At 34.4% G+C, this 56160-nt stretch carries 46 protein-coding genes and 2 tRNA genes (2 of these 48 cut by a window edge); 32 read left to right on the top strand and 16 right to left on the bottom strand.

Features of this window, described 5'->3' with window-relative positions:
• The 3 genes from P178_RS0121150 to P178_RS0121140 all read right to left on the bottom strand — a co-directional run.
• Nucleotides 1-1217, bottom strand: partial view of a glutamate synthase subunit beta gene (locus tag P178_RS0121150; protein ID WP_027068120.1) — the 5' portion only. 250 nt of this gene lie to the left of the window's left edge; 1217 of the gene's 1467 nt are visible here — the first part of the coding sequence; it begins with the start codon at nucleotides 1215-1217; its stop codon lies off the left edge, out of view.
• A gap of 9 nt (nucleotides 1218-1226) precedes the next feature.
• Nucleotides 1227-5735: a glutamate synthase large subunit gene (gene gltB / locus P178_RS0121145; protein WP_027068119.1), complete on the bottom strand. Its 4509-nt coding sequence runs from the start codon at nucleotides 5733-5735 to the stop codon at nucleotides 1227-1229.
• A gap of 320 nt (nucleotides 5736-6055) precedes the next feature.
• Nucleotides 6056-7195 carry an acyl-CoA dehydrogenase gene (locus P178_RS0121140; RefSeq protein WP_027068118.1) on the bottom strand — a complete coding sequence of 380 codons (1140 nt, stop codon included), beginning with the start codon at nucleotides 7193-7195 and terminating at the stop codon, nucleotides 6056-6058.
• Nucleotides 7196-7532: 337 nt separating this feature from the next.
• Between P178_RS0121140 and nhaD the strand changes: the two genes are divergently transcribed.
• The 15 genes from nhaD to P178_RS0121065 all read left to right on the top strand — a co-directional run bounded on the left by nhaD (nucleotide 7533) and on the right by P178_RS0121065 (nucleotide 24609).
• The gene (gene nhaD, locus P178_RS0121135) at nucleotides 7533-8903 is read left to right on the top strand and encodes a sodium:proton antiporter NhaD (protein ID WP_027068117.1); all 1371 of its coding nucleotides are present in this window, start codon (nucleotides 7533-7535) and stop codon (nucleotides 8901-8903) included.
• Nucleotides 8904-8955: 52 nt separating this feature from the next.
• Entirely contained in the window at nucleotides 8956-9645 is a 690-nt protein-coding gene (locus P178_RS0121130) for a MotA/TolQ/ExbB proton channel family protein (protein WP_027068116.1), read from the top strand.
• 9 nt (nucleotides 9646-9654) lie between these two features.
• Nucleotides 9655-10041: an ExbD/TolR family protein gene (locus P178_RS0121125; protein ID WP_027068115.1), complete on the top strand. Its 387-nt coding sequence runs from the start codon at nucleotides 9655-9657 to the stop codon at nucleotides 10039-10041.
• Nucleotides 10042-10980, top strand: a complete 939-nt coding sequence (locus P178_RS0121120; RefSeq protein WP_027068114.1) for a hypothetical protein — start codon at nucleotides 10042-10044, stop codon at nucleotides 10978-10980.
• Nucleotides 10977-12188: a bifunctional folylpolyglutamate synthase/dihydrofolate synthase gene (locus P178_RS0121115; RefSeq protein ID WP_027068113.1), complete on the top strand. Its 1212-nt coding sequence runs from the start codon at nucleotides 10977-10979 to the stop codon at nucleotides 12186-12188. The genes P178_RS0121120 and P178_RS0121115 overlap by 4 nt, the downstream gene beginning before the upstream one ends.
• Before the next feature lie 59 nt (nucleotides 12189-12247).
• Nucleotides 12248-12322: transfer RNA gene (locus P178_RS0121110), tRNA-Val, on the top strand.
• A 905-nt stretch (nucleotides 12323-13227) separates the two neighbouring features.
• Nucleotides 13228-16332, top strand: a complete 3105-nt coding sequence (locus P178_RS0121105) for a SusC/RagA family TonB-linked outer membrane protein (protein ID WP_027068112.1) — start codon at nucleotides 13228-13230, stop codon at nucleotides 16330-16332.
• 16 nt (nucleotides 16333-16348) lie between these two features.
• On the top strand, nucleotides 16349-17791 hold the full coding sequence (locus tag P178_RS0121100; protein ID WP_027068111.1) for a RagB/SusD family nutrient uptake outer membrane protein: 1443 nt from the start codon (nucleotides 16349-16351) through the stop codon (nucleotides 17789-17791).
• A gap of 21 nt (nucleotides 17792-17812) precedes the next feature.
• Nucleotides 17813-18634, top strand: coding sequence for a PKD domain-containing protein (locus P178_RS22830; RefSeq protein ID WP_027068110.1), 822 nt, complete (start codon nucleotides 17813-17815; stop codon nucleotides 18632-18634).
• A 163-nt stretch (nucleotides 18635-18797) separates the two neighbouring features.
• Nucleotides 18798-20240, top strand: a complete 1443-nt coding sequence (locus P178_RS0121090; RefSeq protein ID WP_027068109.1) for a hypothetical protein — start codon at nucleotides 18798-18800, stop codon at nucleotides 20238-20240.
• 9 nt (nucleotides 20241-20249) lie between these two features.
• Nucleotides 20250-21158, top strand: coding sequence for a polysaccharide lyase family 7 protein (locus tag P178_RS0121085; protein ID WP_027068108.1), 909 nt, complete (start codon nucleotides 20250-20252; stop codon nucleotides 21156-21158).
• Between the two features lie 12 nt (nucleotides 21159-21170).
• Entirely contained in the window at nucleotides 21171-22163 is a 993-nt protein-coding gene (locus tag P178_RS0121080) for a polysaccharide lyase family 7 protein (protein WP_051638388.1), read from the top strand.
• Between the two features lie 224 nt (nucleotides 22164-22387).
• The gene (locus P178_RS0121075; RefSeq protein WP_027068106.1) at nucleotides 22388-23095 is read left to right on the top strand and encodes a FadR/GntR family transcriptional regulator; all 708 of its coding nucleotides are present in this window, start codon (nucleotides 22388-22390) and stop codon (nucleotides 23093-23095) included.
• A gap of 104 nt (nucleotides 23096-23199) precedes the next feature.
• Entirely contained in the window at nucleotides 23200-24471 is a 1272-nt protein-coding gene (locus tag P178_RS0121070) for an Nramp family divalent metal transporter (protein WP_051638418.1), read from the top strand.
• Nucleotides 24472-24534: 63 nt separating this feature from the next.
• Nucleotides 24535-24609, top strand: a tRNA-Val gene (locus tag P178_RS0121065).
• Nucleotides 24610-24628: 19 nt separating this feature from the next.
• On the opposite strand, the gene P178_RS0121060 is transcribed toward P178_RS0121065, so the two are convergent.
• Together P178_RS0121060 and gldJ are read right to left on the bottom strand one after the other, a co-directional pair.
• Nucleotides 24629-25906 (bottom strand): UDP-N-acetylmuramoyl-tripeptide--D-alanyl-D-alanine ligase, encoded by a 1278-nt coding sequence (locus P178_RS0121060; protein WP_027068104.1) that lies wholly within the window; start codon nucleotides 25904-25906, stop codon nucleotides 24629-24631.
• Nucleotides 25907-25969: 63 nt separating this feature from the next.
• Entirely contained in the window at nucleotides 25970-27637 is a 1668-nt protein-coding gene (gene gldJ, locus P178_RS0121055) for a gliding motility lipoprotein GldJ (protein ID WP_027068103.1), read from the bottom strand.
• Between the two features lie 440 nt (nucleotides 27638-28077).
• On the opposite strand from gldJ, the gene porV reads away from it, so the two are divergent.
• The 9 genes from porV to P178_RS0121010 all read left to right on the top strand — a co-directional run bounded on the left by porV (nucleotide 28078) and on the right by P178_RS0121010 (nucleotide 37642).
• Nucleotides 28078-29226 (top strand): type IX secretion system outer membrane channel protein PorV, encoded by a 1149-nt coding sequence (porV, locus tag P178_RS0121050; protein ID WP_027068102.1) that lies wholly within the window; start codon nucleotides 28078-28080, stop codon nucleotides 29224-29226.
• 125 nt (nucleotides 29227-29351) lie between these two features.
• Nucleotides 29352-29837 (top strand): cytidine deaminase, encoded by a 486-nt coding sequence (cdd, locus tag P178_RS0121045; protein WP_027068101.1) that lies wholly within the window; start codon nucleotides 29352-29354, stop codon nucleotides 29835-29837.
• A 188-nt stretch (nucleotides 29838-30025) separates the two neighbouring features.
• Nucleotides 30026-31024, top strand: a complete 999-nt coding sequence (pdhA, locus tag P178_RS0121040) for a pyruvate dehydrogenase (acetyl-transferring) E1 component subunit alpha (protein WP_027068100.1) — start codon at nucleotides 30026-30028, stop codon at nucleotides 31022-31024.
• Between the two features lie 4 nt (nucleotides 31025-31028).
• Entirely contained in the window at nucleotides 31029-32669 is a 1641-nt protein-coding gene (locus P178_RS0121035; RefSeq protein ID WP_027068099.1) for a pyruvate dehydrogenase complex dihydrolipoamide acetyltransferase, read from the top strand.
• A gap of 86 nt (nucleotides 32670-32755) precedes the next feature.
• On the top strand, nucleotides 32756-33805 hold the full coding sequence (locus tag P178_RS0121030) for a M28 family metallopeptidase (protein WP_027068098.1): 1050 nt from the start codon (nucleotides 32756-32758) through the stop codon (nucleotides 33803-33805).
• Nucleotides 33805-34485, top strand: a complete 681-nt coding sequence (locus P178_RS0121025; RefSeq protein WP_027068097.1) for an SDR family NAD(P)-dependent oxidoreductase — start codon at nucleotides 33805-33807, stop codon at nucleotides 34483-34485. Before P178_RS0121030 ends, P178_RS0121025 begins: the two co-directional genes overlap by 1 nt.
• A 1-nt stretch (nucleotide 34486) precedes the next feature.
• Entirely contained in the window at nucleotides 34487-35089 is a 603-nt protein-coding gene (locus tag P178_RS0121020) for a SprT-like domain-containing protein (RefSeq protein WP_027068096.1), read from the top strand.
• A 1-nt stretch (nucleotide 35090) separates the two neighbouring features.
• Nucleotides 35091-36170, top strand: coding sequence for a mannose-1-phosphate guanylyltransferase (locus P178_RS0121015; protein WP_027068095.1), 1080 nt, complete (start codon nucleotides 35091-35093; stop codon nucleotides 36168-36170).
• Between the two features lie 2 nt (nucleotides 36171-36172).
• Nucleotides 36173-37642 carry a DUF389 domain-containing protein gene (locus tag P178_RS0121010; protein ID WP_027068094.1) on the top strand — a complete coding sequence of 490 codons (1470 nt, stop codon included), beginning with the start codon at nucleotides 36173-36175 and terminating at the stop codon, nucleotides 37640-37642.
• Here the strand turns inward: P178_RS0121010 and P178_RS0121005 are convergent.
• Entirely contained in the window at nucleotides 37639-38406 is a 768-nt protein-coding gene (locus P178_RS0121005; RefSeq protein WP_027068093.1) for an ABC transporter ATP-binding protein, read from the bottom strand. The two genes, P178_RS0121010 and P178_RS0121005, sit on opposite strands and share 4 nt — an antisense overlap.
• The gene (locus P178_RS0121000; protein WP_027068092.1) at nucleotides 38406-39143 is read right to left on the bottom strand and encodes an MlaE family ABC transporter permease; all 738 of its coding nucleotides are present in this window, start codon (nucleotides 39141-39143) and stop codon (nucleotides 38406-38408) included. The genes P178_RS0121005 and P178_RS0121000 overlap by 1 nt, the downstream gene beginning before the upstream one ends.
• A 117-nt stretch (nucleotides 39144-39260) precedes the next feature.
• Here P178_RS0121000 and pafA point away from each other — a divergent pair, with 117 nt between their 5' ends.
• A complete protein-coding gene (gene pafA / locus P178_RS0120995) occupies nucleotides 39261-40928 on the top strand; it encodes an alkaline phosphatase PafA (protein ID WP_027068091.1) in 1668 nt (555 codons plus the stop codon).
• A 1-nt stretch (nucleotide 40929) separates the two neighbouring features.
• Entirely contained in the window at nucleotides 40930-41718 is a 789-nt protein-coding gene (gene murI / locus P178_RS0120990; protein WP_027068090.1) for a glutamate racemase, read from the top strand.
• Here the strand turns inward: murI and P178_RS0120985 are convergent.
• Both P178_RS0120985 and P178_RS0120980 read right to left on the bottom strand, forming a co-directional pair.
• Nucleotides 41705-42205 carry a dihydrofolate reductase gene (locus P178_RS0120985; protein ID WP_036147275.1) on the bottom strand — a complete coding sequence of 167 codons (501 nt, stop codon included), beginning with the start codon at nucleotides 42203-42205 and terminating at the stop codon, nucleotides 41705-41707. The two genes, murI and P178_RS0120985, sit on opposite strands and share 14 nt — an antisense overlap.
• An 11-nt stretch (nucleotides 42206-42216) precedes the next feature.
• Nucleotides 42217-42618, bottom strand: a complete 402-nt coding sequence (locus tag P178_RS0120980) for a 2TM domain-containing protein (RefSeq protein WP_027068088.1) — start codon at nucleotides 42616-42618, stop codon at nucleotides 42217-42219.
• 54 nt (nucleotides 42619-42672) lie between these two features.
• Here P178_RS0120980 and P178_RS0120975 point away from each other — a divergent pair, with 54 nt between their 5' ends.
• Both P178_RS0120975 and P178_RS0120970 read left to right on the top strand, forming a co-directional pair.
• A complete protein-coding gene (locus P178_RS0120975; RefSeq protein WP_027068087.1) occupies nucleotides 42673-43758 on the top strand; it encodes an aminotransferase class V-fold PLP-dependent enzyme in 1086 nt (361 codons plus the stop codon).
• Between the two features lie 148 nt (nucleotides 43759-43906).
• Nucleotides 43907-44203, top strand: coding sequence for an isoamylase early set domain-containing protein (locus P178_RS0120970; protein ID WP_027068086.1), 297 nt, complete (start codon nucleotides 43907-43909; stop codon nucleotides 44201-44203).
• 72 nt (nucleotides 44204-44275) lie between these two features.
• Here the strand turns inward: P178_RS0120970 and egtD are convergent, their stop codons facing one another.
• The 7 genes from egtD to P178_RS0120935 all read right to left on the bottom strand — a co-directional run bounded on the left by egtD (nucleotide 44276) and on the right by P178_RS0120935 (nucleotide 51614).
• Entirely contained in the window at nucleotides 44276-45244 is a 969-nt protein-coding gene (gene egtD, locus P178_RS0120965; RefSeq protein WP_027068085.1) for an L-histidine N(alpha)-methyltransferase, read from the bottom strand.
• A 16-nt stretch (nucleotides 45245-45260) separates the two neighbouring features.
• A complete protein-coding gene (gene egtB, locus P178_RS0120960; protein WP_027068084.1) occupies nucleotides 45261-46421 on the bottom strand; it encodes an ergothioneine biosynthesis protein EgtB in 1161 nt (386 codons plus the stop codon).
• Nucleotides 46422-46721: 300 nt separating this feature from the next.
• Nucleotides 46722-47546 carry a thymidylate synthase gene (locus P178_RS0120955; protein ID WP_027068083.1) on the bottom strand — a complete coding sequence of 275 codons (825 nt, stop codon included), beginning with the start codon at nucleotides 47544-47546 and terminating at the stop codon, nucleotides 46722-46724.
• Nucleotides 47547-47674: 128 nt separating this feature from the next.
• Nucleotides 47675-49135: a nucleoside transporter C-terminal domain-containing protein gene (locus tag P178_RS0120950; protein WP_027068082.1), complete on the bottom strand. Its 1461-nt coding sequence runs from the start codon at nucleotides 49133-49135 to the stop codon at nucleotides 47675-47677.
• 17 nt (nucleotides 49136-49152) lie between these two features.
• Entirely contained in the window at nucleotides 49153-49782 is a 630-nt protein-coding gene (locus P178_RS0120945; protein ID WP_027068081.1) for a bifunctional nuclease family protein, read from the bottom strand.
• An 85-nt stretch (nucleotides 49783-49867) separates the two neighbouring features.
• The gene (locus P178_RS0120940) at nucleotides 49868-50836 is read right to left on the bottom strand and encodes an electron transfer flavoprotein subunit alpha/FixB family protein (protein WP_027068080.1); all 969 of its coding nucleotides are present in this window, start codon (nucleotides 50834-50836) and stop codon (nucleotides 49868-49870) included.
• A gap of 37 nt (nucleotides 50837-50873) precedes the next feature.
• The gene (locus P178_RS0120935; protein WP_027068079.1) at nucleotides 50874-51614 is read right to left on the bottom strand and encodes an electron transfer flavoprotein subunit beta/FixA family protein; all 741 of its coding nucleotides are present in this window, start codon (nucleotides 51612-51614) and stop codon (nucleotides 50874-50876) included.
• Between the two features lie 174 nt (nucleotides 51615-51788).
• Here P178_RS0120935 and P178_RS0120925 point away from each other — a divergent pair, with 174 nt between their 5' ends.
• The 4 genes from P178_RS0120925 to P178_RS0120910 all read left to right on the top strand — a co-directional run.
• Nucleotides 51789-52766 (top strand): pyruvate dehydrogenase complex E1 component subunit beta, encoded by a 978-nt coding sequence (locus P178_RS0120925; RefSeq protein ID WP_027068078.1) that lies wholly within the window; start codon nucleotides 51789-51791, stop codon nucleotides 52764-52766.
• Between the two features lie 104 nt (nucleotides 52767-52870).
• On the top strand, nucleotides 52871-55372 hold the full coding sequence (locus P178_RS0120920; protein ID WP_027068077.1) for a DUF5686 and carboxypeptidase-like regulatory domain-containing protein: 2502 nt from the start codon (nucleotides 52871-52873) through the stop codon (nucleotides 55370-55372).
• Nucleotides 55373-55444: 72 nt separating this feature from the next.
• Nucleotides 55445-55972 carry an inorganic diphosphatase gene (locus tag P178_RS0120915; protein ID WP_027068076.1) on the top strand — a complete coding sequence of 176 codons (528 nt, stop codon included), beginning with the start codon at nucleotides 55445-55447 and terminating at the stop codon, nucleotides 55970-55972.
• A 105-nt stretch (nucleotides 55973-56077) separates the two neighbouring features.
• Nucleotides 56078-56160 carry the beginning of a sodium-translocating pyrophosphatase gene (locus P178_RS0120910; protein ID WP_027068075.1) on the top strand. Its footprint extends 2341 nt past the window's final position, so 83 of the gene's 2424 nt are visible here — the first part of the coding sequence; the start codon lies at nucleotides 56078-56080; its stop codon lies beyond the right edge, outside the window.

The raw sequence follows: 56160 nt of genomic DNA, 5'->3' as shown, positions 1-56160 counted from the left end.
GTGAAACCTAATGCTAATAATGCCAATTCACATTTCCATTCTTTTTCCGTACCAGTAACTTCTTTTAGCTGTGGGCGTTGTCCTGGAGTTTTAATCCATTCTACTTCCGACGTTATTAATCCTGTTAAATTACCATCTGAATCACCAATAAATTTCTTAGTAGATATACTAAAGAAACGTTTAGCACCTTCTTTATGAGAAGAACTTGTTCTAAGTCTCATAGGCCAAAATGGCCAAGGTTGACCTTCTGGTCTTTCAGCAGTACCCATTGGCATAATTTCAAAATTTGAAACAGATGTTGCTCCATGGCGAAAAGAAGTTCCAATACAATCGGAACCAGTATCTCCACCACCAATAACAACTACATCCTTGTCAGTGGCTTTAATTTCTTCGCCTAAATCTTTAATACCGTCTACACGTCTGTTGTTTTGACCTAAAAAATCCATCGCTTGAACGACACCTTTTAAATCTGAACCTTCTATTGGTAGATTACGTCTAATGGTAGCCCCACCTGTTAATACGATAGCATCATAATCTTCTTTAAGTTTATCTGCTTGAATATCAACACCAATATGAACTCCACATGAAAATGTTATACCTTCTTCTTTAAGGATTTCTAAACGTCTATCGATAACATTTTTTTCCATTTTAAAATCTGGAATACCATAACGTAATAAACCGCCAGGTTTTTCATCACGTTCAAAAACAGTAACATCGTGTCCAGCTCTGTTTAATTGTTGAGCAGTTGCTAATCCAGCAGGACCAGATCCAACTACAGCAACCTTTTTACCAGTTCTATTTAATGGGGGTTGGGCAACGATCCATCCCTTTTTAAAGGCAGTTTCTACAATATTTTTTTCAATATTTTCAATACTTACTGGATCTTCATTAATTCCTAAAACACAAGCTTCTTCACATGGAGCTGGACATAATCTTCCTGTAAATTCGGGAAAATTATTAGTTGAATGTAAAATTTCACTAGCTTTTTCCCATTTACTTCTGTAAACTGCATCGTTAAAGTCAGGAATTAAATTTCCTAAAGGACAGCCACTATGACAAAAAGGTATACCACAATCCATACAACGAGCACCTTGCTCTTTTAGTTCCTTTTCAGGAAGCGGCACCGTAAATTCCTTATAATTTTTTAAACGTTCTTCAACCGGTTCGTATGATTCAATCTTTCTATCGAATTCCAAAAATCCTGTTATCTTTCCCATATTCCGATTTTAAATAGTTTGTAAATTTTCTTCTTCTAATCTAATTAAAGCTTGTCTGTATTCTTCAGGTAAGACCTTAACGAATTTAGGTAAGTAAGATTCCCAATTTTCTAAAATACGTTGAGCTAATGGACTTGATGTTGAGTTGTAATGACTTTCTATTAAATCTTTCAATTGTTTAATATCGTTAGCTTCTGTTACTTCTAAAAGGTTTAAACCTTCAGCACTACAGCGTTTTTTGAATGTTTTATTATTATCTAAAACGTAGGCTATTCCTCCACTCATACCAGCTCCAAAGTTTCTTCCAACTTCACCAAGAATAACAGCGACACCACCAGTCATATATTCACAACCGTGATCTCCTATACCTTCTACTACAGCTTTTGCACCTGAGTTACGAACACAAAAACGTTCTCCTGCTTTACCATTAATATACGCTCTACCTGCGGTAGCTCCATATAATGTAACATTACCGGTAATTACGTTGTCTTCTGGAACAATAGTTGATTTTTCAGGAACTTTGATGACTAATTTTGCACCAGAAAGCCCTTTGCCTAAATAATCATTAGTGTTTCCATTAACGATCATGGTTAATCCTCTTGTGGCAAATGCACCAAAACTTTGACCTGCTGATCCAGTGAAATTAAGTCTTAAAGTGTTTATAGGTAATCCTTCTGCACCGTAGGTCTTTGAGATTTCATTACTAATTATGGCTCCTACTGCACGATCTGTGTTGCAGATTGGATAATCTAAACTAAGTTTCTCCTTTCTAAATAGGGAAGGATTGGCTTTTGCAATAATATCAAACTCGATAGATTTATCTATATCGTGCTTTTGCTTTTCTGTATTATAAAATTTAGTTCCTTTAGGTACATCAACCTGATGTAATATTGGTGTTAAGTCTATACCAGCAGCTTTATAATGGTCTATTGCCTTTTTTCTATCTAGCTTTTGAACTTGACCAACCATTTCATTAATAGTCTTAAATCCTAATTGAGCCATTATTTCACGTAACTCTTGTGCTACAAAATACATGTAGTTAACTACGTGTTCGGGCTTTCCTTTAAATTTCTTTCTTAATTCAGGATTTTGAGTAGCTATACCAACTGGGCAAGTGTTTAAATGACAAACCCGCATCATTATACATCCTGATGCTACTAAAGGAGCTGTTGCGAAACCAAATTCTTCTGCACCTAATAAACATGCAATTGCAACATCTCTACCAGTTTTTAATTGACCGTCACATTCAAGAACAATTCTATTTCTTAAGTCATTTAATACAAGAGTTTGTTGTGCTTCGGCAATACCAAGTTCCCAAGGTAATCCACAATGTTTTAGAGAAGTTAAAGGAGATGCTCCTGTTCCCCCATCAAATCCAGAAACTAGAACTACATCTGCTTTAGCTTTTGCAACACCGGCAGCAACTGTACCTACACCTACTTCTGAAACTAATTTAACATTAATTCTTGCTTTTCTATTCGCAGATTTTAAATCGTAAATAAGTTGAGATAAATCTTCTATAGAATATATATCATGATGTGGTGGTGGTGAAATTAAACCTACATAAGGAGTTGAATTTCTAGTTTTCGCTATTTCAGGATTTACTTTTGGTCCAGGTAATTGACCGCCTTCACCAGGTTTGGCCCCTTGTGCCATTTTTATTTGAATTTCCTTAGCGTTTGTTAAGTAATTAGATGTAACGCCAAACCTACCTGAGGCCACTTGTTTAATGGCACTATTTCTCCAGTCACCAGTAGAGTTTTTGTAGAATCTGTTTTCATCCTCTCCACCTTCGCCTGAATTACTTTTACCACCAATACGGTTCATGGCAATAGCTAAATTCTCATGAGCTTCTTTACTGATTGAGCCATATGACATTGCTCCCGTTTTAAACCTTTTTACAATTTCTGTCCAAGGTTCAACATCTTCTAAAGGAATTGGATCATAGTTAGAAAATTCAAAAAGACCTCTTATTGTCATAAGGTTTTTTGATTGCTCATTAACCATCTTTGAATACTCCTTATAAGTGTCAGGTTCATTATTACGAACCGATTTTTGAAGTTTCGCTATTGATAACGGATTAAACATGTGTTTTTCACCGTCTCTTCTCCATCTATATTCACCACCTATTTCTAAATCTAGATTAGCGGCTACTTGTTTTTTACTAAATGTTTTATGATGACGTAATGCTATTTCTTTTTCTATTTGGTAAAGACCTATACCTTGAATACGTGTTGGTGTATTAGGAAAGTATTTGTCAACGACCTTTGTGTTGATACCAATACATTCAAAAAGTTGAGAACCACGGTAAGAGTTAAGAGTAGAAATACCAATTTTGTTCATCACCTTTAAAATTCCTTTTCCTATAGCCTTATTGTAATTTTTAATGGCTTCATCGAAAGAAATATCGGTAATATCATTTTCCTCTATTTGCTCTGCTATAATCTCATTAACTAAGTATGGGTTAATTGCACTAGCTCCAAAACCAAATAATAAAGCGAAATGATGTACTTCACGAGGTTCTGCAGATTCGATTATCACACTTAATTTAGAACGCTTTCCTAATTTTTGTAATCCGCTATTTACAAATGAACAAGCTAACAAGGCTGGAATAGGGGCCATTTCCTCATTTATATTTCTATCGGATAGAATTATAATGTTAGCTCCTTCATCAACAGATTTAGATGCTTGGTCCAATAAAGATTGTAAAGCGTCTTCAAGCCCATTATGTCCTTGCTTTATAGAATATAGCATAGGTAATGAAACTACCTTGTAATCTGGACTTACATCATAATTTTTAATCTTATCTAAATCCTCTTTTGAAATAACAGGGTTTTGAATTTTAAGTTTTCTACAGTGTAATTCAGAAAATTCAAATATGTTATGGTCACTACCTAAAGTTAAACTTATATCTGTAATTAATTCTTCACGAATACCATCCAGTGGTGGGTTGGTAACCTGAGCAAATAGTTGTTTAAAATAATTATATATTAATTGAGGTCTTTGAGATAGTACAGCGATAGGGGTATCTGATCCCATTGATCCGATTGGCTCTTTACCTGCTTTGGCCATTGGGAGAACAATAGTATTTATGTCCTCTAAAGTATAACCAAATACTGATTTTCTTTTTTCAAGCGTTTCTTCACCTAAAAATAAAGGACAATCATTATATGGAATGTCTTTTAGATGAACTAAGTTATCTTCTAGCCATTTTTTATAAGGGAATTTTTGAGCGATGTTTTCTTTAATTTCTTCATCGTTAACAATTCTACCTTCCTCCATATTTACCAAGAACATTTTACCTGGCTGTAATCTTCCATGAAAATCTACATTTTCTGGAGCTATGTCAACAACACCAGTTTCAGAAGACATAACTACGTAGTCATCTTTTGTTACTGTGTATCGTGAAGGTCTTAATCCATTTCTGTCTAGTACGGCACCAATAAAGTTACCATCGGTAAATGGTATAGATGCTGGTCCGTCCCAAGGTTCCATCATACATGAATGATACTCGTAAAATGCTCTTTTAGCTTCAGACATTTCTGCATTTTTCTCCCAAGCTTCAGGTACCAATATCATCATTACCTCAGGTAAAGATCTACCGGTCATTAATAATAGCTCAACTACCATGTCCATTGTAGCTGAATCTGATTTACCTGGTAATATTATTGGAAGAACATTTTTAATTTCATCTCCGAACATATCACTTTTCAGTAATTCTTCTCTGGAGAACATTCTAGTAACATTTCCTCTTAAGGTGTTTATTTCACCATTATGACACATGTATCTAAAAGGTTGTGCCAAATCCCAGGTAGGAAAAGTGTTTGTAGAGAAACGTTGGTGAACTAAAGCTAATCTTGTAACTACTCTAGAATCCATTAAGTCCGAGTAATAAAGACTAATGTCCAAAGGCATCAATAGTCCTTTGAATATTATAATTTTGGTAGATAAACTAGGGACATAGAAAAATTTATTTTCAGATAATTTAGAACCTATTATAGTATGTTCCGTAGTCTTTCTTGCTATGAATAATTTTAGGTTAAAATCGAAGTAATCTTGTTCTTCGTTTTCTTTTGCAACAAATATTTGTTTTACAAAAGGTTCGGTTTCAGCTGCAATTCTACCAGGAATCGATCTGTTTACAGGAACATTTCTCCATCCTAATAATTTTAACCCCTGTTTCTTAATATTCTCTTCAAAAACTGAAATGCAGAAATCACGTTGATTCTCTTTACGAGGAAAGAATATATTACCAACGGCATAATCGCCAACTTTTGGTAATTCAAAGTCACAAACGGCCTGGAAAAAGTCGTGAGGAATATCAATTAATATACCTGCTCCATCTCCTGTTTTACCATCTGCACTAACTGCACCTCTATGTTCTAATCGTTCAAGTATTTCCAACGCTTTATGTATAATGTCGTTGGACTTCTTTCCTTTAAGACTGCATATAAATCCAGCCCCACAGTTATCATGTTCAAATTCCGGTAGATATAATCCTTGCTTCTTCAGTGTCATCCTTTGTGGTATTTATTCAAAAATATCAATTTAATTGAATTATATTCAGTGATTAGAACAAATTCAAATAAAAAACTCAACGAAATAAATAAAAGCTTAAAAAATCGATAATTATGGATTTTTGAAACCTTCAATTTATCAGATTGATAAATTTAAGTTAAAATTCAGTAAATATAGGAGAGTTGGTGGGGGTGAATTGTGATTTTTATTGCTTTCTAACAATTAAGCTCAGCTTTATTTGTAGTATAACAAAGCAGATGGTGGTATTGAGAACAATCACCCCTATAAAAAGTAGGGGTGATTGTTTTGTGTTTGAGCTTTTACTTTAAAATACTTCTTGAAATTACAATTTTTTGAATTTCAGATGTGCCTTCGTAGATCTGAGTAATCTTAGCATCTCTCATTAATCTTTCAACGTGGTAATCCTTAACAAAGCCATTACCTCCATGAATTTGTACGGCTTCAACTGAGGTTTCCATGGCAACTTTAGATGCGTATAATTTTGCCATAGCTCCAGATAAATCATAATCTCTTCCGTTATCTTTATCTAAGGCCGATTGATAAACAAGTAATCTTGCTGCTTGAATTTCGGTATGCATATCTGCCAGTTTAAAGGCAATTGCTTGGTGATTGCTAATTTCAGTACCAAAAGCTTTACGTTCTTTAGAATATTTCAATGCTAATTCATAAGCTCCTGCAGCAATACCCAAGGCTTGAGCTGCAATACCTATTCTACCGCCAGCCAATGTTTTCATTGCAAACTTGAAACCGAAGCCATCTTCACCTATTCTGTTCTCTTTTGGTACTTTAACGTCATTGAATATAAGAGAGTGTGTATCGCTACCTCTAATACCAAGTTTATTTTCTTTGGGACCAATTTCAAATCCAGGTGCACCTTTTTCTATAATCAAGGCATTAATTCCTCTATGCTTTTTGTCTTTGTCCGTTTGTGCTATTACAATATAGGTACTTGCCGTACCACCATTGGTAATCCAGTTTTTAGTTCCATTTACAATATAGTGGTCTCCCATGTCAATTGCTGTGGTTTTCTGTGAAGTAGCATCACTACCTGCTTCAGGTTCAGAAAGGCAGAATGCTCCAATTTGTTCTCCGGTAGTTAATTTGGTGAGATATTTTTCTTTTTGAGCTTCTGAGCCATATTTTTCTAACCCCCAGCAAACCAAAGAATTATTGACAGACATAACTACAGAAGTAGAGGCGTCTATTTTTGAAATTTCTTCCATTGCTAAAACGTATGAAAGTGTGTCTAGGCCACTACCTCCATATTTAGGGTCAACCATCATTCCAAGAAAACCAAGCTCGCCCAATTTTTTAACTTCCTCTTTAGGGAATCTTTGCGCATCATCACGTTCAATTACCTCTGGTAATAGCTCTGTTTGAGCAAAATCACGTGCAGCTTGTTGTATAAGTCTTTGTTCTTCATTCAATGAAAAATCCATCTAATATGTATAAGGGTTAACTTCTCAAAGATAAAGATATACCAGTTAAATATTCAACTAAAGGTACCAATTTTGTTGGTTTTGATAATGGATTTTACTACTTGGTTTGTGGAGTCTTAATATTTAACATTTTGTTAAGCGTTAAAATAGGGTCAATAAAAACTTGTTAAATTTAAATTAGCAATGATTTAAGTATTTGGATGTCAGGTATCTTTAGAATTATTGTGAAATCATTAGGAATTCACAGACAATTTTAAATATCTTTAAGGATTATTTTTTTTAGAATTAGAACCTATATTTGACAACTAATAACTAGTTATTTAAAAAACCAACGAAAATGGAAACCATCATTGTTATTGTTTTTTTGGCGGGATACCTTGCCATTACCTTAGAACACAATCTTAAAATTGATAAGTTAATACCAGCATTAGCCATGATGGCTATATTGTGGGCATTAATTGCTTTGGATATTGACGGATTTACAAATTGGTTCGATTCTGCTAAGCAAGGTTTGGTAGATGGATTTGCATCTTTAGGGCATCAAGAGAAAATGCATATGATGGAGGAGTCTCTTTTGCATCATCTAGGTAAAACTGCTGAAATTCTGTTCTTCTTGTTAGGTGCTATGACGATTGTGGAAATAATTGATTATTTCGACGGTTTCGCTACTATAAAAGGTTTTATTAAAACAAAGGAAAAAGGAAAATTACTTTGGTTATTTTCAATATTAGCCTTCATATTATCTGCCATTATTGATAACCTTACTGCTACTATAGTTTTAATAACGATACTTCAAAAAGTTATTAAAGATAGAGAAACAAAATTATGGTTTGCCGGTATGATAGTTATAACGGCTAACGCAGGTGGGGCCTGGTCACCAATTGGTGATGTTACAACGACTATGTTATGGATTGCAAATAGGGTAAGTGCGGGGCAGTTAGTGCTACACGTTCTTTTACCTTCATTGGTATGTATGATTGTACCTGTTGTAATTGCAAGTAGATTCAAGGTTTTTAAAGGGTTGATAGATGGCGAATTGGAAGGGGAGAATTCGAAATCCAAATATAGCGGCGTAATGTTGTATTTAGGTCTTGGAGCTATTTTATTTGTTCCAATTTTTAAAACGGTAACTCATTTACCTCCTTATGTTGGTATGATGTTGTCTTTAGCCGTGGTAGCAACTTTTGCTGAAATATACAGTAATAAGAAATTTAGTATATCTTCTGTGGAACAAGAAGGTCAAGATAGCGAAGGTCATCATAGTCCGGTTCATCATTCATTATCAAAAATTGAATTGCCAAGTATATTGTTTTTCCTTGGGATTTTGTTAGCAGTTGCTGCTATGGAATCATTAGGAATTCTTTTTAATGCTGCTGGAGCACTAAATGAAGCAATACCTAATACCGATATCGTTGTTATGTTATTTGGTTTAGGTTCTGCTGTAATTGATAACGTACCATTGGTTGCGGCCAGTATGGGTATGTTTAGCGAGCCTATGGATAATCCACTTTGGCATTTTATTGCTTATTCTGCAGGAACAGGCGGTAGTATGTTAATAATTGGTTCTGCGGCAGGTGTTGTTGCAATGGGTATGGAGAAAATTGATTTCTTTTGGTATCTTAAAAAAATTGCATGGTTGGCATTTGTTGGTTTTATAAGTGGAGCCATCGTTTTCATTTTGCTTAGAGATTTTGTGCTCAACGCATAATTTAATTCGCAATTCATCGTTATAAAGGCAAATTCAATACTTAAAGAATATTATGTTATTATACCAGGATTTGGCTCAAGATGCGAGCGATGAATTATTGTCTGAAGAGAAAACTCTTTCGGTTATAGATTTAATATTTAACGGAGGTACGGGTAGTGTGATTATTATTACAGTACTGTTCATTATGTTAGGTGTTGCTCTGTATATCTATTTTGAACGATTGCTTGCTGTAAATGCGGCATCAAAAATAGATAAGAATTTTATGAATCAAATTCGCGATTATGTTACTTCGGGTAAGTTAGATGCGGCAAAACTTTTATGCGCTCAGACTGATTCTCCAGTGGCAAGATTAACTGAAAAAGGTGTTTCAAGAATAGGAAAACCTTTGGATGATATAAATACCGCTATTGAAAACGCAGGTACTCTTGAAGTTTATAAACTAGAGAAGAATGTAAGTATTTTGGCGACTGTAGCCGGTGCAGCTCCAATGATTGGTTTCTTAGGAACCGTAATTGGTATGATCTTAGCCTTCCATGAAATGGCAAGTAGCGGTGGTCAAGCGGAAATGGGTTCATTGGCATCGGGTATTTATACAGCGATGACAACTACTGTTGCAGGTCTAATAGTAGGTATTATAGCTTATGTAGGTTATAACCATTTAGTGAACAGAACTGATAAAGTGGTTCATAAAATGGAGGCTAACGCCGTAGAATTCTTAGACTTACTAAACGAACCTCTTTAATTTTATACTATGAAATTAAAAGGAAGAAATAAGGTCAGTCCAGACTTTAGCATGTCTTCAATGACAGATATTGTATTCTTGTTATTGGTATTCTTTATGCTAACTGCAAATTCACCGAACGCTTTAGATTTGTTGCTTCCAAAAGCAAAAGGAAAATCAACAAATACGCAAAACGTATCGGTAAGTATCGATAAAAATCTTCAGTATTTCGTTAATGATGAACGCATTAATGGAGAGTACATAGAAATTGAATTGAAGAAAGCTTTGGCGGGACAAGATAGTCCTACCATAATTTTAAGAGCAGAAGAAAGCGTTGCTATTAAAGAAGCTGTAAATGTTATGGACATCGCTAATAGAAATAATTATAAAGTTATTTTGGCCGTACGCCCAAATTAAATGGCATTTTTAGATACCAAACATAAAAAGAAATCATTGACACTTACCACATTGTTGTTAAGTGCACTCTTATTGGTTTTATTTTATATAGGTCTAACTTATATGGACCCTCCAGAAGAAAATGGTATTTCAGTTAATTTTGGTACTATGGAATTTGGTAGTGGTAAAGTTCAGCCAAAAGAAAAAATTCAATCAGAACCTTTAGATACACCTCCCGTTGAGCCAACTAAACAAGAAGTTGCTGAGTCGATAGAGGAGCCAATAGAAGAGGTTGAGGAGGCTGCGGCGGAGAAGGAATCGCCAGCCGAAAAACTTTTGACTCAAGAAAATGAGGAAGCTGTAAAAATCAACCAGGCAAAAGAAGCTAAAAGAAAGGCTGATGAGGCTGCTGCTGACGCTAAAAGAAAAGCAGAAGCTGCAGAAAACAAGAAAAAAGCTGAGGCAGCTAAAATTGCACAGCAAAAGAAGGACGCAGAAGATAAAGCTCGCCAAGAACAAGAAGCCAAAAAGAAGGCTTTGGATGAAATGATGGGCGGACTCAATAAATCTGACGGTACGGCTTCTGGAAGTGAAGGTGATGATAATAGAACAGGAGATAAGGGGCAACCAGATGGTGATCCTTATGCAACTAGCTACTATGGTTCCCCAGGTGGCGGTAGTGGTACTGGTGGGTATGGACTTAATGGTCGTTCATTGGTAAATAAAGGTAAAGTACAGCAAGAATGTAACGAGTCAGGTAGGGTTGTTGTTAAGATTATTGTGGATAGAAACGGTAAGGTTATTAGTGCCGAACCTGGTGTTAGGGGTACTACAAATAATAATCCATGTTTGTTAGAGCCTGCTAAGAAGACCGCCTTTATGCATAAATGGAATTTAGATAGTAATGCTCCAAATCAACAAGTAGGTTTTGTTGTTGTTAACTTCAAATTAGGAGAGTGACCTATAAAGAGACTTTAGATTGGATGTTTGCTCAACTTCCAATGTATCAGAATAAAGGTAAAGTAGCCTTTAATTCTAAATTAGATGGCATCATTACATTTGCAGGTCATTTAGGTGAACCACACACTAAATTTAAAAGCATTCATGTTGCTGGAACCAATGGTAAGGGCTCTAGCAGTCATTTATTAGCATCTATTTTGCAAGAAGCAGGCTATAAGGTAGGCTTATATACTTCTCCACATTTAAAAGATTTTAGAGAGCGAATTCGCATCAACGGAAAAAAGATAAGCAAAAATTGGGTAGTTGATTTTATTACTGAAAACCAGTCTTATTTTAAAACTCATAATCTTTCTTTTTTTGAAATGACCGTTGGTATGGCATTTTCTTATTTCGCTGAAGAGTTAGTGGATATTGCCATTATAGAAGTGGGTTTGGGAGGTAGGTTAGATTCCACAAATATAATTAAGCCAGAGGTAAGTTTAATTACAAATATTGGTTTAGACCATACGGATATGTTAGGCGATACAATTCCTCTTATTGCTAAAGAGAAAGCTGGAATTATTAAAACTAACGTTCCTGTGGTTATCAGTGAGTTTAATGAAGAGACTGCACCTGTTTTTAAATCTATTGCTAATGAGCGAGGTGCTGATATTATTTTTGCGGATGAAAAGGAATACCCTGATTATAAAATTGGTCTACTTGGTTCTTACCAAAGGAAAAACGTCAAAGGGGTTTTAGCCGTTCTGAGTGTTTTAAAACATTTTAATGTAACCACGGTTAATATTGAAATAGGGCTGCAAAGAGTGGTGCAAAATACTAATTTAATGGGGCGTTGGCAGCAAATAGGAAATGAACCAACCATAATATGTGATACTGCTCACAATAAGGAAGGAATATCTCTTGTGTTAAATCAATTGAAAGAGCAAAATTTTAATGAGCTTCATATTGTATTAGGTTTTGTGAAGGATAAGGATATCAGTAAAATTATACCGTTATTTCCTAAAAATGCTCGTTATTATTTTTGTAAACCAAAAATTTTTAGAGGTTTAAACGAAAATATTTTAGCAGACCTATTTTATCAGCTAGATTTTAAAGGTAATATTTATGAGTCTGTAAATAAGGCATTTAAAGCGGCAAAAAAAGCAGCAAAAACTAATGATTTCATTTATGTAGGCGGTAGTAATTTTGTTGTCTCAGAAGTTCTTTAAAATTTTATTGATTTTTCTTTTGTGGAATGTAAAAGTATTATATATTTGCACTCCTTTTGGGGCTCTTAGCTCAGTTGGTTCAGAGCACCTGCCTTACAAGCAGGGGGTCACTGGTTCGAATCCAGTAGGGCCCACAGGTTAGAAGGCTTTCATGAAAATGAAAGCCTTTTTTTATTTTTGTATGTTATATTACATATGATTTTCTTCTCTCTAGCACCTTTTTCCAACGATGGTTTATAGTACTTTAAATTCGATATTTTTATTAATAATATCGAAGGTTTAAATCTTCCAATTTAATCATAAGTTGAAATCAGAAATTAGGTTTAAATTAATACATCTATTTCTTTAGAATCATAACTATTTCATTAAAATGGATGATATCTTTTGTCCACATACTTGAGTTTCATAACAGAATTTTAAATAAGTAAACTGTTAAAATTTATAAAATGCTAAGGATGCATTAAAATATTTGTGTAGGAATGCAGAACTTGATTTTATCGTCATGATATTCTGCATCAAACGGCTTAAAACATTAATGTTTTAAGCCGTTTTTGTTTTGTAGTTAAAATTCTTAAGATATTATCAATTGTATAAAATTTACTATTGAATTTATAGAAAATGACAATTTTAGAGGCTGTAAATCGTCAAAGTAATTTTTTTTAACAATATAATAACATATATTTGGTAAACCAGTTTGACGAACCAATTTGGTAAACCAGTTAAAATATAATTTATAGCGATCCAGTATTAACTTAAAAATGAGACATGAAGCCTTAGAAGAAATTGCATAAAAAAAGGACGGGTGCTCGCCCATCCTTTTTAATAAAAACATTACTTCATTTCGAAGGGAAGTAATACACAAACATGTAAATATTACTATAAACACATTTCCTGTAAAAATAGGGATTTTCATTGATTTAAAATGAAAATGTGTGTATTGGTAAATTAGAGATTATGATGCGAAATAAGTACTCGCATTTTAAGTAGATCAAAAAGATGGCAGATGCCAATTCAATAGAACTAACTTAATTTAACACAGATGAATTTTAAACTGAAAATTTTTATGGTTGCGATGTTGCTGGTCAACATTCAATTATTTGCACAAGATACCTACGATCTATCGGGTACCGTAACAGATGCAAACAATGTACCGATACCTGGTGCGAACATTCTTGTAGCAAACACAACAAGAGGTACTCAAAGTGATTTTGACGGAAATTTTACCATTCAAGTAGCTAGTGGTGATATAGTACGTATTTCTTATATAGGGTATAGTACTCAAAATGTAGCAATTGTTGCTCAAAAAACTGTCACTGTTACCTTAACCGAAGACGCTAGTCAACTTGATGAAGTTGTGGTAGTTGGTTATGGTACGCAAAAGAAATCTACTATAACAGGTTCTATTTCTAAAGTAACGAATGAAACATTAGATCAAATAGCTGTTTCAAGGGTAGATGATGCATTAATAGGTCAAGTATCTGGTGTAAATATTCAAGCGACCAATGCTGAAGCCGGTGGCGCTCCAACCATTACAATTAGAGGTATTGGTTCTGTAACTGCTGACTCTGGTCCTGCATTGGTAATAGATGGGGTTGTTGTAAGTTCAGACTTCCTTGGTAATCTAGATATGAATGATGTTGAATCATTTGAAGTATTAAAAGATGCGGCTTCTGCTGCAATCTATGGTAGTGAAGGTTCTAATGGGGTAATTTTAATTACTACGAAAAGCGGTAAAGCAGGCAAGACTAAATTCAGCTATCAAACTTACACGGGTATTAAAAGTGCTCATGGTAGTGATGATTATAGAAAAAGTGTAGCTGATTGGGCTGCAATTGAATTAGATGCTACGGGTACACTTTCTAATGAAACTCAATATGCTCAATTATTGGTTAAAGCCACTGGTGTTGACAGAGATTGGCAAGATGTTTTCTTCGATGGAGGAACTATTACAAGTCATTCTTTATCTGCAAGAGGTGGTAGCGAGGATACTAAATTCAGTACATCTTTAAGATATCTTCATGATGAAGGTGTTGTTATTACTGATGATTACAAATTGTTCTCAGCTAATATGAAGGTCGATTCAAAAATCGGGGAAAAAGCAAGATTTGGTATTAGAGCTACACCTTCTTATACTAAACAAAGAAGATTGCCTACATCGATACACAATCCTACACGTCAATCTCCTTGGTTACCAATATACCATACAGAAGAATCATTACAATTTATAAATAGAGATGTTTATCCAGATGTTGGGGTAGGAGATTACTTCTATGAAAATCATCTTGTTGAATTAGATGTAAACGGAGATGGAAATGATAGTAGACCTCGTACTTCTGGTGATTCTAACCCATACGCTCAGTATGTAGAAAGAGAGCATTTTGAGTACAATACCAAATTATTTGGTTCTACATATTTAAGTTATGAGCTTCTTGATGGGCTTACTGCTAAAACATCTTTAGGTGTAACTCTTGAGCAAAGAAAAAGAACTAGATATGATGGGGTATTAAATCATGCTAGTGGTAATTCAAGAGCTGCTTATTATTTAGCTAATAGATTTAGAACTAGAGTTATTTCTGATAATACATTAAATTATACTAAGACGTTTAATGATGATCACGATCTAAATTTATTATTAGGTGCTACAATCCAAAAAAGAACATCAGAAGAAAGTATAACTACTGGTAGTGGTTTTTCAAATGACTTACTTAAGAATTTTCAAGGAGCTACATTGGTAGATCTTCCTACAGAAATCAACACAGAACTTAGAAAGTTAGGTTATTTTGCTAGAGTTAATTATGCTTATAAAGGAAAGTATTTAGTAAATGCTTCATTTAGACGTGATGGTAGTTCAGTTTTTGGAATAGATTCTAAGTGGGGTAACTTCCCGGCCGTTTCTCTAGGTTGGAATGTTGCTAAGGAAAACTTCTTATTAGATAGCGACGCGGTTAATACGTTGAAATTTAGAGCTAGTTACGGTCTTACTGGAGCAGAGAATTTTAATGTAGGTGATGATATTGTAAATGCATGGCCTTACTTAGCTTTATTGCAAAATTCTAATTCAATTGATAATGGTAGTATCGCAGCAGGTGTTTCTCCATTGAATATAGCAAATACATTATTACAGTGGGAAGCTTCTAAAGAATTAACTATTGGTTTGGATTATGGGTTTTTCGGTAACGTAGTGTCTGGTTCAATTGATTACTACAAAAGAACAAGTGATGAATTGCTTTTAAATAATCCTGTTTCTTACATATCTGGATTTAATAGTGGTATAGTGAATTTAGGTGAAGTTGAAAACAGAGGTTTTGAACTTGAATTAAGAACTAGAAACGTTTCTAACGAAAAATTCTCTTGGAATTCTACAATAATAGCTTCTACCAATGCTAATGAACTTTTAAGTTTTGGTGATTCTAACAATGCCCTAATTGAGGATGATTATGGTCGAAACTCTCAATGGATTAATAGAATAGGTGAGCCTATATCTTCTTTTTGGGGTTACGTAGTTGATGAAGAAGCTTTTGATGAAACTTCTTTTAGAACAACATATGTAGATAGTCCTTGGAACAGGATCAATGGTCAGTCTGATGATACTATTGTTAAAGATTTAAATGGTGATGGTTTAATTACCGAAGAAGACAAAACTATATTAGGAAGTCCTTATCCAGATTTAGTATATAGTTTCACCAATGAGTTTAAAATTGGAGACTTTGATTTTTCTTTTATGGTTCAAGGTAGCTTAGGTGCTCAGGTTAATAATATTGGTGATCAATATTTCTACAATTGGTTTGGTAATAGAACTAGAAGTGGAGGAGAGTTAGAAGCAGTTGCTAATGGTCTTGTATCAGATGTTTCATTCATCCAAGAAAAAGTATTGACGAGTGATGTTATTGCTAGTGCAGACTACTTCTCTTTACGTAATGTAAATCTTGGCTATAACTTACCAAATGATGTAACAGATCGTATAGGTGTAGCTGGATTAAGAGTTTACGCTACAGCTCAGAATTTACTTTATATAACTGCTGATGATTATCACGGTTTTAACCCAGAACATATAGATGGTAGCAACCCAAGAGCTTATGGGTCTCAAAGAGCAGGTACGCCTATCTTTAGAACAGTAACATTCGGACTTAACGTTGATTTTTAATCTAAAAAAACAAACAATGAAACATATAAAATATATAATTTTTGCCGTAACAGTGTCCGTTTTTGTTTCCTGTGATACTGAAGAATTTTTAAATCCATTGCCTGATACTGCGGTTGCCGTAGATGGGTTCTTTCAATCTGACGATGATGTGTTGTCTGGCGTGTATGGTATTTATGATGCTCTTCAAGGAGTAAATAGTAATACTGTGTCAAATATTGGAGATGCAAATAGAGGGGTGCAGTTTGAGCATCTTCTAACAGAACACCGCACAGATAATACTAGAAATGCAACACTTGAAGGTTCAAAGGCTGATTTTCACAGGTATGTTGTAAATGCTAATAATGTTGAGTCTGAAGATTATTATGCTTCTATGTATGAAGTTATTTTTAGAGCTAACAACATCTTAGATTTTATAGATGTTGCCGATGAAAGCAACCAGGCAAGATATACTGCCGAAGCAAAATTTTTAAGAGCTTATGCTTATTTTAAATTAGTTAGAATGTTTGGTGCCGTGCCATTAGTTACTTCAGTAGTAGGTCCTACGGATAATGAATCTCTTTTTACTAGAATTCCAGAAGCACAAGTTTACGATCAAATCATAGCTGATTTGGAAGAAGCTGCTAGTGTTTTAGATAATTCTTCAAAATCAAGAGCGTCAAAAGCGGCAGCGCAAGGTATCTTGGCAAAAGTTTATTTGTCATTAGATAGTCCCGACTACACTGCTGCACAGCAATTATGTGAGTCTATTATTAATAGTTCTAATTTTGCTTTAGAAGGTAATTTTCGTGACGTTTTTTATAATGAATTGAATGACGAAATTATTTTTGCTGTTCAATATGAAACAGGAAATAGTGCTGAAAGTCAAAGTTTTTCATCAGAATTCACTTCTTCAACACGAGCTGGTTCAGAAGATGGTCAAAACATAGTCAATGAAAATTTAGTTTTAGACTTCGCTGCATATGGCGGTAATAGAACAGCTGAATCGTATGTTACTTTTGGAACATCAAACGAAGTAATTAAATTTTTGCCTGAAGGGTCTGATATCACAACTTCACCACCTTCTTATGGTTCAAGTGCCCGTGATGCTGGAAACGATTACATTGCTCTACGTTATGCAGATGTACTTTTAATGCATGTAGAAGCGATATTGGCAGGTGGTGCATCAACAACAAGCGCTGCGGCATTAGCTTCTTTCCAAGCGGTTAGGGATAGAGCAGGGTTAACAGCAACTGTTTCTACAATTACAAAAGAAGATCTTTTAGTTGAAAGAAGAGTAGAATTAGCATTTGAGAATCAGCGTTGGTTCGATTTACTTAGGTTCGGTGTTGCTGAATCTGTTTTAAGTGCTCATTCTGCAGAAATGGGATATGTATTTGATGCAAGAAAATTGTTATTGCCTATTCCTGCAAGAGAAATAAATATAAGCGGAGGTCTTTTAACACAAAACCCGGGATATTAAATTTTAAAAACTTTTTAAACTATGAAAAATAAACAAAATATTTTCCGTAAAACAACCTTGTTGCTCTTTAGTATAGTTGTTACAAGTTCTTTTGTTGGTTGTGTTGGTTCTGATACTTTTAGAGACGATTTACCAGATTCTAACTCTAAGGTAGATACTATATTTCCAGAAGCCAATTTTGATTATACTGCAGATCAAACAGATTTTACAATAATAAATTTTACAGACCTTTCTACAGAGGCTTCGTCTTATGCGTGGGGTTTTGGAGGTGGAGCTACCTCAACAGATCGCGATCCATCTTTTCAGTTTCCAGGTGAAGGAACATTCCCTGTTACCTTAGTTTCTAGCGATGGAAATGGCGAAACTTCGACTGTTACAATAAACGTTGAAGTTGTAGATGAACTAGTGGCAGCTTTTCAATGTCCAGATTTTCTATGTGATCCAAGAACACCTTGGGCAGGAGAAGATAGAGGAACAACAAGTTCTTACTCTGCAAGTTCTTCACCAACGCCACCAGAAGGAAATGGTGCTGCTAAACTAAGTAGTAGTTCAAATTTTCTTGACCAAAGTATTCGTGTGGTTGCTGGCGCAACATATGAAGTAACATTTTGGTATGTAAGTAAAACAACAGGTTCTTCTGCAGGTACACTTTTAATCGAAGATGCTGATACTGGAGATGATTTCCTCAATCAAGCTATTCCGTTAACAGACCAAGCTTCAGCATATGTGCAAACTTCATTTTCATTTACCACAGGTGATGAAACGGAGAACATGAGATTTAATATTGAATATGCAGGTACTGAATGTAGATTTTCTAAAATTAGTATCGATAGACTTAATTAACTAAAGACCTTGAAATAGTAATTTAAAAATGTGTTTGCATTTAGGTATAGCCCCATTTTTAAATTACGCATCAAGGAATCATGTATACGCTTATGCCGAGAAGACTAAGGTTTAATTACCAAAGTCATTTTAGCAGAAACTAAAAAATAAAAAATAAAATATTATGAGTTTAATAAAAAAAGGAATAAGTGCCTTGTTGTTTACTGGCCTTATTATGTCATGTGATGACGACGGGTTTGAGCCAATTGAGCCAGTTGATTCATCGGGAGGGTCTATTGAAAGTGTATTTTCAAGTTTTGATGTTTCTACCGGCGGAGATGGCACTATTGTTACAGTAAAGCCATTATCTGTTGGCGTTGATTCTTACGTAATCGATTTTGGAGATGGGAGTACTCCTGCTACTGCTCTTCAAGGAGAATCTGTAACATATGATTATCCTAATGTAGAAGCTTCGGCAGATTATACTATTACTGTAACTACAAAAGCAGCTGGTCAAAGTGATCTTACAAAAACGGAAGATATTACAGTAGAGCATACAGTACAATCTATTGATAATGCTCCTGCATCGCCAGAGTTTAAAAGATATAATTTGTTGAACATTTTTACTGATGCTAGTTCGGTTGGATCAGCAGGTACCGGTGGTAAAGCCGTGGTTTTGGAATCTGGAAATAACTTAATTGAATTTTCTAGGCTACACAGTGATACAGGAGTATTTGCATTGAGTGATGAAGTTGTTGCTGCTGATGCTTTTTATAGCGAAGTGGGTTCTAACAACATTCATTTTGATGTTTATTCTGAGTTTGCGACAGGAATTGATAAGCTGAAAATAACTTTGGTAGACAGTACTAATTCTACTAGTCATGTAGTTGATAATTTAGATTTAACAGATGGTGAATGGACGGGTATAGATTTGGATTTAGCTACAGATTTTTCATCTCCAGTTACTCAATTTAAAACTATTCTTTTTGAATTAGGAAGCACAGGTACGGCAAATGATCACGCAACTATAACTGTTGATAATATTTATATGTCAAGAATGACCGGTTCAACTATTTTAAATGGTGATTTTGAAGATGGTCAAGATTTCTGGAAATGGTCAACATTTACAGATGGGGAAACAAATCCTTTTGGTTCTAGTTCAGATGGTTCTAACCAAGATTATGATGGTGTTGATACAGGAAGCAAGACAAGAGGAGCAAAATGGTCTTCAAGTCAATCTGGTGGGGAGTTTAGAACTGCTAGTTCTAGATACGCATATCAAGAACTTAACTTGGTTCCTGGAGCTGATTATATTTTAGAGTATCAATATGCAATAAAAGATGATAGCGGCACAGATCCAATTGGCGGAAGAAGAGTTGTAGGATTAATTTTAGACGGACAATACGATGATGGAGCTGATGCAGTTGATAATATTGGTGACAACCTAGGATTTAATGAAGGGTTTGTAGCTGAAGGTAAATTTTCAGATACAACTGATGGTGCAGGTACATTAGTACAGATTCCATTTACAGCTAATTCTAGTGGTGAAATTGCCATTATGTTCTATGCTGTTACTCCAAAAGATGCGTTTGTAGATAATGTAAAAGTACGTTCAGTAAATCCATAATTTAAAAGAATGTTGAAAATCCGAAGAGAAATATTAGTATGCATAGTAATACTGTTTCTATCTGTTAACGCTATTTCTCAAAATCAGAGAAGTAGTGTTACAGAATCGGATTTAAAAATTAAAAAATCAAGAAAAAAAAAGAAGGTCAAGCTTCCAAACATTGATTTAAGTAATTGGAAAGTGACCATACCGGAAGGAAAGCGAAAAGGAGGGGCAATTAGTGTAGAACCGCCAGCAATTTTGAATTATGCCACTAATGAGACGTTGAAACCTTATATGTACAATGATTCTACAAAAGGAGCAATTACTTTTTATGCATATCCTACCTCTGCTACTACCGCTAATACAAAATACTCTAGATCAGAACTTAGGGAGCAATTGGTGCCTGGTGATGATAACGTAAACTGGACATTTAAGCAAGGAGGGACTTTAAAAGCAAAACTTTCTGTAGATGATGTTTCTCGGGATAAAAGTGGTAAATATCATAAGGTTATTATTTTACAGATACATGGTAGATTAACAAATGAACAACGAGATTTAATTGACCAAAAAGATAATAACGCGCCACCGGTATTAAAAATATACTGGCAAAATGGTAAAATAAGAGTCAAAACTAAAAAACTAAAAAATACCGAAGTAAATTCTATAGGAATATTGCATGAAGAAGCTTGGACAGATGATGAAGGATTTAATTTTGAACAGGAAGTAGGATTCAGAAAGTTTCAAATCGAAATAAAAGTAACCGATGGTAAATTGGTTGTTAGTTTAAACAAAACGGAATTTGCAATATATGATGACTTTAACATGAAGCGTTGGGGCATATTTGAGAATTACTTCAAAGCTGGAAATTATTTTCAAAGCAGGGATGAGGGATCTTTTGCTAAAGTTAGTTTTTACGAACTAGAAGTGGAACATTAATAGCGTTGGTAAATGACATTTAAAACTATATTTTTTAATTTAAAGAGGTTTGCAAGTGCCGTTATACTTGCATTTATGTTGGTTTTTGGCTTTTTGAGTTGTGATAGTTCCTCTGATATAGTTGAAGATGAAGTTGAGCAGGAGGTTAATCAACAAGAAGAAGTGGAAGAAGAAGTGGAAGAAGAAGAGGAGATTGAAGAAGAAATTATAGTAGAGGAAGAAATTGTTAAAGTTGAAGGCGAAGATTATTTCTTGCCAAATATTGATTTAAGTAATTGGAAAGTTACATTGCCAATTGGCAGTCCAGATGAAGTAGAGCCGCCAGAAATTTTAGATTATGCCACTGATGAACGATTATTTCCTTATATGTATAATGATTCTACAGATGGTTCTTTAGTATTTTATACTTCACCGGGTTCTTCAACCGCTAATTCGTCATATTCAAGAACTGAATTAAGAGAGCAAATAGTACCTGGTAGTAATAGTACAAATTGGACTTTTGCTGAGGGTGGTCGTATGAAAGGAGTATTGTCTGTTCCAGAAATTACAACGGATGTAAGTGGTGAATATCATAGAACATTAGTAATGCAAATTCACGGTAGACTAACTAATGAACAGCGAGATTTAATTGGGGAAGACGATAACAATGCCCCTCCAGTATTAAAAGTATATTGGCAGAAAGGAAAAGTTAGAGTGCTGACCAAAAAGCTCAAAAATGAAGATTCTACCAACGAAGAAATATTACATACGGATGCTTGGGAAGATAATGAAGGCTATATTTTTTCAGAAGAAATAGGGTCTAGCAAATTTACCTTAGAGATTATTGCATCCAGTGGTAGGTTAGAAGTTATTTTGAACGACACAGACTCTGTAGTTTATGAAGATATCCATATGGAAAAATGGAGTGTTTTCGAGAATTATTTTAAAGCAGGTAATTATTTACAGACCTTAGATATTGGCGCATCTGCCAAAGTTAAATATTACGAATTAGAAGTAACACATTAGTGTTAAACGATTAATATACCTAGTATAAATAAGAAAGTTGTTTGAGTTAGATTTGTTGAAATGAATTTACTGGCCTGTTATAGGTCAGTAAATTTCATAAGCATAGAAATCTAATAATTTAAAATTTGCGATGTTAAGAATAGAGTTTACTCTTGTAGTTAACGATATTAAATCTTAACTCATGTTTTTTTTGCAAACCAAGTTTCTTTTAAAGCAAGCTATATATGAAATTAGAAATCCTCACAAGGACAGAAAATCAAGAAATACATAATGAGATTATAGTACAGCTAAGAGATTTAATGAATAATAAAAATCTTGAACCTGGTGATAAACTACCGTCAGAAAGAATGCTTTCCGACAAATTTGGAGTAAGTAGAAGTAGTGTTCGAGAAGCAATTCAAAAATTAGAATTCTATGGAATTTTAATATCAAAACCTCAAAGTGGAACCTTTGTCGCAGATATAGGTCAGGTTGCTATGAACGGAATGGTCAATGATATTTTACGCTTAGAAGAACCTGATTTTAAATCATTAGTAGAAACTAGAATTCTTTTAGAACTAAAAACAGTAAGACTTGCTGCTAGAAGAAGAACTGAAAATGATCTAAAACAGTTGAAAAACGCATTGGATGCTTATCGTAAAAAAGTGGAAAACGAGGAAGATGCCGTTCAAGAAGATTTATTATTTCATTTGGCAATTGCAAAAGCAAGTGGTAATAGTACAATGAACACTTTTATGTTAATAATCACGCCTGAAATATTGACCAATTTTGAAAAGTACCATGTATGTGATAAAAATATGGCATTTAGGGGTGTTCAAGAGCATCAAGATATCTTCGATGCTATAAAAGAACAGAATCCCCAACTGGCAAAAGAAAAGATGAAAGTTCATTTTAAGAACCTATATCAATATTGCTATAATTTGAAACCTTAGCAGATTACAGAATTTATAGGTGCTAAAGTTTAACGGATGCTGTTTTTACAAAGGAGAATATAATTCTTATGTTTTCGGCAATATCCAAACCAAAAGAATACATAATGAGTAACTCGACGAGCCCTTCAATCTGGAAAAAAATAATAGCATTAGTATTGGCTTTTGGACCCGGTATTTTTGCAATTGGCTATACCATTGGTACCGGAAGTGTTACTTCTATGATTGTTGCTGGTAGTACTTATGGCATGCAGTTATTATGGGTATTATTACTAAGTTGTATTTTCTCGGGATTACTAATGTACGCTTATGGGAATTTTGCCTTGGTTACAGGTGAAACTGCTTTGTATGCATTTAAGAAGCATTTAAAATGGGGTAAGCTCATCGCAATTCTTATAATTCTAGGAATCTCTTTTGGTCAATGGAATTCGTTGATGGGTATTCTTGGTATTTCTGCTAATATTATTTATGAAATATTTTTAATTTACTTTCCATATATAGCAGACTTTAAATATGAAGCTGTATTAATAATTGCAATTACTGTCATAGCTGTATTTTATGGTTTATTGATGGTCGGTAAGTATGCCTTTTTTGAAAAAATATTGGTGATATTCGTTACTATAATGGGGCTTTCTTTTATTATTTCCCTATTTATGGTTTATCCTTTACCGATAGAAGTGGTAAAAGGTTTGGTGCCAACAATACCAAAAGTTGAAGGAGGTCAAATGATGGTTGCGGCATTTGTAGGCACAACTATGGCTGCGGCAACTTTTCTTTCTAGGCCACTATTTGTAAAAGGAAAAGGTTGGACTATAAAAAACCGTAGTCAGCAGAAAAAAGATGCAATTATTGCGGCGACTCTTGTGTTTTTTATTAGTGCATCTGTAATGGCTGTGGCGTGTGGGGCATTGTTTCATCAAGGGCAACCTGTAACTAAGGTACTAGATATGGTAAATACGTTAGAGCCTGTAGCAGGTAAATTTGCTTTGACTCTTTTCTTTTTTGGAACTTTAAGTGCAGGTTTATCTTCAATATTTCCTTGTTTACTAATTGCCCCAATTTTATTGGCAGACTATCAATCGGGAGAATTGGATACTAATTCAAAACAATTTAGAATTATTACGGCAATAGCATGTGTGTTTGCCTTGATTGTTCCTGTATATGGTGCAAATCCTATAGAAATGCAAATACTCTCGCAAGTGTTTAATGTATTTGTATTACCATTAGTGATTTTGGGTATTATACTTTTAATAAACAACAAAAAATTAATGACTAAATACAAAGCAACTATTTGGCTTAATATCGGATTATTTGCAGCATTATTCTTTTCATGCGTTATTTCTTATAATGGGGTTATGGCGCTATTCGACTATTTTTAATTTTATGCATTACTATTAAAATAGGATTAGTAGTATCTTTGTTCCCTTAATGATAATTTTAAGGGGATATTAGCTCAGTTGGTTTAGAGCGCTGCCTTGACAGGGCAGAGGTCACCGGTTCGAATCCAGTATATCCCACTCGTCTTTTAAGAATAGTTCAAATCAAATCCAATACTCTTTCTAGTGCCATTCCTCTCGAACCTTTTATAAGTATCGTGGAGTTTTCTTGAATTTGATTTTCCTTTAAATAATCTTTTAAATTATCAAAACTCTTTAATTTGGTTGCAGTGGTTTTAGTGCGATTAAAATTCTCACCTATTAAAAGTACTTGTTCAAAATTTAGTTTTTTGGTTAAATCAGCAATATTTTGATGTTCTTCTTTTGCTGTGTTTCCTAATTCGAACATATCACCAAGAATTAAAAATTTTCTGTCTTTATTCAAGGTGTAAAAGTTTTCGAGGGCTACAGTCATACTAGAGGGATTTGCATTGTAAGCATCTAGTATTATATAATGTCCATTGGTATTTAATATTTGTGATCTATTATTGTTGGGAGTGTATTTTTCAATAGCGTTTTTTACCTCACTTAAATCAACATTGAAATATTTTGCTATTATAATCGCCGCACAGCAGTTAGTAAAATTATAAGCACCAATTAAGTTGGATTTTATAATCGTATCCTCAACTTTTATAGTAACAAATGGTTGGGCTTCTACTAATTTAATGTTGTAGTACTTAGAATTTTCTGAGCTAAATCCATATTTTTTAGTGTATGTGCCAAGTTTCTCTAATTGGATTGGGTCATCAGCATTTAAGAAAATAGACTTATTATTTAAAATCAAGTAATCATACAATTCACTCTTACCTTTTTTCACTCCTTCAATTCCGCCAAAGCCTTCTAAATGAGCTTTGCCAAAATTAGTGATGTAGCCAAAATCTGGTTCTGCTATTTTACATAAGAATTCTATTTCCTTTAAGTGATTTGCACCCATTTCAACAATAGCAATTTCAGTATCTGGTTGTATTGTCAGAAGTGTTAAAGGAACACCGATATGGTTGTTTAAATTACCTTTGGTGGCTACCGTTTTGTAAGTTTTACTTAGTACAGTGTTAATTAATTCTTTAGTGGTGGTTTTACCGTTACTACCTGTTAAGCTAATAATTTTAGCACTACAGTATTTTCTATGGAAATTGGCTAATTCTTGTAAAGCTGTTAGAACATCTTTTACTAGAATTGTCCTGTCATTAAGAATATATTCTTCTTCGTCTATAATTACTAAACTTGCTCCACTGTCAAGGGCTTTCTGCGCATATAGATTGCCGTTGAAATTTTCTCCTTTGAGAGCGAAGAAAATATCATTCGTTTTAATCTTTCTAGTGTCAGTGCTAATAGAAGGGTTTGCTAAAAAAGCAGAATGTAAATCTTGAATTTTCATAAAATCGAAGATAAAAAAAAGCCCTTTAAGAAAAGGGCTTTTTTTAGTTCGTAAAGAGAAAAATTATTTAGCTTTTTTTCCTCTAACTGTTTTGTTTTTTGTTTTTGATTTTGAACCAACTCTAGACATTGCACATCTAAAGCCGATGTAATCAGTAGCCATATATTGAGGCAAGTATCTTCTTTGCGCAGGGTCTAACCAATAAGCTCTATCTCTCCAAGAGCCACCTTTGTAAACTCTAACTTCATCATTAATTAAGGTAGTTCTATTGTTTGAAGAATCATAACCTTTAACAAGATTTCCTAATGAATCTCTTTCAACCGAATGCTTAGGAGAGTTATACATTTTCTTATTTGGGTCTTCATCTTCACCATCATTAAATCTGTCATAAAATCTTGATGAACCAGAATCACCATCTCTGTAGCCTCTATTATCGCTAGAAGAGAAATTTGTTCTTAAATAAGTTTCTTCTTCATCAACAGGTACCATTTTTATTTCACCTGGTAAATTTACTGCAACTACTTTTCCGTTTGGTAAAGTATCATATACAATAGAATCTCTTAAGATGTTTACTTTTCCATCTTCGCCAATAGCGGTTTTCATGTATATATTACCTCTGTAGTAGTTAAAATCACTTACTTCGTCATCAACTATTGGTCGGTAAACATCAGCTGTCCATTCTGCAACGTTACCAGCCATATCATAAAGACCTAAGTCATTTGGCTTGTAAGACATTACTTGTGCTGTAATATCGGCACCATCGTCAGACCAACCTGCAATTCCGCCATAATCACCTTTACCTTGCTTAAAGTTAGCTAACTGATCACCTCTACCAACACGTTGTCCGTTTCTAGTGTAATCACCTTCCCAAGGATATTTTTTTCTACCTCTGTAATTGTTATATTCTCTTTGACCAACTTGAGCCTGAGCAGCATACTCCCATTCAGTCTCTGTAGGTAGTCTGTATTCTGGCATAATAATACCACTACTTCTTTTTGCGAAAGCGGACGTACTATCCTTTTTCATTTTTCCTTGTAGAGAATCAATTTGTCCATTATAAACAGATTCTGGTCTGTTTAAGTAAGCTTCGGTACTAAAAGTACCTTGTACTTCTCCTGTAGCGGCTTGATATTTTGCGTCTTCAGATAAGTAACCTTCTCTTTCTAGCATTACCTCGTTTACACGGTCTGTTCTCCATTCAGCAAATTGTGTTGCTTGAATCCAGTTTACACCTACCACTGGGTATTCTGCATATGCTGGGTGTCTAAGGTAATTGTTTGTCATTGTTTCGTTGAAGCCTAATCTATTTCTCCAAACCAAAGTATCTGGTAAAGCACCAACATAAATATTCGTGTACTTAGGATTTTCTGGAGGGTAAACACTCTTTAAATAATCAAGGTATTCCAAATACATTACATTGGTTACCTCTGTCTCATCCATGTAAAAAGATTGTACATGTTGCGATGTAGGGGTGTTGTTCCAATCGTGCATAACATCATCTTGTACTTTACCTTTGGTAAAAGTACCACCTTCAACAAATACTAATCCTGGAGCGGTTTCCTGCTCTTTAAAATCGGTATTGTATTGAAAACCACCTTCCTTGGCATTTATTTTCCAACCTGTAGCTCTAGACGTGTTTTTTGAAGATGAAGATTTAGAACAGCTACTAACTGTTAATCCTCCTACGATTACCGTGCATGAGAGTACAACTTTTATTAAATGTTTTTTCATAATTAGGACTTGAGTTCAATTTTCATATACTATAGTAGTTTGGTCGCTATAGAAATATGATACTGTAATTTCTTTTAATTTGTTTGTCACTTTCGCTCAATAGAACGGTGTTTTTATGAGAATATTTTATAATTGAAAATAATTTTAAAAATCTCAAATCGAACTGTCAATAAATTTAGGCTCGCTTAAATAGGTAAACGCTTAAAACAGCTAATTAGTATGGTTTTAAATATTTCTTTTAGAATGAATATGTAACTATATGTTTTTGGAATAAATTACTGGAAAGAATACTTATACTTTTAAGGTGGGAATAAAATTTTGTAAAAAATAGATATTCATGCAAGATAACGGGAAAATGTGCGTTTACATGTAAAATATAAGAGCTCGAAATAGGTTAATCACTATATTTCACCTTTAAAAATTTAAAGAACTATTTTAAGATGAGAAAAATTTCAATAATTTTCTTTGTATTGATTATCGGTAAAGTTTTTGCGCAAGATGATCAGCGTGTGATTACTACGGCTGTTCCATTTCTGACAATTGCGGCAGACGCTAGATCTGCAGGTATGGGAGATATGGGTGTGGCAACTTCTACAGATGCTTTTTCTCAACAATGGAACCCTGCTAAATTTGCTTTTGCTGAGCAAAAAATGGGAATAGGTGTTAGTTATACCCCATATTTAGAAAGTATAATTACGGATATATCTCTATTAAATGCCAGCTTTTATAACAAGCTAGATGATCAAAGTGCTTTTGCGGTTAGTTTACGTTATTTTACATTGGGTGAGATAGAATTGAGACAATTTGCCAATGATCCAGGAACAATAGCAAAACCTAATGAATTAGCATTAGATGGTTCATATTCTTTAAAGTTAAGTCCAACTTTCTCAATGGCTGTCGGTGGTAGATATATAAGGTCTAACTTAAAATTACCGCAGAATGGATCGGAAGATTCTCAAGCGGCCGGTTCATTCGCAGTAGATGTAGCGGGTTACTACAGGTCTAGGGAAATTGCCTATAATAATTTTGATGGTAGATGGAGAGGTGGTTTTAATCTTTCTAATATTGGTGGTAAGATTCAATATGATGAAGGTGGTCAAGAAAACTTTTTGCCAAGTAAATTAAGTGTTGGTGGTGGTTTTGATTTTATTTTAGATCAGGACAACGTAATTGGTGTCACTACAGAATTCAGTAAATTACTTGTGCCAACACCTCAGGATTATGATGGTGACGGAGATGTGGATGCTGCAGATAATGATATTTACCAAAATGAAAGTGGGTTCAGCGGTATTTTTAATTCTTTTTCAGATGCCCCCGATGGATTTAGTGAGGAATTAAAGGAATTTACATGGGCTTTAGGAGCTGAGTATACTTATCAAGATGCTTTCATGTTAAGGACAGGGTATTTTAATGAAAGCGAAGAAAAAGGGTCTAGAAAGTTCTTTACCTTAGGGGCTGGATTTAAATTTAAAGCAGCACAAGTAGATTTGTCATACTTATTTTCAACTTCTCAAGTTAGAAATCCATTGGAAAATACACTTCGTTTTTCTCTTACATTTAATTTAGGCGAAGAGTTTTACAACGATTAATTTTAAAGATTTTATATTTTAAAAACCTGCTAAAAGCAGGTTTTTTTATGTACTTATATTTTTATGGTGTTTTTTTAACGACACCAGATTTATATTTGTAGATTGAAAAACAAAATAAACATATGATTAACCGAAAGAAGATAAGTTTTGATGTTACGGTGTACGATGCATTTAATGAATTAAATGATGCGGATCAAACTTTAATGTCAGCGGCTGTTAATGCTAGGCAAAGAGCATATGCCCCTTATTCAAGTTTTAATGTAGGTGCATCTGTATTATTGGATAATGGAGAAATCATAGAGGGTAATAATCAAGAAAATGCATCTTATCCGTCGGGCTTATGTGCAGAAAGGGTGGCTGTTTTTTATGCTGGAGCTAAATACCCAGGTATGCACATAAAGGCTATTGCAATTACCGCGGCATCTTTAAATCATGAAGTTAATGAGCCTGCCGCGCCCTGTGGTAATTGCCGACAAGCAATTTCTGAGTATGAATTTAGACAAGGGGAACCTATAAGAATTTTATTAATGGGAGAGACTGGTAGTGTTATTGAGTGTAATTCTTTAGCAGATTTATTGCCGTTAGGATTTAATAGTAGCTTTCTTAATTGATGATTTTTGCAAAAAAGTATTGTAAATAAACACGTTATATACTTTATTTGTTAAGCATATAATTTCTTAATGGATTTGCTTCTATTATTTTTATCGGTTCATTTATATGTGTATTTTTGCTCTTCTTGTATACCTTGGTCATGTTACCTTGGTTATCAATTAAGAATTTAAACCTTTAGTTAAAATTGATGAAAAAAATCACCAAGGAAACATATTTAAAATGGTATGCAGACATGCTATTTTGGAGAAAATTTGAGGACAAATTGGCTGCTGTATACATTCAGCAGAAGGTAAGAGGGTTTTTACATTTGTATAATGGGCAAGAGGCTGTTTTGGCTGGTGCACTTCATGCAATGGATTTAACCAAAGACCGAATGATAACCGCTTACAGAAATCACGTTCAACCAATTGGTATGGGTGTTGATCCTAAAATGGTTATGGCAGAACTATTTGGTAAAGTAACCGGTACCTCAAAAGGTATGGGTGGTTCAATGCATATTTTTTCAAAAGAACATCGTTTTCATGGTGGTCATGGTATTGTAGGAGGGCAAATTCCTTTAGGTGCGGGTATGGCTTTCGGCGATAAGTATGCAGGTAGAGATAATGTTACTTTGTGTTACATGGGCGATGGTGCCGTAAGACAAGGAGCGTTACATGAAACTTTTAACTTAGCTATGTTATGGCAATTACCAGTTGTTTTTATTTGTGAAAACAATGGTTATGCGATGGGTACTTCGGTAGCAAGAACATCTTTTTCTACAGAAATATGGAAATTAGGTTTAGGTTATGAAATGCCTTGTGGACCGGTTGATGGAATGAATCCTGTTACTGTTGCTCAAGAAATGAGTAAAGCTATTGATAGAGCACGTAGTGGAGGCGGACCAACTTTCCTTGAAATGAAAACTTATAGGTATAGAGGTCATTCAATGTCAGATGCACAGCATTATAGAACGAAGGATGAAGTTGAAGAATACAAAAAGATAGATCCAATTACTCAAGTATTGGATATTATCAAAGAAAATAATTATGCAACAGACGCTGAAATCAAAGAAATTGACAAGAATGTCAAAGCTATGGTTAAGGAGTGCGAGAAGTTTGCAGAAGAATCAGATTATCCACCAGTAAACCAATTATATGATATGGTTTACGAACAAGAGGATTTTCCATTTGTTCAACATAAATTATAATTAGATGGCTATAGTAGTAAATATGCCCCGTTTAAGCGATACCATGGAAGAGGGAACGGTAGCTAAATGGTTAAAAAGCGTTGGAGATAAAATAGAAGAAGGAGATATACTGGCTGAAATTGAAACTGATAAAGCGACGATGGAGTTCGAATCTTTCAATGAAGGGACCTTATTACATATAGGTATTCCAGAAGGTGATACTGCTCCTGTTGATAGTTTGTTGGCAATTATCGGTGACGAAGGTGAAGATATTTCAGCTTTGTTAGGTGGTGGTGCATCAGTTTCTGAATCAGAAACAAAATCAGCTGAAGAAGAAGTCGTAGTCGAAGATAATTCTGAAGAAGTACAAAGCGGTGGTGAAATTCCTGAAGGAGTTGAAATAGTTAAGATGCCCCGTTTAAGTGACACCATGGAAGAAGGTACTGTGGCTAGTTGGTTGAAGAAAGTTGGTGATGATGTAGAAGAAGGGGATATACTAGCGGAGATTGAAACAGACAAGGCTACAATGGAGTTTGAGTCTTTCTATAATGGTAAGTTGTTGTATATAGGAATACAAGAAGGTGAATCTTCTCCTGTAGATGCGGTTTTAGCGGTAATAGGTCCGGAAGGTACAGATGTTGATGCTGTTTTAAGTAACAAATCTGGTGGAGCTAAAAAGAGTGTCTCAAATAATACTGAAAAAGAAGAAGAGAAATCTTCTGTTGCATCCGATAATAATGAGGTTTCAAAATCAGTTGCAGATGGAGAAAGAATTTTTGCATCTCCTTTGGCTAAGAAAATAGCGGCTGATAAAGGTATTGATTTAGCAAAGGTTTCTGGTTCTGGCGATAACGGTAGAATTATTAAAAAAGATATAGAGAATTATACTCCAAGTGCAAGTCCTGCACCAGTTGCGGCTCCAAGTGTAAAAACTGAAAATGCAATTGCTTCACAACCGGTTTCTATGGCTTTGCCATCTGGTGAAGAAGGGACAGAGGAAGTTAAGAATTCTAATATGCGTAAGGCTATAGCCAAAGCATTGGGGAATTCTAAATTTAATGCGCCACATTTCTACCTTACGATTGAAGTAGACATGGATAACGCTAAAGCATCTCGTGCTCAAATTAATAGCTTGCCAGATACTAAAGTATCATTTAATGATATGGTGTTGAAAGCTTGTGCTATGGCACTTAGAAAGCATCCTCAAGTAAATACTTCTTGGAACGGAGATACAACAAAACAACATAAACATATTCATATGGGTGTTGCCGTAGCTGTTGACGAAGGTTTGGTTGTACCTGTGGTGAAGCATGCAGATTTATTAGGTTTAACACAGATTGGTAGTGCTGTTAAAGACTTAGCGGGTAAAGCTAGAAACAAAAAAATAGCACCTTCAGAAATGGAAGGTAGCACGTTTACGGTTTCTAATTTAGGAATGTTCGGTATACTTGAATTTACAAGTATTATCAATCAACCTAATTCAGCTATTTTATCTGTAGGTGCAATTGTTGAAAAGCCTGTTGTTAAAAACGGCGAAATTGTAGTAGGTAATACTATGAAATTAACACTTGCTTGTGATCATAGAACTGTTGATGGTGCTGTAGGCGCTCAGTTCCTTCAGACATTAAGATATTTTGTAGAGAATCCTGTTACTATGCTAGCATAGAATATTGGTTTTAAAATAGAATTATTAAAAGCATCCTTTCAACGGGATGCTTTTTTTTATCTTTAGATTTTAAATTTGATTTTAATATGAAACAAATAAGTACAGTATTTCTTAGCTTTTTAGTTTTAAGCTGTGGAGGAGCAAAAGTTGATCAGTCAACAGTTTTAAATCCTACCAATCCAAAAGGTGTAAAGGGTCAGGTTGTTACTAATGCAACTGTTGAAAAAACGGAAAGTAAAATATCAGCATTAAAGACAGGTACTGGTAGTTTTACAACGTCTGGTGATATTGAAACATCTATGTCTTTCTTGACTTCTGATGAACTGCAGGGTAGAGACACTGGAAGTGACGGGATAGCTAAGGCGGCAGATTTTATTCAAAATGTATTTGAAGAGTATAATATAGCTCCATATTTTGCATCTTATAGAGATACTTTATATAATTATAGTGATGGTACGGCATATAATGTAGTGGGTTTTTTGCCCGGTACCGACGAAAAACTAAAGAATGAGATTGTTATTATAGCTGCGCATTATGATCATATTGGAATAATAAGTGGTAATGATGGTGATACAATTGCCAATGGAGCTAATGATAATGCGTCAGGAACAACTACCGTATTAGAATTTGCAAAGTATTTTGGTAAATTAAAGGGCAATAAGAGAAGTATAGTTTTTGCGCTATTTTCAGCAGAAGAAAAGGGCTTAATGGGCTCAAAACATTTAGCCGAGAAGCTTAAAAATGAAAATATTGAATTATACGCTATGTTAAATTTTGAGATGGTTGGTGTGCCTATGGTAGATAAGGACCATAGCTTGTATTTAACGGGTTATGAGCTTTCTAATTTAGCCGAGGTTAGTAACAGATATGCGAATAAAAAATTAGTTGGTTTTCTTCCAAAAGCTAAAGAATTTAATTTGTTTAGAAGGTCAGATAATGCTCCATTTCATGATGCGTTCAACGTGCCTTCTCAAACATATAGTTCTTTTGATTTTACCAATTTTGGTGAGTATCATAAGGTAGGTGATGAAGCCTCGTTGATGGATTATAATTATATGGCAAAAGTTGTAAATGATGTTATACCTGTGCTTACGGGTATTATTAATTCACCTATTAAAGAAGTAAAGTATAACTAATGGAATACGTTATTGTAACTGGTACTAGTAGAGGAATTGGTTTTGAGTTGAGTAGGTTATTTGCTGATGCAGGTTTTAAAGTTTTGGCGCTATCAAGAAATGATAAACCTATTAATAGTCTTAAACATGAAAACATTGAAGCATTTCCTTTTGATGTATCTTCAAAAGAAGATCAAGATAAGTTGTTCAAATTTTTAAAGGAAAATGATTGTACTGTTTCTGCGCTAATTAATAATGCTGGTAAATTAATTAATAAACCTTTTCTTGAGTTAACAGACCAAGAATTTAAATCTGTCTATGAGGTCAATGTTTTTGGCGTCGCTTCTATGACTAAGTTAGTTTTGCCTTTTATGAATAAAGAGGGTCACGTACTAACCATAAGCTCTATGGGTGGTATTCAAGGAAGTGCTAAGTTTCCAGGGCTTTCAGCATATAGTTCTAGTAAGGGAGCAGTTCTTACATTAACCGAATTATTAGCTGAAGAATTTAAAGAAACTGGTCCGGCTTTCAATGCATTGGCGTTGGGCGCAGTACAGACTGAAATGTTAGAAGAAGCATTTCCTGGATATAAAGCACCTGTAAGTGCCGTAGAAATGGCAGAATACATAATGGATTTCGCCTTAAAAGGGCAAAAATTGTACAATGGTAAAATACTACAAGTAAGCAGCAGTACTCCGTAAAATGCAACAGACCTTAGCTAAATACTTACCAGAATTAGCAGTTAGTCCTTGTTTTGAACTAATTAAAAATAGTCACGTTCATTTGAAAATTGTGAATGAGCGCGTAACTCGTCATGGCGATTATAGAAGACGAAAAGATGGTAATCATCAAATTACAGTCAATGCATCTTTGAATAAATATCGATTTCTGATGACCTTAATTCATGAAATTGCTCATTTAATAGCTTTTGAGAAGTATGGTCGTAATATAAAACCACATGGCTTAGAGTGGAAAAAGACCTTTCAGCATTTAATGCTTCCGTTCATACGTCCAGAAATATTTCCTGCACAACTTTTACCATTATTAGCTAGGCATTTTAAAAACCCTAAAGCTAGCAGCGGTACAGATGCTCAGTTGGCTATTGCTTTAAAACAATTCGATGAACAACAATCAGATAAAACTTACGTTTACGAATTACCGATAGGGTGTGTTTTTCGTATCTATAACGGGAAAATATTTAAAAAAGGAAATAAACGAACCAAGCGTTATGAGTGTATAGAAATATCTTCGGGAAGGATGTTTTTGTTTCAACCCAATGCTGAGGTAGAATTAATAAAAAGCTGACATGAATAAAAATTATTATGCCGTTTTAATGGCAGGAGGAGTGGGGTCAAGATTCTGGCCTATAAGCACAAGTGAAAATCCTAAACAATTTCATGATATGTTGGGTGCGGGAACCACGCTTATTCAAAAAACATTTCAGAGATTAAATAAGTTTGTACCTGCCGAGAATATTTTAATTCTTACCAATGAGCGCTATAATGATTTAGTATTAGAACAGCTTCCAATGGTAAAGCAAGAGCAAGTAGTTCTTGAGCCTGCTATGAGAAATACAGCGCCGTGTATTTTATATGCAGCGATGAAGATTCGAAAAATGAACGAAGATGCTGTAATGATAGTGGCGCCTAGTGATCATTGGATTGAAGATGAGGATGCCTTTGCAAAGGATGTTACGGCATGTTTTAAAAAGTGTGAAACTGAAGATGTTCTTTGTACGTTAGGTATAAAGCCTTCTTTTCCAAACACTGGTTTTGGATATATAGAATATAATAAGACAGATAAAGCCCAACTTAAAAAGGTAAATCAATTTAGAGAAAAGCCAGATTATGAAACGGCTAAAGATTTTCTAGCTCAAGGAAATTTTCTTTGGAATGCAGGTATATTTATGTGGAGTGCAAAAACAATTGTAAACGCGTTTCAAAATTTTCAGCCTAAACAATATGCATTATTCAGAGATGGTTTAGTGTGTTACAATACAGATGATGAAAAGAAATTTATATCAGAGAATTATCCTAAAGCTGAAAATATTTCCATCGATTATGCTATTTTAGAAAATTCTGAATCAATTTATGTTAAGGAAGCAACATTTGATTGGAACGATTTAGGTACGTGGGGTTCTTTATATGATAAACTAGATAAAGACAAAAATCATAATGCCGTAGTAAATGCCAAGGTTCTGGCAGAAGATGCTAGTGGTAACATGATAAGGTCTAAGGCAGGTAAGGTAGTTGTTGTGGATGGTCTTAAAGACTACATCATTGTTGATAAAGATGAAGTACTTTTGATTTATCCTAAGTCAAAGGAACAAGATATAAAACAAGTTTTAAATAAGGTAAAGGATACCTTTGGTGATGAATTCGCTTAAGTATGGAAAACAATCTTGATCAAGATAATATTACCCCTAACAGTAACGAGAGCAATGGCGGTACTGAAGTTAAAAAAGATTTTCAAGGTCTTTTAGGTAGCGTTAAAAAGTTTTTGTCTGAATTATTGGATATTAGAACCAATACAGATCAGCAGGCTACGAAAGAAGCTATTATTGCTGATATTCCTTTTAAGGGGCATACTTCTTGGATTTTGATTTGTTCCATTTTTATTGCATCTATTGGTCTCAATGCCAATTCTACTGCGGTGGTAATCGGTGCGATGTTAATTTCTCCACTTATGGGGCCTATTTTAGGTATAGGTATGTCTGTGGCAATCAATGACATTGATACGTTAAAAAGGTCATTGAAGAATTTTGCCGTAATGGTGGTTCTAAGTGTAATAACTGCATATTTATTCTATCGTTTCTTTCCTTTGAGGGATGAGTCTTCTGAGCTTTTAGCAAGAACAGAACCCGATATTAGAGATGTTTTAATAGCATTTTTTGGTGGTTTGGCATTAGTAATTGCTCGTGCAAAAAAAGGAACTATTGCCAGTGTTATTTTTGGTGTAGCAATTGCTACTGCATTAATGCCTCCGCTGTGTACCGTAGGTTTTGGTTTGGCAATAGGTAACTGGTCTTATGCAACAGGGGCAATGTACCTGTTTATTATCAATACTATTTTTATAGCACTCGCAACCTTTTTGGTCATTAAGCTTTTACGTTTTCCCATGGTTCGCTATGTGAATTCGCAAAGGAGAAAATTGATCGGAAGATTGGCTTCCCTATTGGCAATTTTAGTGATGATACCGGCCGGTTTTACATTTTATAGTGTGTTCAAAAAATCTTTATTCAATAGAGATGCCGAAACTTTTATTACAGAAAAAATTGTGCCTTACCAATTTTCTGGAGAAGGTAAATTTTTAAAAGATTTTAGTGAAGTCATATACAACGATGATGGTAATTCTAAAATTGAATTATTTTTTATGGGTAATGAAGGTATACCCGATAATGTAATTGCTACTTGGCGAACTCAAATGGCAGAATTTAAACAACTTGAAGGTACTGAGCTTGCTGTTGTTCAAGGTTCTAAAAGTGACGAAGCAAACGAGCTTAAATACGTTAATGAGCTATACGAATCTCAGAAAAGTATTTTGACGAGTAAAGATGAGAAAATTCAGCTTTTAGAAAGTGAATTGGTTAGGTTAAACCAGATATCATCCAATCAGATTCCTTTTAAGGAGATTAGTCTAGAGGCAAAAACAAATTACGAGAATTTGGATCGCATAGGTTATGCATATTTAATTTCAACAGATTTTACTAAAACCGATAGTATACCTTTATTTGAAGTGACTTGGAAAAAGGAAGCGAAAAGAGCAGAAACGGTAAAGGATATGAATAAGCTGCAAGATTGGTTGCGTCTTAGGTTGAACAATAAGAATATTCAGATAAAAGAGATGCCCAAAGATTAGTTTTGTTCTTGAATGTACATTTGTCTCACTTTTTTAAATAAGTCAGATGAGTAGACAAAATTAGTTACCGCTTCATTATCGGTTTTGAAAATTTCGTTTTTGGTACCTTCCCACTCTAATAACCCATCTTTAAGAAAGATAATTTTCTCTCCAATTTGCATTACAGAGTTCATGTCATGTGTATTTATGACAGTTGTAATATTATATTCCTCTGTAATTTCTTTGATGAGGTCATCTATAAGAATAGCTGTTTTGGGATCTAGACCAGAATTTGGTTCGTCGCAAAAAAGATATTTTGGATTCATTACAATTGCACGTGCAATAGCAACACGTTTTTGCATACCGCCAGAAATCTCGGAAGGAAATTTATGATGTGCATCAATAAGGTTAACTCTCTTTAATACCGCATCAACTCGATCTTTCATTTCCAACTTCGACTGGTTGGTAAACATTTCTAAAGGGAACATAACATTACCTTCTACCGTCATACTATCAAAAAGGGCACTGCCTTGAAAAACCATCCCCATCTCTTGTCTTAATTCACGTTTTTCATCATCGGTATGATCAGAATATAATTTACCGTCATATGCTATACCTCCTTCTTCAGGGACAAAAAGACCTAATAAACATTTAAGAAAAACAGTTTTCCCAGAGCCACTCTGTCCAATAATTAAATTAGTTTTTCCTTTTTCAAAAGTTGTGGTAATACCCTTAAGAATATGAGCTTCGCCAAAAGATTTATGTATGTCTCGTACGTCTATCATTATCCTAGTAAAAGTTGGGTTAAAATATAATTTAGTATGATGATTACAACACTTGTCCAAACAAAAGCAGTTGTGCTGGCTTTACCTACCTCTAAGGCTCCCCCACGCATATAAAAACCATGAAAAGATGGTATCGTTGCAATTACAAATGCAAAAATTAAGGTTTTGACAAAGGCATATGCAATATGAAAAGGAACAAAATCAGACTGTAGTCCTGTTATAAAATCTTCACTGGTTAAGAATCCCCCAAACACGCCTGCCATCCATCCGCCAAATATTCCAACGTACATAGAAATAGCAATTGCAAAAGGGTAAAATAGCATTGCTATAATTTTAGGAAAAACTAAATAATTAAGAGAGTTAACGCCCATAACTTCTAAGGCGTCTATTTGTTCTGTAACCCGCATTGTACCAATACTAGACGTAATGTAAGAACCTACTTTACCCGCCATGATAATGGAAACAAATGTGGGTGCAAATTCTAGTATAACCGATTGCCTAGTGGCAAAGCCAATCAGGTTTCGTGGAATTAACGGGTTGGTAAGGTTAAGCGCAGTTTGTATGGCTACAACGGCACCTATAAAAAAGGAGATGAATATAATAATACCCAATGAGCTGAATATTAACTCATCTATTTCCTTGAATATTAGGGATTTCATTATTCTCCATTTCGTAGGTTTTTTAAAAACCTCGCGGATCATAATTGCATAGCTTCCTACAGATGCTAAATAGTTCATTCTTTAAAAATAGATTTCTTATTGTAAAAATAACAATAAAGGACTTGATTTAACCTGAGTTTAATCTTTAAAGGGGTAAATTATTTACATTTGCGTTTCAATCTTATAAGTATGAAAATGAAAAAATATTTTATTACTTCATTGTTTATTGGGACTTTGTTGTTAGTTAACGGATTAACTGCGCAGAAGAAAAACAAAGACAATACAAGTGACGATTTGTTAAGGGTGAAACCAAAATTGGTAGTGGGGATAATAGTAGATCAAATGCGATATGATTATTTGACGCGCTTCTATAATGGTTTTGGTGACGACGGATTTAAAAAACTTATTGAGCAAGGTTTTAATTGTAAAAACAATCATTTTAATTATGCGCCAACAAGTACGGCTCCTGGGCATACTTCTGTCTTTACAGGCGCATCCCCGTCTACACACGGTATTATTGGTAATGACTGGTACGACAAAGAAATAGATGCTAGTGTTTATTGTGCTGGCGATGATGCTTATACTTCTGTAGGGACTTCATCAAATGCAGGGAAAATGTCTCCACATAGAATGACCGTTACCACAATAACCGATGAGTTACGTTTAAGTACACAAATGCAGGGGAAGACTATTGCTGTAGCATTGAAAGATAGAGGAGCGGTTTTACCAGGCGGTCATACAGCTAATGCTGCATATTGGTTTCATGGCGCAGATGAAGGTAAATGGATTACAAGTACATACTATATGAACGAGCTTCCTAAATGGGTAAATGACTTTAACTCTTCTGGTAAAGCGCAATCTTATAAAAAAGAATGGAACACTCTTAGGGATATTAAGGATTACATAGAGAGTGGAACGGATAATAATCTATATGAAGGAAAGTTTAAGGATGAAATAACAACTTCATTTCCTCACAACACGGCAGAACTTTTAGATAAGACAAAGGCATTCGATATCATTAAAGCAACACCTTACGGAAATTCCTTGACGGCAGATTTTGCCATAGAGGCTTTGAAGAATGAAGGTCTAGGTAAGGATGAAATTACAGATTTTTTGACGGTTAGTTTTTCTAGTACTGATTATGTTGGTCATATGTTCGGAGTAAATTCAAAAGAGGTTCAAGATACTTATCTAAGATTGGATGAAGATTTGGCGCGATTGTTTAAAGCGTTGGATAAAAATGTTGGTGAGGGTGAGTATACTTTGTTTTTGACAGCTGATCATGCTGCTATAGAAGTTCCCACATATTTAAAAGATCAAAAAATACCTGCAGGATATATCGATAATAAAGCAAATGCAGCAAGGCTTTCCGAGTTTTTGAAATATACCTATGGCACAGAGGATATTGTTAAAAACCATTCTAATAATCAATTATTTTTAGATCATAAAATTGTAAAAAATTTAGATCTTAATTTAGCAGACGTTCAAGCTGAAATAGCGCAAGAATATTTAGGATACGATGGTATTGATAAAGTCTATACGGCTGATCAAATGTGGAACAATGAGTATACTAGGGGAATTCCATATATTTTACAAAACGGATATAATCAAAAGAGATCGGGAGATGTGCTTTTAGTATTAAAGCCTGGTTTTATCTCTTATAATACAACAGGTTCTACACACGGATCACCACAGATTTATGATACTCATGCTCCTTTATTGTTTTATGGTAAAGGAATTAAGCCTGGATCAACAATTAAACGTACTGAGATTCCAGATATAGCTCCAACAATTTCTGCCCTATTAGGAATTTCTTATCCAAGTGGTACCACTGGCACACCTATAATAGAGGTTTTAGAGTAATATGGATGATAGGCATATAGGTATTTTTGACTCTGGTATTGGAGGTACATCTATCTGGGGTGAGATTCAAGAGCTTTTGCCATATGAAAGTTGTATATATCTTGCGGATAGTAAGAATGCACCTTATGGTGAAAAATCTGAAGAACGAATACTAGAGCTGAGTATTAAGAATACAGAATATTTATTAAGCCAAGGCTGTAAATTAATAGTCGTTGCTTGTAATACGGCAACGACTAATGCCATAGATTATTTAAGGAATAATTATAGTGTACCTTTTATTGGAATAGAACCCGCGATAAAGCCTGCTGCTATAAATAGTAAATCTAAAATAGTAGGGGTATTGGCAACTAAAGGGACCTTGTCTAGCAGTTTGTTTCACAGTACATCTAAAAATCACGCTGCAGGTATAACGGTATTAGAGCAAAGAGGTACTGGTTTAGTAGAGATGATTGAAAATGGTAATCTAGAAAGTGATCAATTGTATCAACTTTTAGAACAGTACATAATGCCAATGCTTGATAAGGGAATGGATTATTTAGTTTTAGGTTGCACTCATTATCCTTATCTCATACCTATGTTAAAAAAAATGCTTCCAGAACATGTTACTATAATAGATTCTGGTCAGGCAGTTGCCAGGCAAACAAAAATGGTTTTAGATAAATATGATTTATTGACCAGTAAAGTAGAATTGGGTAAGCATCAATTTTATACCAATGGAGATGTAAATGTACTTGCTACTATTTTAAATACTACTAAATCTAATATCAATATTTCGTTCAAAGACTTTTAAGGGCGTCGGCTTTTTTTATGTAGGTTAAATAAGTGAAAGATAGTTTATGTTTTTCATCAGTTGGGTGAAATTCTTGTTTGGTCAGCATCCAAAATTCTTCGTCAATTTCTGGGAAGAAAGTGTCAGCATCTGTAAAAGTACCGTGCACACGAGTAAGCTCTATTTTATCAGAACGTTTTTCTCCTTGCTTATAGATTTCTCCACCACCAATTATAAATGCAATCTCTTCTTTAACTAAATCAATAGCTTCATCTAAAGAATGAACTACTATACATTCTTTATGTGCTACAGTATAATTTTTATCCCTGGTAATTATAATGTGAGTTCTATTTGGTAGGGGTTTAGGAAAACTTTCATAGGTTTTTCTGCCCATAATAATTTTGTGTCCAGATGTCAATTTTTTAAATCGTTTAAAATCATCTGGCAAATGCCAAAGTAAATCATTGTCTTTACCCAGAGCATCATTTTCAGCTGCCGCGGCAATCATTATAAGTGTTTTCAAAGCAATTTTTTTTTAGGTTCTATTTCTATAGGGGCTTGTAGTTCATGTTCTCGTTCAATCTCCTTCTCCATTGCGGCAATTCGCTCTTTTTGTTTCTGTACTAATTTTTCTCTTTGAGAACGTTCCCAATCTTGCCCCATAAATTTATTGGTTATGAAAACATTAAAAATGTGAAGGACAAACAAGAAAGCCCAAAAAGTAATGGCCCAAATAAACCAGTTATATTCTTGTCCGTATTTTAAAATTTTATTGATGAGCACTAGGAATACACTACCAACCAAAAAGACAACAAAATGGGTGTATAGGCGCTTCTTTTGGCGAACCCTTTTCTGAGCATTCTCTAATAACTCATGCTGTTCTAAATCTAATTTGGAGGTGTTTTTATTTTTAGAAAACATACTCTTCTTATCTTTGGTATAAAGATACAGGAATTGTACAATACGCTATAACTAATGGAAAAATTTAGAAAGGAATTTCCCGTCTTACGAAAAGGAATATATGCAAATACAGCGGTATATGGTTTGTTGTACGAATCGCTGTTAGATTGGAGACAAGAGCATGATTTGGATTTTCTGATATATGGCAGCGATATGCGAGAGAAATCTTTAAAGGTGGTCTCAGATACTCGTTCAGCAGTGGCTAATTTTTTTAATTGTAAAAGAAATAACGTAGCCTTAGTAAATAATTTCTCAACCGGACTTAACGTATTGTTAGAAGGGTTGGATCAAAAGAAGAAAATACTGCTTATAGAAAACGATTATCCCTCGCTTAATTGGGGTTTTGAGAATAGAGGTTTTGATATCGAATATTTACAAATGACCGCTACCATTGAAGAGCAAATTAAAGATACGGTTGAAAATAAGCATATTGATGTCTTGGCACTTAGTCTAGTACAATGGCTTAACGGGTTTGCTATTGATCTTAATTTTTTGAAAGCATTGAAAAACCAATATCCTAGTTTGATTATCATAGCTGATGGTACACAATTTTGCGGTAGTACTACCTTTGATTTTGATAATTCTGGAATAGATGTTTTAGGGAGCAGTGCTTACAAATGGTTGTTGGCGGGTTATGGAAATGGTTTTATGTTGTTTTCAGACCAAATTAAAGATAAATTTTCAGTGAATAATATTGGCTTTAATGCTGCTGATGGTGATTTGGGTAAAATGGATGCTGTTAGGTTTGCTAAACGTTTTGAGCCTGGTCATCTATCATCTTTGAATTTCGGTAGTTTAAAATTTTCTGTAGAGTATTTCGAAAGAATAGGAATGGATAAAATTTCTGAACATAACCGTAAATTATCTAAGTATGCTAAAGGGGAATTTCAAAAATTAGGGCTTTTGTCAGATGAGGTAGTCGGAAGAAAAAATCACAGTACCATTTTCAATATTAAGGCGAATGCAGCAACTTTTCAAAAATTAATAGACAATGATGTGTTTTGTGCCCAACGGGGAAATGGGGTGCGTTTAAGTTTTCATTTTTATAACACAGAAGCGGACATTGATACAATTGTAAAAATCTTAAAAACAGATAAGTAGAGATTCCTAATAAATTAATTTTGTAGGATTATATTTCATTGAATGATTATTAATTGCCTAATTATTACGGAATTCATAAAAATCTCTTACGTGTTGGAAATGAGTGTTTTATTATGCTAGTTTTGTCTTAAATATTAAATTAATTATCATGGCAATTGCAAAAAAATATCTAAAGACCAAGCCAGTGTGTAAGGTTACTTTTACAGTACCTACCGACGATGCAAAAAAAGTAGCTGTTGTAGGCGATTTCAATAATTGGAACGCAAAAAAGAGCGAATTAAAGAAACAAAAGAATGGTTCTTTCAAAGGAACTTTCGATCTTCCAAAAGAGAATACATTTGAATTCAAATATATTGTGGATGGAGAATACGTTAATGATGCTGAAGCTGATCGTTTTCAATGGAATGATTTTGCTGGATCTGAAAATGCTGTTTTAGAACTGTAAACTAAGTTTGTCAATATAGAAAAAGCCTGCTATTGTAAATAGCAGGCTTTTTTATTAAATACTTATGATGGATTAAACTTTTTTAAAGATACAATTTTTATACCCATATGCCTTAGATTGGTAAGCTGTTGTCATCTCTAGGCCAGATTCTTTTGCAAGCCAATTAATTATTTCATCATCATATTTCTGCGAAATTTCTGTATGTATGGTTTCCCATGACTTAAAAGCTATATTTAAATCTAGTGCTTCAATTCTTACTTTCTGTTCAATTTTGGAAACCAAATAGCTTTTTGCAGAACCTGTTTCAGGATTGTAGACTTCCCAATGCAGAAACTGTTCTAGATCAAAATTTGCATTTAATTCCGTGTTAATTCGTGCAAGTACGTTTTTATTGAATGCAGCAGTAACACCTTCTTGATCATTATAGGCATCTAAAATAGTCTGCGGATTTTTCTTTTGGTCAAATCCCATAAAAAGTAAATCTTCAGGCTCCATTAATTCTTGAATTTTTTTCATAAACCCTTTTGCTTGGTCATGTTTTAAGTTGCCGATATTAGAGCCTAGGAATAAAATTATTTTTCTGTTCTTACGACTATTTATGTCCTCTAATGCTTCAAAATAAGTTCCTTGAAAAGGCTGAACCTTAATTCTTGGTAATTCCTTTTCAATTGAATTATGAAGTTGATTTAATGCATTATCGCTAATGTCGATAGGTATATAAGTGAAATTTACATTTTTGTCACTAAATTCTTTGAGTAGAATTTTGGTTTTTTTACCATCTCCTGCACCAAGTTCAATTAGGTCGAAAACTCCAAATTCGGTGAATAAATTTGTAATTTCCTCTTTATTATCTTCTAAGATTTCATACTCACAGTCCGTTAGATAGTATGTGGGCATAGCCATAATATCTTGAAAAAGCTTGTCACCTTTCTTGTCGTAAAAATACTTGGAAGACAGGTGTTTAGGGTAATCCGTCAAGCCTGTATATACTTCTTTTTCAAACTCAGAGGTACTGGTAAGTGTCGTTTTTATGTCTTGCATACGTTATATGTCGTAATTATTTAGCTAACCTAATACCGGTGAACTGCCATTTTAAATCTGTTTGAAAAAAATTGCGATAGGTATGCCTTGCGTGATTTTTTGGTGTGGCAATAGAACTCCCTCTAAGAACTTTTTGGTTGACCATAAATTTGCCATTATATTCACCTAAGGCACCATCAACTTTTTTATAGTTAGGGTAGGGTAGGTAGGCGCTCTCTGTCCACTCCCAGCGTTGTCCCCAATTAAATAGCTTTTGTGCGGCTTCCCATTCAAATTCAGTAGGTAAACGGCAGTCTTTATATTGAGCAAAGGCAAATGCTTCAAAGTATGAAATATGTGTTACAGGCGCTTCTAAATCTACCTTGGTTAATCCTTTAAGACTATAGTAATGCCAGTCTCCATCAATCATGTGCCAATATAAAGGTGAGGTAATTTTATTTTGTTGAACCCAATCCCAACCTGCGGCATGCCAAAGGTCAAAACGTTTATAACCATCGGCTTTTATGAATTCTAGATATTCGGCATTCGTAACTAGTTTATTTGAAATTTGATAGTCATGTATATAAACTTTGTGCCTGCCTAATTCATTATCAAAACAAAAATCAGTAGAATTATGACCTATTTCATAAATACCTTCACTCATTCCAATCCAATTTTGAACTTCCTTTTCGGTAGTGTATTCTTGGATAGAATCAGAGTATTTCGGTAAAAGAGGATTATTCCCTAAAATATATTTAATATCTGTAAGAAGTAATTCTTGATGTTGTTTTTCATGATGTATTCCTATTTCTAGAACATTTAAAAGTGTGCTGTTGTAGTTTGTTTCTAGCAACTTGTTCATCGCTTCGGTAACATAATGCCTGTATTCGTACACCTTCTTTACAGAAGGTCTGGATAGGTTGCCACGGTCTGCTCGAACAACACGTTTACCCACGGTTTCGTAGTAGCTATTGAATACGAAAGAAAAATCTTCGTCAAAAATTTGATATGATTTATCGTATGTTTTTAGAATAAATTCTTCAAAAAACCATGTTGTATGACCTAGATGCCATTTTGGAGGGGAAACGTCAATTATCGGTTGTACCACATAATCTTCAATTTCAAGAGGCTTACAAATAACCTCGGTATGGGCTCTAGTTTCTAAAAAGAAATCTAAGAGCGTATCAGTACTAACCATGAAAACAATTTTTATTGTAAGATAAATAAAAATGGTCAAACGGAATTAGCCCGATAAATTAAGAAATTGATACTATTAAAGCTTGGAGTTAATGGGGACACAATACGGCATCTTTACGGGAAGAGTATTTTGAAAACTGAGTTGAAATTTTACTAGTAGATTAATATTACTATTTACCTCGTTATCTAAAATAAGACGGGGTCTATTGAGTTTGCCAATAGGTGCTCTATTAGGAAGTTAGTTAATTGCTAAAATAAAACAGTTGGTCAGAATATAAAAAATTGTTTTAAGACTCATTGCTTATATAGCCACTTTCCCTTTTATATGAGGATGCGGATTATAATCTTCTAATGAAAAATCTTCGAATTTAAAATCAAAAATATCTTTCACATCAGGATTTATATTCATTTTTGGCAATGCTCTAGGTTCTCTGCTTAATTGCAACTCTACCTGCTCCATATGGTTATTGTAAATATGCGCGTCACCAAAAGTGTGAATAAAATCGCCAGCTTCATAGCCACATACTTGAGCCATCATCATGGTAAATAATGCGTAGGATGCAATATTGAATGGTACACCTAAAAAGATATCTGCACTACGTTGGTATAATTGGCAAGATAGTTTGCCATCTGCAACATAAAATTGAAAGAATGCGTGGCAAGGAGGTAATGCGGCTTTACCATCTGCTACATTTTCAGAAAAAGTTTTAGAATTATCTGGTAATACACTGGGGTTCCAGGCAGAGACTAACATTCTTCTACTGTTAGGATTCGTTTTTAATGAGTGGATAACTTCCTTGATCTGGTCAATTTCATCATTGTTCCAGTTGCGCCATTGATGACCGTAAACAGGACCTAAGTCTCCATTTTCATCAGCCCATTCATTCCAAATACGAACACCGTTTTCTTGTAAATACTTAATATTGGTGTCACCTTTCAGAAACCAAAGTAACTCATATACGATAGATTTTAAATGCAGTTTTTTAGTAGTGACCATAGGGAAACCTTCGCTGAGGTCAAATCTCATCTGATACCCAAAAACACTTTTAGTTCCGGTTCCTGTACGGTCTCCTTTTTGGTTTCCTTCTTTAAGAACATGTTTTAAAAGGTCGTGGTATTGTTTCATAGAGATATTATTATATAAACGCTAAAAAAACTAGATAGGCGCACTGCAAAAATACCATTTAGATGAATTTTTGAACAGAAATAGTAATAAGGGTTATTAGAATTTATTAACTAAAATAACATATTGGATTATCCTAAAATCATACCGGCAATGGTAGCGGAAAGTAAAGATGCTAAAGAGCCACCAAGTACAGCCTTCATGCCGAATTCAGATAAAGTTTTTCTTTGCCCCGGGGCAAGTGATCCAATGCCACCAATTTGAATACCTATAGATGCAAAGTTTGCAAAACCACATAACATATAAGTGGCCATAATAACAGACTTGTTGAACTTTAAATGTGGTAAAGTGCTAAGGTCTTTAAGTTCTGCCAATTGCACATAGCCTACAAATTCGCTTGCTACCAATTTAATACCGAGTAATTGACCCATGAGCATTATATCTTCGTCGGCGACGCCAATTAACCACATTAATGGAGCGAATACAGTCCCTAAAATTGCTTCAAGCGAGAATTTAGAATAGGAAGTATTGTCCGCTATCCAGCCATTTAAGTGGGTTAAGTCTCCTGTCCACTCTAGAATACCGTTAACCATTGCAATAATGGCTACGAATACTAAAAGCATTGCACCAACATTAACTGCTAGTCTTAAGCCTTCAGTAGTTCCATTTGATATGGCATCCAATACATTGGCTCCAATTTTTTCAGAAGATACATGAACATCACTATTTACTTCTTCAGTTTGTGGGTATAACATTTTAGATATTACGATTGCTCCTGGTGCAGCCATCACGGAAGCGGCTAATAAATGCTTGGCAAATACCAATTGTAGCAATTCATCTTCACCACCTAAAAATCCTATATAAGCAGCTAAAACTGCACCAGCAAGAGTTGCCATACCGCCAATCATGACTAATAGAATCTCTGATTTGGTCATTTTTTCTAGATATGCTTTTATCAATAAAGGAGCTTCGGTTTGTCCGAGAAATATATTTCCGGCAATAGAAAGACTCTCAGGTCCTGAAATACCCAGGGTTTTGGAAAGTGCCCAAGCAAGCCACTTTACCACTTTTTGTATCAATCCTAAATAGAATAATAAAGAGGTTAATGCAGAGAAAAATATGATAGTAGGCAGTACTTGAAAAGCGAAAATATATCCGAAGGTTCCTGTATCTACTACAAGACCTTCAAATAGAAATTTACTACCTGCGCGGGTAAATTCTAAGATACTCACAAAGATTCTTCCTATTTGCTCAAAAACCAATTGTACAAATGGTATTTTAAGAACACCGATGGCAATTACCAATTGTAGTGCCAGACCTATACCAACCGTTTTCCAATTAATGGCTCTTCTGTTAGAACTGAATAAAAATGCTAGAAGTAGTAAGACCGCCATACCAAGAATTCCTCTTCCAAGGCTGTTGATGGAAAATCCCTCACTAGTTTCCATACCCATAACACCGGCAGTAGCTACATCTTCAACCAAAGTAGTGTCAGCTGTACTTTCTAAAGGTGTATTAATGTCTACGTCTTGAGCAAATGTAAATGCGGTAAGAATTAGTGCAAAAATTAGCAACCATTTGCCTTTTTTCATAAACTATAATTTAGTGTTTAGTTGCGTTTAGAGATTTCATCTCTCAATTTAGCCGCTTTTTCGTAGTCTTCGTTGGTGACAGCTTTTTTCAATTCAGCTTCCAATTCGTCTATAGTAAGTTCTGTATAGCCGTCAGATGCACCAGATTCTATTTCAATGGTTTCCCCTTCTTGCAATATTTCATCAACCATAATACTATCGTCACTATCTTTTTGATCCTTTTCTTTAGAAGAGAATTTTAAGAAGATACCGGCTTTATCCAATATAGTTTTATAAGTGAAAATAGGGGCGTTGAAACGTAACGCCAACGCTATGGCATCACTAGTTCTTGCGTCAATTATTTCTTCAATACCATCTCTCTCACAGATAATACTGGAGTAAAATACTCCATCTACTAATTTATGAATTATAACCTGTTTGATTACAATATCAAACCTGTCAGAGAAATTCTTAAATAAATCGTGGGTTAAAGGTCTTGGTGGTTTTATTTCTTTTTCCAAAGCAATAGCAATGGATTGAGCTTCAAAAGCGCCAATGACAATAGGAAGCTTTCTGTCGCCCTCAACTTCGTTCAAAATAAGTGCGTATGCACCATTTTGAGTTTGGCTGTAAGAGATACCTTTTATTTTTAATCGTACTAGACTCATAGGTTTTTAACTAAAAAAGGCTGTTCGAATACTTGGGGCTCCAACTATTCGAACAGCCCTTTAAGGGGCACAAAATAACAAAAATTTAGCCGTTTTGCGCTTTAAAATCCTTTAATTTTTCAATCAATTGAGGAACTACTTCAAAGGCGTCACCAACAATTCCGTAATCAGCGGCTTTAAAGAATGGTGCTTCTGGGTCATTATTAATAACAACTTTCGTTTTTGAAGCACTTACACCTGCTAAATGTTGAATAGCTCCAGAAATACCAATGGCAATGTATAGGTTACTTGCAACAGGCTTCCCTGTTTGCCCTACATGCTCGCCATGAGGTCTCCATCCAAGATCGGATACCGGTTTAGAGCAAGCTGTCGCTGCACCTAAAACATCGGCTAATTCTTCGATCATCCCCCAGTTTTCAGGACCTTTCATTCCTCTACCAGCAGAAACTACAATGTCTGCATCTGCAATGGTAGCCTTACCTACAACTTTATCGATTTCAACCGATTTAGTATCATTGGTAGCGCTCCCTGCAGTACCACTAATATCTTCAACAGAAACATCTACCTTGTTTTCGTGTGCGCCAAAAGCGTTATTTGAAACACCTACTATTTTAATATCGGTATCTATTTGTGTGTGGGCAAATCCTTTATTACTGAAAGCTGTTCTTTTAACCGTAAATGGAGATGTGCTATCTGGGGCCTGAACTACATTTGGTGCATAACCGGCAGATAATTTGGCAGATAATAACGGTGCTAAATATTTTGTATCAGTACTAGAGCTAAGAATAACAACTTTTGCATCTGTACTTTTAACAGCTTCTGCAATAGATGCAGCATATGCACCAGCATTAAAAGTTGTTAATGAGTCATCTGCTACATTCATTACTTTAGAAACTCCATACTCACCAAGAGAATCATTCTCGGTACTGTTGAAAGCTATCGCGGTAACGGTAGTGTCCATCATTTTGGCCACTGCCGAAGCATAAGAAGCGGCTTCGAACGCATTCTTTTTAAACTTTCCTTTTTCTGATTCTGTATATACTAAAACTGACATGTTTTTTGTTTTTTAATTAGTACCTATAAATAGGTTATTAAATGACTTTTGCTTCATTATGTAGCAAATCAACCAATTGATCCACGCTGTCGGCAAGTTTAACTTGTCCTTTAGGTGCTGGTTTGTCGAATTTTTTATCTTCAGTAGCTTTAAGTCCATCAACGGGTTCAACTACAGATAAACTTTTCTTTCTTGCCATCATAATACCACGCATATTAGGTATGCGAAGATCACTTTCCTCAACAAGACCTTTTTGACCACCAACTACAAGAGGGAGTGCGCTGCTTAATTTTTCTTTTCCACCATCAATTTCTCGTACTGCGGTAACATTGTTGCCGTCAATTTCAAGATTTATACAAGAATTAATGAAATTCATATTTGTCAAAGAAGCTAAAATTCCTGGTACCATTCCACCATTGTAATCAATAGATTCTCTACCGCCAATTACAAGGTCGTAACCACCGTTTTTAACTACTTCTGCAAGTTGTTGTGCAACATAAAAACCATCTGTAGGTTCTGCGTTAATTCTAAAAGCTTCATCTGCACCAATGGCAAGAGCTTTACGCATTGTTGGTTCAACACTAGGGCCGCCAACAGTAGCAATATGTACTGTAGCACCTTGTTTTTCTTTAAACCACATAGCTCTAGTCAAGCCGAATTCATCATTTGGGTTGATTACAAATTGTACACCATTAGTGTCAAATTTAGTATCACCATCTGTGAAATTTATCTTAGATGTGGTATCTGGAACATTACTTATACAAACTAATATCTTCATGTGTAAATAAACTTTATATCAATGACCACGAAGATAGCTATTTAAATCCTAATTTACTATGCATGCATAGTAAATTTTATAACTTTTTTTAAATCTGGCATTCTATTTTTTGATATTATATTTCCTATTTTTGCTTGCTTTCTAGCATATAACAAAGAATAATATTTACCATACATGAAAACACTACAATTTAGGCAAGCAATAGCCGAGGCCATGTCCGAAGAAATGAGGAAGGATGAATCTATCTATTTAATGGGTGAAGAGGTAGCGGAATATAATGGCGCTTATAAGGCTTCCAAGGGTATGTTGGATGAGTTTGGCCCTAAGAGGGTTATAGATACTCCAATTTCTGAACTTGGTTTTGCGGGAATAGGAGTTGGTTCTACTATGACGGGTAATAGACCTATTATAGAATTCATGACCTTCAACTTTGCGTTAGTAGGTATCGATCAAATTATAAATAATGCAGCTAAAATTAGACAAATGTCTGGAGGGCAATTTCCTTGTCCAATAGTATTTAGAGGTCCTACAGGTTCTGCAGGTCAATTGGCGGCAACGCACTCACAAGCTTTTGAGAGTTGGTATGCCAACTGTCCGGGTTTAAAAGTTGTTGTTCCTTCTAACCCAGCGGATGCTAAGGGATTGTTGAAAGCGGCAATACGTGATAACGACCCTGTAATATTTATGGAGTCTGAGCAAATGTATGGTGATAAAGGTGAAGTGCCAGAAGGTGATTACACTATTCCATTAGGTGTTGCTGATATTCGTAGAGAAGGTAAAGATGTTACTATAGTTTCTTTTGGTAAGATTATAAAGGAAGCCGACAAAGCTGCCGATGAATTGGAGAAAGAAGGTATTAGTTGTGAGATTATAGATTTACGTACCGTTAAGCCTTTAGATTATGAGGCGGTATTAAAATCTGTTAAAAAGACAAATAGATTAGTGATTTTAGAAGAAGCTTGGCCATTTGGTAACGTTGCTACAGAAATTACATATCATATACAAGCACATGCATTTGATTATTTAGACGCACCTGTTGTTAAAATAAATACTGCTGATACACCGGCACCTTATTCTCCTGTATTATTAGAGGAGTGGTTGCCAAATTACAAAGATGTTGTTGACGCTGTCAAAAAAGTTTTATACAAATAGGATACAATTTTGTAAAGTACTTTAGCTTCTCCGACCAAGTCTGGAGAAGCTTTTTTTATTAGTATGTTATTTGATCAAGATTTTTTATTAAAAGAATTATTTTAATGAGAGGGATATTATTCACATTCTTAAGCCTATGTTTTTTCATAGCGCAGGGTCAGACCAAAATTGGTGGCATTGTCATCGATGAACAGGGTGATCCGGTATCCTTTGCAAACGTATTCTTCAAAAATTCTACAGAAGGTACCATCACAAATGATGATGGTAGGTTCTATTTAGAATCGGAAAATAATTATTCTACGGCAATTATTTCTTTTATAGGTTATACTGAATATGAACTTCAGTTAGAAAGTAAGGTCACTTATGACTTAAAGATAACCCTTTTAGAAGCTGCGGAACAGTTGAACGAAGTGGTCTTAATTGCTGGTAAACAGTCAAAAAAGAACAATCCGGCGGTAGATATTCTTAGGAAAATCTGGGCTAAGAAACGTCAAAATGGTGTACGGCAGTTCAATCAATATGCTTATGATAAATATGAAAAGGTTGAGTTTGATTTAAATACAATTGATAGTTCATTAATTAAGAGTAAAATATTCAAAGGTTTAGAGTTTGTTTTTCAAGATTTAGATACCTCACGTGTAACGGGTAAAACTTATTTGCCTATTTTCTTAAATGAAACTTTTTCAAAAGTTTACGGAGATAATAAAATTAAAGAAGAGAAAGAGGAAGTACTTGGTAATAAGAATTCTGGTTTCGAAAACAATCAGGCAATAATAGCTTTCGTAAAAGATTTGTACCAAGAGTATGATGTGTATAATAATTACTTAAAATTCTTTGATAAAAGTTTCACTAGTCCGTTATCAAAAACCGGCGTAGATGTTTACAACTATGCCTTAAGGGATAGTGCTTACATTGATAATAAATGGTGTTATAATATAGTATACTATCCACGTCGAAAAAACGAGTTGACCTTTAAAGGAGATTTTTGGGTAAATGATTCTACTTGGGCGGTAAAAAATATAAATCTACAAGTAACAAAAAGTGCCAATATTAACTGGGTAAAGGAAATTTATATAGAGCAAGATTTTGATGTTGTAAATGATTCTGTTTTTCTTTTGAAAAGAGATTATATGTTGAGTGATTTCAGCTTTAATAAAAAAGAAGAATCTAAGGGATTGTACGGCAAACGTACATCTGTTTACGATAATTATGAATTCGATAAACCTAGACCAAGGGAAGTTTACCGTAAGGATAGAAATCCGTTAGATGTTACACAGATAATAAAGGATGATGCGTTTTGGGAAAAGAATAGGTTAGAGAGCTTAAATAAGGATGAACAGGGGATTTATAAATTGCTAGACACGCTTAAAACGGTTCCCAAATTTAAGACCTACTATAATTTCATAAGTATTTTAGGTTCTGGTTATGTAGAGGTTGATAAATGGAATTTGGATTTAGGCTCTGTCTATGATTTTTTTGGATATAATACAGCGGAAGGAGCAAGGGTAAGGCTAGGGGCAAGAACTTATTATGGGCAAAATGACCTTTGGCGTATAGAAGGCTACACTGCATATGGCTTTAAAGATCATAAATTTAAACATGGTCTGGCAGGAAAAATGCTTTTGGATAAAAACAGTAGGTTAATAGTTTCTGGGGGTAATCGAAGAGATATAGAACAGCTTGGGGTAAGTTTAACGGCAACTAATGATGTTCTTGGGCGAAGTATTGCTTCTTCTTCATTATTGACGGTAGGTGCAAATAATAGGTTGACGAATATTAATCTAAGTGCGCTTAATTTTGAGATTGAACCATTAACGAATTTAAAGCTGTCTGTTGGAGGTACGTTTAGAACCTTAAGTTCTGCTTTGCCAAACGATTTTAGTTTAGATTATGTTGATCCAGAATCTGCAACAGGAGTTTCGTCAGAAATACGTCAATTTGATTTCAATGCAATTGTTCTATATACTCCTGGTAAAAAGACAATTGGTTTTGGGGTAGAACGTAGAGATGTAAATGATACCTATAGTACTCTTTTGTTGAACTATACAAAAGGCACAAAAGGTGTGCTGGATAGCGATTTCGATTACGATAAGCTTCAGTTTTCATATAGTCAACCATGGCAATTAGGTGGTTTTGGTAGATTGTTAAGTATGGTTGAGCTTGGTAAAACATTTGGTGAAGTTCCTTTGGGACTTTTAAGTGTTGTACCTGGTAACCAAACATTTTTCTCTAACTATGGTACCTTTCCAAATTTAGATTTTTATGAATTTGTAACCGATACTTATGCGGCGGTTCATTTGCAACATAATTTTAATGGTAGATTTTTCTCAAGAATTCCTTTTCTTAGGAAATATAATTTAAGGGAAATCGTAGCTTTGCGCGGAGTATGGGGAGACCTGTCTGATGAGAATAAAGCGTTAAGCGCTCCGGCAACTTTAAATACACCGTTAAACGCTCCGTCAGATAAAATATATTATGAATATTCTTTTGGAATAGGAAACATATTTAAAGTATTTAGATTGGATTTCAATTTTAGAGGAAATTATTTAGAAAATCCAGATGCCAGAAAGTTCGGAGTTACCGGTACATTTGGATTTGTATTTTAATTCGATTAATTTTTACAATTATAACAACTAAGCAACGTTTCATAACAAACTATAAATTAAACAATTTTAAATATGGCAGCAGCAAAAGGCTTAACCTTTGATGTTTTAATAGAAATTCCGAAAGGAAGCAGAAACAAGTACGAATACGATTTTGATTTACATAAAATTCGTTTTGACCGTATGTTATTTTCTTCAATGATGTACCCTGGAGATTACGGTTTTATTCCTGAAACTTTGGCTTTAGATAAAGATCCTTTAGATGTGTTGGTAATGGGTACGGAACCTACTTATCCAATGACAGTAATGGAAGTTAAACCTATTGGGGTTTTCCATATGACAGATGAAAAAGGACCAGATGAAAAAATTATCTGTGTACCGGTTTCTGATCCAATTTGGAGTAACAATAACGATATCAGTGATTTAAATCCGCATAGATTAAAAGAAATAGAACATTTCTTTCAAGTGTATAAAGATTTAGAAGAGAAAAAAGTTGATACAGGTGGCTGGAGTAATGCTGAAAAAGCAATAGAAATCTATCACGAATGTGTTAAGAGATATGATGATAGTGAGCATAAAGCAAAGCGCACTTTTGTGATATAAATAATTTTTGACTTTATTTAAGCCACTTTTTTTAATAAAAAGTGGCTTTTTTTATTCTATTCTAATTTACTACATTAGTCGAACTAACAACTAACAATAGATTAAATGGAGTCAATGATGATTTACATGCCAATTCTTATGGCAGTATTAGGCCTAATTTATATGGGCATTAAAAGATCTTGGGTAAT

This window comes from Maribacter sp. Hel_I_7 (assembly GCF_000688315.1).
Classification (GTDB): domain Bacteria; phylum Bacteroidota; class Bacteroidia; order Flavobacteriales; family Flavobacteriaceae; genus Maribacter; species Maribacter stanieri.
This window is presented reverse-complemented; position numbering and strand designations above follow the sequence as displayed.

Coding starts and splice junctions, on each gene's coding strand:
- P178_RS0121105 (WP_027068112.1), top strand. CDS start 13,228: ATGAATTTTAAACTGAAAATTTTTATGGTTGCGATGTTGCTGGTCAAC.
- gldJ (WP_027068103.1), bottom strand. CDS start 27,637: ATGAAAAAACATTTAATAAAAGTTGTACTCTCATGCACGGTAATCGTA.
- P178_RS0121075 (WP_027068106.1), top strand. CDS start 22,388: ATGAAATTAGAAATCCTCACAAGGACAGAAAATCAAGAAATACATAAT.
- P178_RS0121000 (WP_027068092.1), bottom strand. CDS start 39,143: ATGAACTATTTAGCATCTGTAGGAAGCTATGCAATTATGATCCGCGAG.
- P178_RS0120985 (WP_036147275.1), bottom strand. CDS start 42,205: ATGATTGCCGCGGCAGCTGAAAATGATGCTCTGGGTAAAGACAATGAT.
- pdhA (WP_027068100.1), top strand. CDS start 30,026: ATGAAAAAAATCACCAAGGAAACATATTTAAAATGGTATGCAGACATG.
- egtB (WP_027068084.1), bottom strand. CDS start 46,421: ATGGTTAGTACTGATACGCTCTTAGATTTCTTTTTAGAAACTAGAGCC.
- P178_RS0121120 (WP_027068114.1), top strand. CDS start 10,042: ATGGCATTTTTAGATACCAAACATAAAAAGAAATCATTGACACTTACC.
- P178_RS0120920 (WP_027068077.1), top strand. CDS start 52,871: ATGAGAGGGATATTATTCACATTCTTAAGCCTATGTTTTTTCATAGCG.
- P178_RS0120975 (WP_027068087.1), top strand. CDS start 42,673: ATGGAAAAATTTAGAAAGGAATTTCCCGTCTTACGAAAAGGAATATAT.
- P178_RS0121015 (WP_027068095.1), top strand. CDS start 35,091: ATGAATAAAAATTATTATGCCGTTTTAATGGCAGGAGGAGTGGGGTCA.
- P178_RS0121130 (WP_027068116.1), top strand. CDS start 8,956: ATGTTATTATACCAGGATTTGGCTCAAGATGCGAGCGATGAATTATTG.
- P178_RS0120925 (WP_027068078.1), top strand. CDS start 51,789: ATGAAAACACTACAATTTAGGCAAGCAATAGCCGAGGCCATGTCCGAA.
- P178_RS0121125 (WP_027068115.1), top strand. CDS start 9,655: ATGAAATTAAAAGGAAGAAATAAGGTCAGTCCAGACTTTAGCATGTCT.
- P178_RS0121010 (WP_027068094.1), top strand. CDS start 36,173: ATGGAAAACAATCTTGATCAAGATAATATTACCCCTAACAGTAACGAG.
- P178_RS0120915 (WP_027068076.1), top strand. CDS start 55,445: ATGGCAGCAGCAAAAGGCTTAACCTTTGATGTTTTAATAGAAATTCCG.
- egtD (WP_027068085.1), bottom strand. CDS start 45,244: ATGCAAGACATAAAAACGACACTTACCAGTACCTCTGAGTTTGAAAAA.
- P178_RS0121085 (WP_027068108.1), top strand. CDS start 20,250: ATGTTGAAAATCCGAAGAGAAATATTAGTATGCATAGTAATACTGTTT.
- P178_RS0121070 (WP_051638418.1), top strand. CDS start 23,200: ATGAGTAACTCGACGAGCCCTTCAATCTGGAAAAAAATAATAGCATTA.
- P178_RS0120935 (WP_027068079.1), bottom strand. CDS start 51,614: ATGAAGATATTAGTTTGTATAAGTAATGTTCCAGATACCACATCTAAG.
- P178_RS0120955 (WP_027068083.1), bottom strand. CDS start 47,546: ATGAAACAATACCACGACCTTTTAAAACATGTTCTTAAAGAAGGAAAC.
- P178_RS0121005 (WP_027068093.1), bottom strand. CDS start 38,406: ATGATAGACGTACGAGACATACATAAATCTTTTGGCGAAGCTCATATT.
- pafA (WP_027068091.1), top strand. CDS start 39,261: ATGAAAAAATATTTTATTACTTCATTGTTTATTGGGACTTTGTTGTTA.
- porV (WP_027068102.1), top strand. CDS start 28,078: ATGAGAAAAATTTCAATAATTTTCTTTGTATTGATTATCGGTAAAGTT.
- nhaD (WP_027068117.1), top strand. CDS start 7,533: ATGGAAACCATCATTGTTATTGTTTTTTTGGCGGGATACCTTGCCATT.
- P178_RS0121140 (WP_027068118.1), bottom strand. CDS start 7,195: ATGGATTTTTCATTGAATGAAGAACAAAGACTTATACAACAAGCTGCA.
- P178_RS22830 (WP_027068110.1), top strand. CDS start 17,813: ATGAAAAATAAACAAAATATTTTCCGTAAAACAACCTTGTTGCTCTTT.
- P178_RS0121090 (WP_027068109.1), top strand. CDS start 18,798: ATGAGTTTAATAAAAAAAGGAATAAGTGCCTTGTTGTTTACTGGCCTT.
- P178_RS0121080 (WP_051638388.1), top strand. CDS start 21,171: ATGACATTTAAAACTATATTTTTTAATTTAAAGAGGTTTGCAAGTGCC.
- P178_RS0121035 (WP_027068099.1), top strand. CDS start 31,029: ATGGCTATAGTAGTAAATATGCCCCGTTTAAGCGATACCATGGAAGAG.
- P178_RS0120945 (WP_027068081.1), bottom strand. CDS start 49,782: ATGAGTCTAGTACGATTAAAAATAAAAGGTATCTCTTACAGCCAAACT.
- P178_RS0121060 (WP_027068104.1), bottom strand. CDS start 25,906: ATGAAAATTCAAGATTTACATTCTGCTTTTTTAGCAAACCCTTCTATT.
- P178_RS0121020 (WP_027068096.1), top strand. CDS start 34,487: ATGCAACAGACCTTAGCTAAATACTTACCAGAATTAGCAGTTAGTCCT.
- P178_RS0120970 (WP_027068086.1), top strand. CDS start 43,907: ATGGCAATTGCAAAAAAATATCTAAAGACCAAGCCAGTGTGTAAGGTT.
- P178_RS0120950 (WP_027068082.1), bottom strand. CDS start 49,135: ATGAAAAAAGGCAAATGGTTGCTAATTTTTGCACTAATTCTTACCGCA.
- P178_RS0121030 (WP_027068098.1), top strand. CDS start 32,756: ATGAAACAAATAAGTACAGTATTTCTTAGCTTTTTAGTTTTAAGCTGT.
- gltB (WP_027068119.1), bottom strand. CDS start 5,735: ATGACACTGAAGAAGCAAGGATTATATCTACCGGAATTTGAACATGAT.
- P178_RS0121025 (WP_027068097.1), top strand. CDS start 33,805: ATGGAATACGTTATTGTAACTGGTACTAGTAGAGGAATTGGTTTTGAG.
- P178_RS0121100 (WP_027068111.1), top strand. CDS start 16,349: ATGAAACATATAAAATATATAATTTTTGCCGTAACAGTGTCCGTTTTT.
- P178_RS0120980 (WP_027068088.1), bottom strand. CDS start 42,618: ATGTTTTCTAAAAATAAAAACACCTCCAAATTAGATTTAGAACAGCAT.
- P178_RS0120940 (WP_027068080.1), bottom strand. CDS start 50,836: ATGTCAGTTTTAGTATATACAGAATCAGAAAAAGGAAAGTTTAAAAAG.
- murI (WP_027068090.1), top strand. CDS start 40,930: ATGGATGATAGGCATATAGGTATTTTTGACTCTGGTATTGGAGGTACA.